The following is a 54,163-nucleotide window of genomic DNA, read 5'->3' on the forward strand; positions in this document are numbered from 1 at the left end:
CAGGCGGCGCAGGCCGTGCACCAGCCACAGCGTGCAGCCCAGGCCGATCACGAACGCGCCGCCCATCAGGAACAGGCCGTTGAGCAGGATCTTGCGCTGGCTGCGCTCGATGAAAGGCGCCATGGTCACGTTGGGCTTCGCCACGGTCAGCACGCCGATGGTCTTGTCGCCGTCGCGGATCGGCGCGGCCACGTGCATCACCGTGCTGGCGTCGTCGTCCGGATTGGCGCGCGTGCTGCGCGCGCCGTACTCGCCCCGCAGCGTGCGGTAGACATCGTTCCAGCGCGAGTAGTCGGCGCCCACGGCCGCCTCGCCGGAATCGAAGCGCACGATGCCGCGTTCGTCGGTGATGTAGATGCGGTAGCCCACCGCATCCTTGTGCATGCCCCACACACTGGCATCGACTTTGTCCTCGCGCAGCCGTGCCAGCCGGCGGGCGAAGGCGCCGTCGGCGATGCGGCCGTTCTTCATGTCGTCGGCGGCCAGCACCGCCAGGACATGCGCGGTATCGACCAGCGTGTCCTCCATGGCTTGCCGCACGCCCGGCTTGACCTCCTGCACGAACACCCGCAGCGTGAGGAAAGCCGCCAGCCCGACGATCAGGAAGAAGCCGAAGAAGATGCGAAGCCCGATATGCATGCGTGGCCGTAGGTGAGAGGGGGAGGGAAGGCGCCGTTCAGCGTGCGAGCGAATAGCCCATGCCGCGATGGGTCCGGATCGGGTCGCACTCCGCGTCGAGCGCGCGCAGCTTGGCGCGCACGGTCTTGATATGGGTGTCGACGGTGCGGTCGATGGTGTCGACCGCGTCATGCCAGACCAGGTCCATCAGCTGCGCGCGCGAATAGATGCGCCCGGGATGCTGCAGCAGCAAGGCGAGCAGCCGGTATTCGTAGCGTGTGAGGTCGAGCCACTGGCCGCGCCAGGCCAGGCGCGCGCCGTCGGCGTCGAGCGTGAAGCCATCGGGCGGAGCGGCTTCCTGCGAGGGGGTTGCCTGCGCGGCGCGCATGCCGGTGCGCCGCAGGATCACCCGCACCCGCGCCGCCAGTTCGCGCGGCGAGAACGGCTTCACGACGTAATCGTCGGCGCCGATCTCCAGCCCGACGATGCGGTCGATTTCCTCGTTGCGCGCGGTGAGGAAGATCACCGGCACATCGGAGAAGGTGCGCAAGGTGCGGCAGACTTCGAAGCCGTTGATGTCGGGCAGGCCCACGTCCAGGATCACCAGGTCCGGCGCCTGCGCGCGCAGGCGTTCCAGCGCCGCGCCGCCGAGCGCGCAATGCTCCACCGCCATGCCGTCTGTCGCGAGCGCATAGAGGATGGTGTCCGCGATCGCGGATTCGTCTTCGATGACCAGGATGCTGGGTGATTTCGTCAAGGCTGGGCTCGGTTCGGGCTCGGTTCTGGGTCGGTTGCGGTGGCGCGCCGCCGCCGCGTTGGTTTGCTCTATAATAAGCGGGTCGCGCCGATTTGATGACTGGCTTGCGGGCGCGCGGCGGCATGGTAACTCCTGAGGTCACTGATTCGGGGGAAACCGGCAGCCAATATAAATGCGGCTAAAGAGGTGGGTCGGTACCCTGCCACGCAAGGCACCGGCACGCGGGACGCAAGACCCGTGCAAAACCCGATTTGGCTGCGCCATCGTTGATGCCATGTTTGATGTCATGTGCATGCAACGTCCACGCAATGCCGGTCGGGTTTTTTTACGCCCGTTTGCCAACGGGCCTATTCCATGACAGACGTAGCTCCGCCTCTTGCCGCGCTGGCCCTGCCGTCCGACTCGGTCGGCATTGTCGAGCCGCAGTGCATGCATTTTCCCGAGCCGTTGAAGCTGCGCAACGGCACCTCGATCGCCGACTACGACCTGATGGTCGAGACCTACGGCACGCTCAACGCCGCGCGCTCCAACGCCGTGCTGGTGTGCCATGCGCTCAATGCCTCGCACCACGTGGCCGGCGTGTACGCGCACGACCTGCGCGACGTGGGCTGGTGGGACAACATGGTCGGACCCGGCAAGCCGCTCGACACCAACCGCTTCTTCGTCATCGGCGTCAACAACCTCGGCTCATGCTTCGGCTCGACCGGGCCGATGAGCCCCAATCCCGCCACCGGCCAGCCCTACGGCGCCACCTTTCCGGTGGTCACGGTGGAAGACTGGGTCAACGCCCAGGCGCGCGTGGCGGACAGGTTCGGCATCGGCCAGTTTGCCGCGGTGATGGGTGGCAGCCTCGGCGGCATGCAGGCGGTGGCCTGGAGCCTGATGTATCCGGAGCGGCTGCGCCATTGCATCGTGGTGGCTTCCACGCCGAAGCTGTCGGCGCAGAACATCGCCTTCAACGAGGTGGCGCGCAGCGCCATCCTGTCGGACCCCGACTTCCACGGCGGCAATTACTACGCGCACGGCGTCAAGCCAAAACGCGGCCTGCGCGTGGCACGCATGATCGGCCATATCACGTATTTGTCCGACGAGGACATGGCGGAGAAATTCGGGCGCGAGCTGAAGACCGACGATATCCGCTTCTCCTTCGATGTCGAGTTCCAGGTGGAGAGCTACCTGCGCTACCAGGGCGACAAGTTCGCCGAGTACTTCGATGCCAACACCTACCTGCTGATCACGCGCGCGCTCGATTACTTCGATCCGGCGCTGGCCTTCGGCGGCGATCTCACGCGCGCGGTGGCGCACACGCAGGCCAGCTTCCTGGTGGCCAGCTTCAGCACCGACTGGCGCTTCGCGCCGAATCGCAGCCGCGAGCTGGTCAAGGCCTTGCTCGACAACAAACGTCCGGTCAGCTACGCGGAGATCGACGCACCGCACGGCCACGACGCCTTCCTGCTCGACGACCCGCGCTATCACAACCTGATGCGCGCCTACTACGAACGCATCGCCGAGGAGATAGGCGCATGAATGCCGCGGCCAACCCCAATATCCTGGCGCTGCGCCCAGACTTCCGCGCCATCGCGCGCTGGATCGAACCCAACTCCACCGTGCTCGACCTGGGCTGCGGCGACGGCAGTCTGCTGCGCGTGCTGCAGGACGAGCTCGACGTGCAGGCCTACGGCATCGAGATCCAGGACGAAGGCGTGCTGGCGTGCGTGCAGAAGGGCGTGCACGTGATCCAGCAGAACCTGGAAGGCGGCCTGGCGCTGTTCGAGGACAAGAGCTTCGATACGGTGATCCTGTCGCAGACGCTGCAGACCATCCACAACACCGCGCAGGTCTTGCGCGAGACGCTGCGGGTCGGGCGCGAATGCATCGTGTCCTTCCCCAACTTCGGCTACTGGCCGCACCGGTTGTCGGTGTTCCGCGGGCGCATGCCGGTGTCGGAGGCGCTGCCTTACCAGTGGTACAACACGCCCAACGTGCGGGTCCTGACCATCAGCGACTTTGAGTCGCTGGCGTCCAAGGTGGGGCTGCGCATCCTCGATCGCGTGGTGATGCACGAGGGTGTGACCGTCAACTGGGGCCCGAACTGGCGCGGCAGCCTGGCGGTGTACCGCGTCTGTTCCACCTGAACGCGAGCGGGCAGGGCGCGGCGAAGCTTCGTCTAGGCGCTCGCCGCGCCCTGCTCCAGGGCGGCCTGCATCACAAGGTGATCGATGAAGGCGCGGACCTTGGGGGCGAGGTGGCGCGTCGGCGTATAGACCGCAAAGGCGGTGCCCACGTAAGGCTCCAGTATTTCCCAGTCGTCCAGCACCGGCACCAGGCTGCCTGACGCCAGCGCGGCCACGGGGGAGAAGTCGGGCACCAGCCCGATGCCGCCGCCGGCCTGTGCCATGGCGACAATGGCCGCGCTGTTGTTGAGCGTGACCCGCGGGGGGACGCGCAGCGTCACTGTCTGTCCGTCCTCCTTGTGCCGCAGGCTCCAGCGTTCGCCGAAGGCGCCATAGCCCAGGTAGAGGCAGCGATGTCCAGGCAGCGCCGCCGGCTCGGTGGGCGTGCCATGCCGGGCCAGCCAGTCCGGGGCCGCCACCAGCCGGTAGCGCACCGCGCGGATCGGCCGCGCCGCCAGCCCCGGTGCCAGCTCGCGCGCAATGCGGATGGCCACGTCGACACCTTCTTCCACCAGGTCCACCATGCGGTCGGCCAGCGTCAGTTGCAGGTCCAGCCCGGGATAGCGGTCCAGCAGGGCCGGCAGCCGCGGCGCCAGCCAGGCCTGCCCGAACACCACCGGTGCGCTGATCCGCAGCAGGCCGTGCGGCGTGCCGGCGTGGTCGCCGGCCAGCGTGTTCACCTCCTGCGCGGCCGCTACCATGCGCGCGCAGGCGGCGTGCACCGCCTGTCCCAGTTCGGTCAGGGCAAAGGCGCGCGTGGTCCGCTGCAACAGGCTGCCGCCGATGGCCGCCTCCAGCCGTGTCACATGGCGGCTGACGGCCGAAGGCGTCATGCCTAGCTCGCGGGCGGCGGCGGAGAAGCTGCCGCATTCCACCACCCTGGCGAATACCGCCATGGCGTTCAGCTGTGCGATGGGCATGGCCTGCCTCCTGGATTTGTGACTACAGGTCAAATGGTAATTGCTTATCGGGCGGATTGTTGACCTGCCTGCATGGTGGAACAATAGCGGCCATTAGCACGAAGTACGCGGGAGACTTCCATGAACATCGATCAATCCGGCGCCGCCGCCGCTTCGCCGGCCGGCGCATCGGCGCCTCCGGCCACGGAACCGGTCCGGCGCGGCGGCGCGTGGCGCATGGTGGCCGCCATGACCCTGTCGGGCACCATCGGCTGGTTCGTCGTGACCAGCGGACAGTCGCCGCTGGACGTTGTGTTTTTCCGCTGCATCTTCGGCGGCGCCGCCCTGCTGGGCACGCTGGCCCTGCGCCGCGGCTGGCAGCCCATGCGCAGCCGGGACTGGGGCTGGCTGGCGCTCGGCGGTGTCACGCTGATCCTCAACTGGCTGGCCCTGTTTTCCGCCTATTCGTATAGCGGCATATCGGTGTCCACGGTTGTCTATCACACCCAGCCATTCTTCCTGCTGCTGCTGGCGGCGGCGTTCCAGCGCGAGGCCATCGCCCCGGGGCGGCTTGCCTGGCTGGTGCTGGCCTTTGGCGGGGTGGTGCTGATCACCGGGCTGGAGCACGGCGGCGCCAGCGGCGGCATGCTGTACGGGGTGGCGCTGGCGATGCTGGCAGCCTTGCTGTACGCCGTCACCACCATGGCCACGCGCCGCCTCAAGGGCATTCCGGCAGGGCAGATCGCGGGTTTGCAAATGGTGATGGGGGTGGTCCTGCTGTTCCCGCTGGCGCACCCGGCGGTGGAGACGTTTGGCGGGCGCACCTGGGGGGCGTTGCTGGCGCTGGGCCTGGTACATACCGGCGTGATGTACACGTTGCTGTACGGCGCCTTCCAGCGCCTTAACGTGCTGTCGATCGCCACGCTGTCCTTCGTGTACCCGCTGGTGGCCATCGTGATCGACGTGCTGGTATTCGGGGTCGTGCTCACGCCGCTGCAAGTGGCCGGCATGGCGCTGATCCTGCTGGCAGTGATCGGCAACCAGCTGGGCTGGAATCCGTTCCGGCACGCACGGACGCAGGGCTGAAGCCGCGCCGGACTGGAGGAGAAGTTCGACGGCGGCGCCAGCGCCCGTCCATCGTTTGCAGTATTATCGAACGATCGTACTTTTTTGGTCCCCAACATGTCAGCCACGCCAGCCAGCCAGACCGTCCATTCCTTCGACCACGCGATCGCGCTGGAGCCGGCGGGCGGCAATCTGTTCCACGGACGCACCACGGCCGCCTACTGGAACATGATCGGTCCCTTCGGCGGCATCACGGCGGCCACCCTGTTGCAGGCCGTGCTGCAGCATCCCGCCCGGCTGGGCGACCCGTCCGCGCTGACCGTCAACTTCGCCGGGCCGATCGTCGAAGGGCCGTTCGTGATCGAGGCGCGCCCCGTGCGCACGAACCGCAACACCCAGCACTGGTCCATCGAACTGCGCCAGGGGGACGAGGTGGCAACCACGGCCACCGCCTTCTTCGCGGTGCGCCGCGAGACCTGGAACTGCGGCGAGGCGGCGTTCCCGCAAGTACCGCCGGCGGAAACCGTGGCGCCGATGTCGGGGTTCGCGAAGGTGCGCTGGCTGGATGCCTATGAATTGCGGCCGGTGCGCGGCGCCAAGCCAAGCACGGAACCGGGCACCGAGCATCCGGACAGCCTGACGCAGTTCTGGCTGCGCGATGCGCCGGCGCGTACGCCGGACTTTGCCGCGATGGCGGCATGGTGCGATACCTTCTACCCGCGCATCTTCCTCAAGCGCGCCGGCTTCGTACCGGCCGGCACGGTGTCGCTGACCACGTATTTCCATGCGGACGCGCCCACGCTGGCCGCGCTGGGCGACAGCCATGTGCTGGGCAGCGCCCAGGCCCAGGTGTTCCGCCAGGGCTTCTTCGACCAGAGCGCGCAGATCTGGAGCCCGCAGGGCGAGCTGCTCGCGACCTCACACCAGATCGTCTACTACAAGCAGTAAGAGTAAGCGCGCGCTACCTGGTCTCAGGCCGCGGCGCGGGCCTGCGCCTCGTAGCGGTGCACGGTGTGGCGCATCCCCCATAGCAGCGCCACGCCGGGCAGCGCCGCCACCACGGTGCTGAGGTAGAACGCCGGCCAGCCGAAGGCCTCCACCAGATAGCCCGAGCTGGGGCCCACATAGACGCGCCCGACCGAGGCCAGCGCCGACAGCAGCGCGTACTGGGTGGCCGAGAACGAGCGGTTGCACAGCGTCATCAGCAGCGCCACGAAGGCCGCCGTGCCCATGCCGCCGCAAAGGTTCTCCACCGCGATGGTGGCGCCCATGGTCCACAGGTGCTGCGGCGTCACCGCCAGGATCCAGTAGCCCAGGTTGGATACCGCCTGCAGGATGCCGAACAGCATCAGCGAGCGATACAACCCCAGGCGCACCATCAGCGTGCCGCCGAACAGCGCGCCCACGATGGTGGCGGCCAGCCCCAGCGTCTTGTTGACCAGGCCGACTTCGCCGGCCGAAAAACCCACGCCGCGGATCAGGAAGGTGGTGGAGAGGCTGCCGGCAAACGCATCGCCCAGCTTGTAGAGCACGATCAGCAGCAGCAGCCACCAGGCGCCGGGGCGCGAGAAGAAGTCGCGCAGCGGGCCCAGAATCGCTTCCTCCATGGAGCGCGGCGTGCGCGCCGGGGATTCCGCCTCGGGCGCCCACAACAGGCTGAAGATGCCGATGCCCATCAGGCCCGCCATCAGGATGTACATCTGCTGCCAGCCCATCACGCGGTCGGCCAGCCACAGCGCCAGCCCGCCCGACACCAGCATTGCCAGCCGATAGCCCAGCACCTTGACCGCCGCGCCCACGCCACGCTCGGGCGCGCGCAGCACGTCGGTGCTGTAGGCGTCGAACACGATGTCCTGGGACGCCGACAGGAAGGCTACCAGCGTGGCCAGCGCCGCCAGCGTCCACAGCGCCTCGTGCGGCGGACAGAAGGCCATGCCCGCGATGCCCAGCACCAGGCCGAGCTGGGTCACCAGCAGCCAGCCGCGGCGCCGGCCCAGCAGCGGCGGCGTGTAGCGGTCCATCAGCGGCGCCCACAGGAACTTGAAGATATAGGCCTGGCCCACCAGCGAGAAGAAGCCGATGGTCTTGAGGTCCAGGCCTTCCACCGTCATCCAGGCCTGCAAGGTGCCGGACGTGAGCGCCAGCGGCAGCCCGGAAGCGAAGCCCAGCGTGAGCATGGCGCCAATGCGGCGATTGCGGAAAATGTCGAGATAGTCTTGGAAGGTCATGAATCAGGATGGCAATCAGGCGGGGCAAGGCGCCGTGTATTATTGCATTACCGTCAGCACTGGCCTGGTGAGCGGGATGTGCCGGGTCCGTGCGGTGCCCTGGCCGCGCCAATCCTTCAGCGCCCTGCTTGCCGAAAACCGCATCCGAGGAATCGCCATGTCCGATCGCCAGCGTTGTCAGAACCGCCACCGGCGGGCCGGGATTGCGTTGCCGCGGCAACTGGCCGCGCTGGCGCTGGCTGCCAGTGCCACGCTTGGCATGGGAGTGGCACAGGCCCAGGGCCAGGCGCAGCCACAGGACGCGGACGAGGGCATCCGCGTGCAACGCGGTGGGGCGTCCATCCGCCAGATCGTACCGGTGGAGGTCATCGAGCAGCAGGCCTCGCAGGAGTACGAGCAGATCAAGGGGGAAGCGCAGGCCAAGAAGACGCTGCTCGGCGACAACAATCCGCAGTTGCAGCGCCTGCGCGCCATCGCCAGGCGCATCCTGCCGCAGACCATGCGCTGGAACGAGCGCGCGAAGCAATGGAAGTGGGAGGTCAACCTGATCAATGCCAAGCAGGTCAATGCCTTCTGCATGCCGGGCGGCAAGATCGCCTTCTACACCGGCCTGCTCGACCAGCTCAAGCTGACCGACGACGAAGTCGCCATGGTGATGGGCCACGAGATCGCCCACGCGCTGCAGGAGCATGCGCGCGAGCGAGCCGCCAAGTCCGAGATCACCAACCTGGGCGCCAACGTGATTTCTCAGCTGTTCGGCTTCGGCAACCTGGGCAATATGGCGCTGGGCACCGGGGCGCAGTTGCTCACGCTGCGGTTCTCGCGCTCGGACGAGACCGAGGCCGACCTGGTCGGCATGGACATCGCCGCACGCGCCGGCTACGACCCGCGCGCCGCCGTATCGCTGTGGCAGAAAATGGGCACGGTGTCCCAATCCACGGCGCAGTCAGGTTCGGAGTTTCTTTCCACCCATCCCTCGGGCCGCACCCGCATCGCCGAACTCGAGAAACACCTGCCCGAGGTGTTGCCGCTTTATGCCCGCGCGATCGACTCCAGCGTCGGCAAGCTGCCGCCTTACCGCGCCAATATGGCCAACCTGGGCGGCGCGCCGATGGACAGCGGCGACGACGACCGGCAAAAGCCGCTGAAGAAGTAAAGGCGCCGGCGGTACCGGGCCGCATCCTGAACGAGGACGCCGAGCGGGCTGGTCCGGGCGCTTCGGCCCCAGACAAAAAAAGAGCCACACATGGTGGCTCTTTTTGTTCCCGCGGGCGTTGGCTTGCTTCAGGCGCTCAGGCCGGTCGCTTCATCCGCGCCTACATGCACGTTCATGCATTGCACCGCGGCGCCGGCAGCGCCCTTGCCCAGGTTGTCCAGGCGCGCCATCAGCACGATGCGCTCGGCCGAGCCGAACACGAACAGGTCGACGCGGTTGGTGTCGTTGCTGCCCTGCACGTCAAAGAAGCCGCCGTCGAGGTTGGCTTCGTCGCCTACGGGCATCACGCGCACGAACTGTTCGCCTTCGTAGTGCTTGCGGTAGATATCCGCGATCTGCTCGGGCGTGACCTTGCGCGCCAGGCGATCCGGGAACACCGGTACCGTCACGGCCAGGCCCTTGAGGAAGTTGCCGACGATGGGGTTGAAGATCGGCGCTTGCGCCAGGCCGGCTTGCACGCGCATCTCGGGCAGGTGCTTGTGCGTGAGGCCAAGCGAATACGGACGCGGGCTGTTCAGCTTCGGGTTACCGCCGGCTTCGAATTCGGCAATCATCTGCTTGCCGCCGCCGCTGTAGCCGGTCAGCGAGAACGCCGAGACCGGGTAGTCGGCCTGCATCACGCCGGCTTCCACCAGCGGACGCACCGCCATCAGAAAGGCGCTGGCGTGGCAGCCTGGCACCGCGATGCGCTTGCTGGTGCGGATCTTCTCGCGCTGGCCGCGCGTGAGTTCGGGCAGACCGTAGGCCCAGCTGTCGGTGGTGCGGAACGCCGTGCTGGCGTCGATCACGCAGGTATTGGGGTTGGTAACCAGCGCCACGGCTTCGCGCGAGGCGACATCGGGCAGGCACAGGAAAGCGACGTCGGCGGCATTCAGAAAGCGTGCTCGTTCGGCCGGATCCTTGCGCTTGTCATCGGCGATACGCAGCAGCTCCACGTCGGAACGGCCGGAGAGATAGTCGAGCAACCGGAGACCGGTGGTGCCTTCCTGACCATCTACGAACACTTTGAAAACCATGGCGGACTCACTCGGAAATACGAAAGGTCCCATGCCGGAATCGGATGGGAACCAGCATTGTAACTAGGTTAGGGGGACGTCGCAGGGTGCGTGCCGCAGTGCAACGCAAATCCCCTTGTGCTGTATAACCAAGTAGGTTAAATTTACATGGAGAAGAGTACACCTCATTGCAAATTGCACCGGGTCCGGCAATTGATAGAGGCTGGCCGGGTGCGCATGACGGTCTCCGCCGTGGCCGGCGCCAGCGCGCTGGGGTTGGACCCGGCAGCCATGCTGGCTATCGTGGCGGGTCTGGTCCCGCACGATTTCTACAAAAGCATGACGACGCATGCCGATCACACCATCTGGCAGGACGTGTACCGGCCAGTTACGCCGTACGGCGGCGTCTATCTGAAGCTGATTGTTATTGACGACCTGTTGATCGTCTCATTCAAGGAGCGGTGAAAAATGAAATGCCCGAATTGCGGCGGCGCCGAGCTCGTTGACAGCGTGCGCGACCTGCCTTACGTCTACCGTGGCGAATCCAGCGAGATTCCGGCGGTGCGCGGACAGTTTTGCCCGGCATGTGGTGAGGCCGTGCTGGACCCCGACGAATCGGATCGCGTGTCCGCCTGCATGCTGGCTTTCAACAAGCAGGTCAATGCCGCGATCGTCGATCCGGCCTTCATCGTTGCCGTGCGCAAGAAGCTGAGCCTGGACCAGCGCGAGGCCGCCGAGATCTTCGGCGGCGGCGTCAATGCCTTCTCGCGCTACGAAACCGGCAAGACCAAGCCGCCGCTGGCGCTGGTCAAGCTGCTCAAGGTGCTGGAGCGGCACCCGGAGCTGCTTGATGAGGTGCGCTCGGCGTAGCCGGCGCGCCAGCTTACAGCGGGAAGTCGTAGTCGATCGACAGCGGCGCGTGATCGCTGAACTTCTCGTCCTTGTAGATCGAGGTGGCGTGCGCCGTTTCCGCGATCTTCGCCGTGGCCAGGTGGTAATCGATGCGCCAGCCGACGTTCTTCGCGTAGGCCTGGCCCCGGTTGCTCCACCATGTGTATTGCTCGGGGCGCGTATCCAGCTTGCGGAACACGTCCACATAGCCGTGCACATCGAACAGCTCGCCGATCCAGCTGCGCTCTTCCGGCAGGAAACCCGAGTTCTTCAGGTTGCCCTTCCAGTTCTTGATGTCGATTTCCTTGTGCGCGATGTTGACGTCGCCGCACAGCACGATCTCGCGGCCGCTGGCCTTGAGTTGCAGCAGGTGGGGCAGGAAGGCTTCCATGAAGCGGAATTTCGCCTGCTGGCGTTCTTCTCCGCTGGAGCCCGAGGGCACGTAGACCGAGATCACGGCGAGGTGCGGATACTGCACCTCGACATAACGGCCTTCGTCATCGAACTCGGGGACGCCGAAGCCGGTGATCACGCGCTCCGGCTTGTGCCGCGTGTAGAGGCCGACCCCGCTATAGCCTTTTTTCTCCGCATAATGGAAGTAGCCGTGGTAGCCATGTGGCGCCAGGAACGCTTCCGTCATGTCGGCAGCCTGCGCCTTGAGCTCCTGGACGCAGACCATGTCGACGTCCTGCTTGCCCATCCATTCGAAAAAGCCTTTCTTGGCCGCGGAGCGGATGCCGTTGAGGTTGGCGCTGATAATCCGTAACATCTCGGGAAATTTTTGAAATCAGAGAGAAAAGATGACGCAGCAGACGACGCCGCAGCCCGGCGCTGGCGACCTGAGCCAGACCTTCATCCGCTTCGCGCTGGACGCCGGCGTGCTGTCCTTCGGCGAATTCGTGACCAAAGCGGGCCGCAAGTCGCCGTATTTCTTCAACGCGGGCCTGTTCAACCAGGGCGCGATGCTGGGCCAGGTGGCGCAATTCTATGCGAAAACCCTGCTGGCCTCCGGTTTGGAGTTCGACGTGCTGTTCGGGCCAGCCTACAAGGGCATCACGCTGGCGTCCGCCACGGCGGTTGCGCTGTCCGGTCTCGGACGTGATGTCGGCTTCGCCTACAACCGCAAGGAAGCCAAGGACCACGGCGAGGGCGGCACCCTGGTGGGTGCCAAGCTGCAGGGCAAGGTCGTGATCATCGACGATGTGATCTCGGCCGGCACCTCGGTGCGCGAATCGATGGCGATGATCCGCGCCGCGGGTGCGGAGCCCGCCGCCGTGCTGATCGCACTGGACCGCATGGAAAAGAGCGGCACCGCGGACCAGGTGGGGACGCATTCCGCGGTGCAGGATGTGCAGCGCGAATATGGCGTGCCGGTGATCTCGATCGCCAGCCTGACCGACCTGCTGGCCTACCTGGATGCTTCGCAGGATCCCGCGCTGGGCGGCTCGCGCGAGGCAGTGGCTGCCTATCGGCAGCGTTACGGCGTATAGTCTGGAACCTGTTGCCTGTTGCGTGCAAAGGTTTGTCGCACTGCAGCAGATGACGGGAACCGCGCAGGAAAGACGCCGGTCTGACTGATCTAGCTAGCTGGCCAGCCCGGCCGCCAGCAATTCGCCTTGCCGCCCGGCAAGGCGACGCAGCGTCTCTCAGGAGGTTAGCTGGCGATGGACATCAAGACGATCCGCGAGCAGGCATTCGCCATGCCGCTCACCAGTCCGGCCTATCCGATGGGGCCATACCGCTTCATCCATCGGGAATTCTTCATCATCTCCTACCGCACCGATCCCGGGCTCCTGCGCGCCGTGGTGCCGGAACCCCTGGAGATCGCCGATGCGGTGGTCAATTACGAGTTCATCCGCATGCCGGACTCCACCGGCTTCGGCGACTACACCGAATCGGGCCAGGTGATTCCCGTCACCTACCAGGGCAAGCCCGGCAACTACACCCACGCCATGTACCTCGACGACCTTCCGCCACTGGCGGGCGGGCGCGAGCTATGGGGCTTCCCGAAGAAGCTCGCCTCCCCGCAGCTGGCCGTCCAAACGGATACCCTGGTCGGCACGCTTGATTATGGTCCGGTGCGCGTGGCCACCGGCACCATGGGCTACAAGCATCGCGAGCTCGATGCGGCCGCGTTGGGGGTGGCGCTTTCCACCACGCCCAACTATCTGCTCAAGGTCATTCCCCACGTGGATGGCACCCCGCGCATTTGCGAACTGGTCTGCTACTTCCTCAAGGACGTGGCAATGAAAGGCGCCTGGACCGGGCCTGCGGCACTGTCGCTGTTCCCTCATGCGCTGGCGCCGGTGGCCGGCCTGCCGGTGCTGGAAGTCCTTGGCGCAAAGCATTACGTTGCCGACCTCACCCTCGGGCTGGGCGAGGTGGTGTTCGACTATCTGGCCTGAACGGCCTGCATCCACATCGGTCTCCATCGGCACGACCCATGCGGTCAATCCGGTGAGCCCGATCCACCCGCATCATCCGCAAGGGAGGTACGTCATGAAGCTCCAGGGAAAATCCGCCATCGTTACCGGCGCCGCCAGCGGCATTGGCAAGGCTATCGCTGATTTGCTGGCCAAGGAAGGCGCAGCGGTGGCCATCGCCGACCTGAACCTCGAGGCGGCGCAGAAGGCCGCTGCCGATATCGAGGCGGCAGGCGGGCGCGCTATCGCCGTGGCCATGGACGTGACCAGCGAAGACGCCGTCAACAATGCAACCGACGCGGTCGCCAAAGCGTTTGGCGGCATCGACATCCTCGTTTCCAACGCCGGCATCCAGATCGTCAACCCGATCCAGAACTACGCCTTCTCCGACTGGAAGAAGATGCAGGCCATCCATCTCGACGGCGCCTTTCTCACCACCAAGGCCGCGCTCAAGCACATGTACCAGGACAAGCGCGGCGGCACCGTGATCTATATGGGGTCGGTGCATTCGCACGAGGCCTCGCCGCTGAAATCGGCCTACGTGGCCGCCAAGCACGCGCTGCTGGGCCTGGCGCGTGTGCTCGCGAAGGAGGGCGCGGAGTACAACGTGCGCTCGCACGTGATCTGCCCGGGTTTCGTGCGTACGCCGCTGGTGGACAAGCAGATTCCCGAACAGGCCAAGGAGCTCGGCATCAGCGAGGAAGACGTCATCCGCCGCGTCATGCTGGGTGGCACGGTGGACGGCGTCTTCACCACCGTGGACGACGTGGCGCAGACCGCGCTGTTCCTGTGTGCGTTTCCGTCGGCGGCCCTGACGGGGCAGTCGTTTATCGTGAGCCACGGCTGGTACATGCAGTAAGCGGCAAGGCAACGGCCGTGCGGTGGGATGGCCGGGCGCCGTTGCGCCACGGCACTGCCGCCCGGCCTGCATGGCTGAAGGCAACGTTGTTAAGCAAAGTAATCAAGGAGGGGTCGTGGCAGGCGGACGTCGGCAAAAGCAGGATCAGGCAGTACCAAGAGCGAGCGCGCCGAAAGCGGCCGTGAAGAGCGCAGCGGCGGCCGTTGTGGCGGACCCCGCAGCGCCGGCGATCAAGCGCGAGGCGCGCAAGAGCGAAGCGCTGGACCCGCCGGAGCCAAACCTCCTGCCGCCCGGCGGCTGCGCGCCGCCGGACCCTGAGCCGCAAGGCGCAGGCAGCAGGCGGCCGGTTCACCACGAATACGCCGTCAGGGCGCTGGTGCTGCAAGGCGGCGGCGCGCTCGGTTCCTATCAGGCGGGTGTGTATCAGGGCCTGGCGGAAGCCGGCATCCAGCCGAACTGGGTGGCAGGCATCTCGATCGGCGCGCTGAATGCCGCGGTGCTTGCGGGCAATGCGCCCGAGCGCAGGGTCGAGCAATTGCGCGCCTTCTGGGAGTACATCTGCCGGCAGCCCTGGCTGCCCAGCCTGCTACCGTATGAGGTCGCTGCCGAGAGCGCCGTGCACTGGCCCGATCCGCTGCGCATCTGGTTCGACGGCATCGAAGCCACGCGCGCGGTTTTCGAGGGACAGCGTGGCTTCTTCCAGCCACGCCTCTGGCCCAGGCTGCTCGAACGCCAGGCCGGGCCGGGCGCCTCCAGCTACTACGACACCTCGCCGCTCAAGAGCACGCTGGAGCGTTTCGCCGATTTCGACCGCATCAACGAGCAGCATCACGAGATGCGGGTGTCGGTAGGCGCGGTCAATGTGCATACGGGGAACTTTTCCTATTTCGACAACACCCGCCGCAAGCTGCGTGCCGAGCATTTCATGGCCTCGGGTGCCTTGCCGCCCGGCTTCCCGGCCGTTGAGATCGATGGGGAGTTCTACTGGGATGGCGGCCTGGTGTCCAACACGCCGCTGTCCGAGGTGCTGACCGCCCAGCCGCGGCGCGATGCGCTGATCTTCCAGGTGGACCTGTGGAGCGCGCGCGGCAAGTTGCCGCACAACCTGCTGGACGTGGCCGAGCGCCAGAAGGACATCCAGTATTCCAGCCGCACGCGCACCATCACCGACTACATGGCCGAGCAGCAGAACTACCGCCGCATGCTCAGCGAAGTGATGGCGCTGGTGCCGCAGGGCCAGCGCGACAACGACTGGTATCAGAAAGCGGCGGGGTACGCGTGCAACGCGAGGCGCAATGTGATCCAGCTCATTTATCGCGATAAGACATTCGAGGGGAATGCCAAGGATTACCAGTTTGGATTACTGACGATGAATGAGCACTGGACCAGCGGGCTGGATGATATTCGGGAGACGTTGAAGCATCCGGAATGGCTGGCTATGCCCACGCATGAGAAGCCGTTTATCACGCATGATATTCATCGGGGGAACGGGCATTCATGATTGAGCGGAGGGGACGGCTTAAGCTCGGCCGCGGTTGCGGTTGCAGTCAAAGAGCCCCCCGCCAACCCTACACCACCTTCAATTTCGCCAACTCGGGCTTGCCCGGCGGATACTCCGGCTTCAACCCGGCGAACACCTCCATCAGGATCTCCGCCACCATCAGGTTTCGGTGCGTCTTGGAGTCGGCAGGCACGATATACCACGGCGCTTCCGGCGTGCTTGTGGCGGCAATGGCGGCCTCATAGGCGGTCGCATAGCTCTTCCAGTACTGCCGCTCTTCCAGGTCCTTGGGGTCGAACTTCCAGTGCTTTTGCGGATCCGCCAGCCGCGCTTCCAGCCGGGATTTTTGCTCGTCCTTGGAAATATGCAGGAAGCACTTGACGATGGTGGTGCCGGTTTCCAGCAGCATCGTCTCGAATGCGCGTAGCTGCTTGTAGCGGCGCTCGCATTCGTCTTCGTCGATCCATTCGCGTACGCGCGTGATCAGCACGTCTTCGTAGTGGCTGCGGTTGAACACTACGATCTCGCCGGCGCGCGGCACCTGGGCGTGGATGCGCCACAGGTAGTCGTGCGCGAGTTCTTCGGCGGTAGGGGCCTTGAAGGCGACCACGCGAATGCCCAGCGGGTCGAAGCTGCGGAACACGCCACGCACGGTGCCGTCCTTGCCGCTGGTATCCATGCCTTGCAGCACCACCAGCAGCTTGCGCTTGTGTTCGGCGTAGAAGATGTCTTGCACCGCGTCGAGCTGGGTGCTCAGCTCGGTCAGGCGGGTCTGGTCGGTGGTTTTGTCGCCGCTGGAGAACGGCTTGGCGCTGCTGTTGAAGTCGGCAAGGCGAAAGTTCTTGCCCGAGGTGATGCGGAAATCGGCGAGCGACATTGGCACTCCATGGTGGGCGCGGCCGTGGCAGGCCGCAAGCCCCTATGGTCAGGCCGGCAGCCGGTCCAGGTCAATGCTGCCTTCGAATACCGTGGTGGCCGGGCCGGTCATTCGCACCGACTCGCCTTCGCCGTCCCAGGCGATGGTGAGGTCGCCGCCATGCGTATGCACCAGCACCGGCGAGTCCAGCAGGCCACGGCGGATGCCGGCGACGACCGCCGCGCACGCGCCGGTGCCGCAGGCCAGCGTCTCGCCGGCCCCGCGCTCGAACACGCGAAGGCGAATGGCATGGCGCTCCAGCACCTGCATGAAGCCCGCGTTGACGCGGTTGGGGAAGCTCGCGTGATGCTCGATGATGGGACCGTCCTGCAGCACGGGAAACGCCTCGGTGTCGTCCACCACTTGCACCGCATGCGGATTGCCCATCGAAACCGCGGAAACCCATTCCGTGCGGCCGTTCACTTCCAGCCCGTAGAGCGCATCGCGGCCTTCGGCCCTGATCGGCAGGCCGTCGGGGCGGAAGGGGACGCGGGCCGGCTCGAGTTCCGGCGCGCCCATGTCGACCGTGACCTGGCCGTCGTCTTGCAGGGTCAGGGTGATGACGCCATTCATCACTTGCACGCGTACCGAGCGCTTGTCGGTCAGGCCCTGGTCCGTGACGAAGCGCACGAAGCAGCGTGCGCCATTGCCGCAATGCTCCACCTCGCCGCCGTCGGCGTTGAAGATGCGGTAACGAAAGTCGACGTCGTCGCGGGTGGGCTTTTCGACCACCAAGATCTGGTCGGCGCCTACGCCGAAATGGCGGCTGGCCAACGCTCGCCATTGCCCGGGCGTCAGGTTCAGGGTCTGGTGGATGCCGTCGAGCACGACGAAGTCGTTGCCGGCACCGTGCATCTTGGTGAACTGGAGTTTCATAGTGCGATTGTAGTCGGGCTGTCCGGCGCTTGCCGATGGCTTATCGAAGGTGGCTCGGGCGGCATATCTGACAGGTGGTGCCCGCGCCGTGCCTGCCTGGTCAGTAGTTTTCGCGCTCGCCGTCCGGGCGGTGCTTGAAGCGCTTGTGCACCCAGTAATACTCGGTCACGCGCGGGCGGATGCAATCTTCGAAGAAGGCGTTCATGCGCCGGGTGTCCTCGGTCACGCTGTCGCCGGGATAGTTCTCCCACGCTGGCAGGATGCGCAGCACATAGCCCTTGTAGTCGGGCAGCATCTCGGTATAGATCGGCACGACCTTGGCGCCGGTCAGCCGCGCCAGGCGCGATACCGAAGTCAGCGTGAGGGCTTCCACGCCGAAGAACGGCACGTATTCCGAGTCGCGCTCGCCGAAGTCCATGTCGGCGATCAGTTGCAGGGCTTCGCCTTTGCGCAGGCAGCGGATGATGTCGCGCGCACTGTCGTTGCGGGCAATCATCTTGGCGCCGAAACGGCCGCGCGCATGCTTGAGGAAACCGTCGAACAGTTCGTTCTTCTGCCTGGTGTAGAGCGATGCGCCGGAGCGCCTAACGTGTTCGCGCAGATGGATGGTGAGCCGGATCGCGCCGGCCTCCACGCCTGAGAGATGCAGCGTGACGAGGATGTGGGGCGTACCGTCCAGCGCCACGAGATCGGCCTGGTCGTCGATCTGGACCCAGCGGCGCATCTGCTTCTCGCTGCCGGTCCAGAAGATGCCGCGCTCGGCAAAGCTGCGGAAGACATTGCGGAAGGTCTGGCGCGAGAGCGATTCGATCTCGGCGTCGCTCCGCTCGGGGAAGCACAGGCGCAGGTTGGATTGCACCACGCGACGGCGGCTGCTGGGGATCAGGTAGAGCAGGCTGCCCAGTCCTTCGCCGAAGCGTGCAACAAGTGGATAGGGAAGCTTGCCCAGCACGGTCAGCAGGCCGATGCCAAGCCAGGTGAAAATGCGGCTCATTTTTGGTCGTCAGAGAGGGATACGGATGCTGTGGGCGGCACTTCCAGCGGATTGCGCGAGGCGTCGCTCGGCGGCGCTCGGGGCGGTTCCGCTGGCGGCAACTCCGCGCCGCTCGGATGCTTGTAGCGGTTGTAGCCCCACAGGTACTGGGTCGGGCATGCCTTCACCAGCTTTTCGACGGTTTCGTTGATGACGGCGACAGCTTCGGCCGGGTCGGCGGGCAGCGGATGGTCGATGACCCGCATATGGCCGAGATAGCCGACGCCGCGCGGCAGGCGCTCGGCGAACACCACCGCGATCGGTGCGCCGGTGAGTTGCTGCAGGCGCTGCACCAGCGTCATGGTGTAGGCGGGCTTGCCGAAAAACGGTGCCCAGGCGCCTTCGCCGCCGGTCGGAACCTGATCCGGCAGGATGCCGATGGCCTCGCCGCGCTTGAGTGCCTTCACCAGCATACGCACCCCACGCGGCTGCGCGGGCGCCATGGCCAGGTTGGGCCGCGTGCGCATCTTGACGATCCAGTCGCGCAGCCAGGCCTGGTGTGGGGGCTTGTACAGCGCCGTGACCGGATGCCGTAGTGCAAATGCCTGTGGAAGCACTTCGAAGCAGCCCAGGTGAGGCACCAGGATGATCAGCCCGCACCCCTGCGCCATCAGCCGGTCGAGTTCCGGCCAGAGCCGGTCGGCAAAGCCGTACATGCGCGCCTCGGGATTGCGCCGGCTCCAGAAATAGGGCATTTCCAGGATCATGCGCCCGGTCGAGCGGGCCGCTTCGGCCAGCATCGCCTTGCTGGCGTCGGGGTAAGCTTGGCGCAGATTTTCGGCCAGCCGCCTGCCATAGCGTCCTGGCAGGCGTGCCGCCAATAGTCCGAGCACGCCGCCAATGGCGTGCAGCCACCAGAGCGGCAAGCGGGAAATCAGCCAGAACAGGAAGGTCATCGGGTTGCGATAGCGGCCCGGTGGGCCGGGTGGGTAATTAATGTTTTGCCGGGCGGTGCCGTTAGTGGGGCTATCAACAAGCATCCAATGCTGTAACGGGGCCCGCCTTGCGGCGTGCACGGCCTGTGGGCAGGTGCCAAGCCAGCGGTATGCTGCTAACTGGATGGCGCCATCCGGCGACAGCGCCTGGTATGCAAGCAAGTCCAAGATAACGACACGCTGCAGCACCGCTTGCAGGCGCGTATAATAGCGCGTATCGCCGAGTTAACTGACAACTTGCGGGGCGATACCGTTCTACCGGAACGGCTTGAAAATACCGCTAAAGCGTCGCCGCCCGGGCTGAAAGGTTGGCGCGCAATAGCCAAACCTGGAGAAAAAGTTCGTGGCAAACGACTTCCTGTTCACTTCGGAGTCTGTCTCCGAAGGCCATCCCGACAAGGTCGCTGACCAGATTTCCGACGCAGTCCTCGATGCCATCCTGGCCCAGGACAAGTACGCGCGCGTGGCAGCCGAAACGCTGTGCAACACCGGGCTGGTAGTCCTCGCCGGGGAAATCACCACGACCGCCAACGTCGATTACATCCAAGTCGCGCGCGACACCATCAAGCGCATCGGCTACGACAACACCGAATACGGCATCGACTACAAGGGCTGCGCCGTGCTGGTTGCTTATGACAAGCAATCGCCCGACATCGCCCAGGGCGTGGACCGCGCCTCCGACGACTACCTGAACCAGGGCGCCGGCGACCAGGGCCTGATGTTCGGCTACGCCTGCGACGAAACGCCGGAGCTGATGCCCTTCCCGATCTATTATTCGCACCGCCTGGTCGAGCGCCAGTCGCAATTGCGCCGCGACGGACGCCTGCCCTGGCTGCGTCCGGACGCCAAGTCGCAGGTGACCGTGCGCTATGTCGACGGCCGTCCGCACAGCGTGGATACCGTGGTGCTGTCGACCCAGCACGCGCCGGATATCAGCCAGGCGCAGATCCGCGAAGCCGTGATCGAGGAAATCATCAAGCCGGTGCTGCCGGCCGAGATGCTGAAGGACACCAAGTACCTGGTCAACCCGACCGGCCGCTTCGTCATCGGCGGCCCGCAAGGCGATTGCGGCCTGACCGGCCGCAAGATCATCGTCGACACCTACGGCGGCGCTTCGCCGCACGGCGGTGGCGCCTTCTCGGGCAAGGATCCGTCCAAGGTCGACCGCTCGGCTGCCTATGCCGCGCGCTATGTCGCCAAGAACGTGGTCGCCGCCGGCCTGGCGCGCCAGTGCCAGGTGCAGGTCAGCTACGCCATCGGTGTGGCCCGCCCGATCAACGTGACGGTGTACACCGAAGGCACCGGCAAGATCTCCGACGATGCGATCGCCGCGCTGGTGCAGGAGCATTTCGACCTGCGTCCGAAGGGGATCGTGCAGATGCTCGACCTGCTGCGCCCGATCTATGAAAAGACCGCTGCCTACGGCCACTTCGGCCGTGAAGAGCCGGAATTCTCGTGGGAAGCGACCGACAAGGTCGCTGTATTGCGCGCCGCCGCCGGCCTGTAAGCGCCGCACCCGCCGCACCGGAACGCCGCCCTCGGGCGGCGTTTTTTTCGTCTGGCAGGTGCCGCGCGCGGCTTGGGCCAGCCTTGTCCTGGATCAACCGGGCCGATGCGGGGCATGGCGGGGCACGGCCGCGAGGGTAGAATCGCAGGATGGCAAAGCGGTGCGGCGAGTGGCGCTTTGTTATCCTGGCGCTGCGCGCGCATGTGCAAACTGAAGCCCGCCGGAGCCCGCATACCGAGGATGCCCCATGTCACTTGATTCGACCCTTACGCCTTCCGCGCCCAGCCCGGCCACCGCGCCAGGGGCAGGCGTGCCTGCGTTCAACCTGATCCGGCCTCAGCCCTATACCGAGTGGGCACCGCAGGTCGATGCCGGCACCAAAGCCGAACTGCGCCGCGAACTGGAGCAGGGCGCGGTGCTGTTCTTCCCCCAGTTGCGCTTTCAGTTCGAGCCGGGCGAGGAACGCTTTCTCGATAGCCGCTGGTCGGACGGCAAATCCAAGAACATCAACCTGCGCGCCAGCGACCAGGCTGTGCGCGGCGCGACTGGTGGCGAGCAGGACCTGAAGGACCTGTACCGCCTGATTCGGCGCTATGCCGAATACAGCGAGAAGCTGGTGCTGAACCTGTTCCCGGAATATGGCCCGCACATGGTGCGCGCCGGCACCTCGTTGCGCCCGAGCGAAATCGCCGGGCGGCCGGTGAGCTGGCGCAAGGACGACACCCGGCTGCATGTGGACTCCTTCCCGTCCAATCCGCTGCTGGGTCAGCGGCTGCTGCGCGTGTTCCACAATATCGACCCGCAGGCGCCGCGCGTGTGGCGGGTGGGCGAACCCTTTGGCGACTTCGCGAAGCGCTTTGTGCCGAGGACCAAGGGGATGTGGCCGGGGCAGGCGAAGGTGATGGAGATGCTGCATATCACCAAGCGCCGGCGTTCGGAGTATGACCATCGCATGCTGCAGTTGCATGATCTTGCCAAGGCCGATCTGGAGTACCAGGCGAACGTGCCGCAGCAGGAATTCCATTTCCCGCCGGGGTCGACCTGGATTGTGTTCAGCGATCAGGTGCTGCACGCGGCTATACGGGGGCGGGCCATGATGGAGCAGACTTATTATTTGTCGCCGAGGGCGATCGGGGACCATACGCATTCGCCTGAGGCGGTGTTGTCGCGGATGTTGGGGCGGCCGATGGTGGTGGGTTGAGGCCCATCTTCAAAGTCAAAGTCAAAGGCGGTTTCACCCCCCTGCGGGGGGCGACCTACTTTCTTGTCTCGCCAAGAAAGTAGGCAAAGAAGGCGACCCGGATGGGGCGACCCCCTCCTCGTCGTCAGGCAAAAAGAGCGGCCGGGGGCCAAACTCGCATCGCCTTAAGGCGATACTCAGACATGGCCCCCTCTTTTCCGCTCTTTTTGCCTGACGACGAGGCGCCCCATACGGGCTAGGTAAACCTTGACGGCTCGCTTCGCATCGCGGGTTGGTGTGGCCCGCTCGCGGGCCACACATCCAGTGGTGTGTCTTCCCCTCAGCGCAGCAGCAGCCGGATCATCGTTTCAAACCGCTTGCCATAGGGCGGCTTGAGCAGGCCGGTGCCATTGAGCCGGGACTGGCGGAAGATCGGCTTGAGCTTGGAGAAGGTCTCGAAACCCGCTTCGCCGTGGTACGCGCCCATGCCGCTGGGCCCCACGCCGCCGAAGGGCAGGTCTTCCTGGGCGATATGCAGCAGCGTTTCGTTGATGCTGACGCCGCCCGCCACGGTCTGCGCCATTACCCGGTTGATCGCGCCGGGGTCTTTCTCGAAGAGGTAGAGCGCCAGCGGGCGCGGCCGTGCATTGATGTAATCAATGGCCTCGTCCAGCGTGCGGTAGGCCACCAGCGGCAATACCGGGCCGAAGATCTCTTCTTGCATCACGGTGGCGTCGGCGGGCACGTCAAGCAACAGTACCGGCGCCAGCCGGCGCCGTGCCGGGTCCGATGGTGCCTGGGACAGCGGCACCACGCGCGCGCCCGCGCGTTCGGCGTCGCTGACCAGCCCGTCCAGCCGGGCGAAGTGCCGCGGGCTGATGATGGTGGTGTAGTCGGGGTTGCCGGCCAGGTCCGGGTAGAGGCGGGCGGCGCAGGCGCGTGCCGCCGCGACGAACGGCTCGCGCATCGCTTCCGGCAGCAGCACATAGTCCGGCGCGATGCAGGTCTGGCCCGCGTTAAGCAGCTTGCCCACCAGGATGCGCTCGACCGCGCGCTCCAGGCTGGCTCCCGGGCCGACGATGGCCGGCGACTTGCCGCCCAGCTCGAGCGTCACCGGCGTGAGGTTGGCCGCCGCCGCGCGCATGACATGGTGGCCGACCTGGGTCGAGCCAGTGAACAGCAGGTGGTCGAAGGGCTGGGCGGAGAAGGCACTCGCCACCTCCGCGTCGCCATGGATCACCGCGACCTCATCGGCAGCGAAGTGTTGTTGCGCCAGGCGCGCGAACAGCGCGGCGAAGCGCGGGGTGTACTCGGAGAGCTTGACCATGGCGCGGTTGCCCGCGGCCAGCGCGCCCGCCAGCGGGCCCACCGTCAGGTAGAGCGGATAGTTCCACGGCACCACGATGCCGATCACGCCCAGCGGCTGCGGCATCAGCCGCGACGTGGCGGGTTTGAACCACAACCCGGTGCGCGCCCGCCGCACCCGCATCCAGCGTTTGCCATGACGCAGCGCATCGTCGATTCCGGCCACGCTGGGAAAGACTTCGAGCAGCGCGGTTTCCTGGTGCGCGCGATTGCCAAAGTCGGCGCTGATGGCCTGCGAGATCTCGTCCCGGTGTTCGGTCACCAGCTTGCGCAGCCGCCGCAGACGGTCGGCGCGCACGGCCCAGGCAGGCGACTGGTCCCGCCGCGAGGCGGCGCGCATGGCGTCGAATACGGATGACATCTCGGGCACTTCTCTCATCTCTCGTTCTCCCGGGGCCGTGCGCTGCCCGTGGCGCGCGCGGCGTTTCAATTCCCGCACCATATGTCATGCGGCTGCCACTGACAATGGAGGCCGGCCACTAGCCTCGTGCTTCAAACAGCCGTATTCATCGCCCTTCCTTTACCCTTTCCAGCGCCCCGGCAAAGCCCTACACTGATTTCGCGGCATGCTCTCGGCGTGCCCGCCAGACCGGGTTGCCCGGCATGCCCGGCCTGCCCCAGCGTCCGGCGCAACCCCGGCAGACAGACCTCCGACCAGGCGGGGAGACGGATGGAAACCACCTTTGACTATCTTGTCGTTGGCGGCGGTTCGGCGGGGTGTGCCCTGGCCGGGCGCCTGGCCGACAGCGGCAGCGACAGCGTGGCGCTGCTCGAGACCGGAGGCCACGATCACCATGTGCTGGTGTCGACGCCGGCAGGCTGCGCGGCTTTGCTGCCGCGTGCCTGCAGCCGCAACTATGGCTACCACACCGTGCCGCAGCCGGGGCTGGACGGGCGCCGCGGCTACCAGCCGCGCGGGCGTGGCCTTGGCGGCAGTTCCTCGCTCAACGCCATGATCTACACGCGGGGCACGCCGTCCGACTACGATGGCTGGGCCATGGCCGGGTGCGATGGCTGGGCCTGGGACGACGTGCTGCCCTATTTCCGCCGCGCGGAATGCAACGAGCGCGTGGCCGGGCGCGACGACGATCCCTTGCACGGCGGCAACGGTCCGCTCCATGTGTCGGACCTGCGCTCGCCCAATCCGTTTGGCCAGCGTTTCATCGAGGCGGCCCAGCAGGCCGGCTACCGCCGCAACGACGATTTCAACGGCGTGGACCAGGAAGGCGCGGGCTGGTACCAGGTGACACAGCACGGCGGCGAGCGCTGGAACGCGGCGCGGGCCTACCTGCATCGCGGCGATGCCGCCGACCGCGCCAGCAATGGCGGCCGCGCCAACCTGCATGTGCTGACGGGCGCGCAAGTGCTGCGCATCGAGTTTGAAGGCCGCCACGCGGTGGGCGTCGTAGTGCGGCTGGATGGCCGCGAGACCGTGCTGCGGGCGCGCCGCGAGGTGATCGTGTCGGCAGGGGCGTTCGGTTCGCCGCAACTGCTGATGGTGTCCGGCGTGGGCCCGGCGGCGCATTTGCGCGAGCTGGGCATACCCGTGGTGCATGACCTTCCAGGCGTGGGCACCAACCTGCAGGATCATCTCGACGTCATCGTGCACAAGCGCGTGGCGGCGTCGGAGTTGTTCGGCGTGTCGGTGGGCGGCGCCTTCCGCATGCTGGCGGAGATCCTGCGATACCGGCGCGAACGCACCGGCATGATGACTTCCAACTTCGCCGAGGCGGGCGCTTTTCTCAAGAGCGATCCCGGACTGGAAGAACCGGACCTGCAGCTACATTTCGTGGTCGGCATGGCGGACGACCATATGCGCCGCCTGCGCTTCGGCCACGGCTATTCCTGCCACGTCTGCGTGCTGCGCCCGAAAAGCCGGGGAGAGGTGCGGCTGGCCTCGCCCGATATCCGCGAGGCACCGCTGATTGATCCGCGTTTCCTGTCCGACCCGAGTGATCTCGACGGCCTGGTGACGGGCGTGCGCATCGTGCGCCGCATCCTTGCCCAGCCGCAACTGGCGGCGTTCGGCGGCAAGGAGCTGTATTCGGCGCACCTGCGTGCGGATGGCAGCGACGACAGCGCGATCCGCGAGATGATCCGCGCGCATGCCGACACCATCTACCATCCCGTCGGCACCTGCCGCATGGGTATGGATGAGAACGCGGTGGTCGACCCGCAACTGCGCGTGCGGGGCGTGGAAGGGCTGCGGGTGGTGGACGCGTCGATCATGCCGACGCTGATCGGCGGCAACACCAATGCGCCGGCCATCATGATCGGCGAGCGCGCGCATGACCTGATCCGGCACGGTCCCCGCGTGGTACTGCGCATGGCGGAAGTGTTGGCGGTGTGAGCCCCGGCCCGGCGCCGGGCCGGGCTCGCGCAGGCGCTCGGGCCGGCATTGGGAAGATACTGCGCGGTCAGGCCACGTTCGCCAGCCGGAAGGTCGACACCGTATCGCGCAGCCTGCCGGCCTGGTCGTCCAGCGATTGTGCCGCTGCGGCGGCTTCTTCCACCAGCGCGGCGTTTTGCTGCGTGACCTCATCCATCTGGCCGACCGCCTTGTTGACCTGTTCGATGCCGGCGCTCTGCTCGTCGGAGGCCGCGGCAATCTCGGCAATGATGTCGGACACGCGCTTTACTGCATTCTGGACTTCGCTCATGGTCTTGCCGGCGTCCTCGGCCTGTGCCGAGCCGGTGCGCACGGTGTCGACCGAGCTGTCGATCAGGTCCTTGATTTCCTTGGCGGCGCTGGACGAGCGCTGCGCCAGGCCGCGCACTTCGCCCGCCACCACCGCGAAGCCCCGGCCTTGTTCGCCGGCGCGCGCGGCTTCCACCGCGGCATTCAGCGCCAGGATATTGGTCTGGAAGGCGATGCCCTCGATCAGGCTGGTGATTTCCGCGATGCGGCTGGAACTGGTGCTGATCGCGCCCATGGTTTGCACCATCTGGTGAACCGCGGCGCTGCCGTGCTCGGCGACGCTGGCGGCATTGCCGGCCAGGCCGCTGGCCTGGCGCGCATTGTCGGCGTTCTGCCGCACGGTGGTGGTCAGCTCCTCCATGCTCGATGCGGTTTGCTCCAGCGAGGCCGCCTGCTGTTCGGTGCGCGCCGACAGGTCGGTATTGCCCGCGGCGATCTGGCGTGCCGCCACGCCCACGGATTCGGTCGAATGACGCACTTCGTGCAGCGCCACCGCCACGCGCTCGAGCAAGCGGTTGAAGGCGGCCGCGGTGCGGCCGATCTCATCCATGCGCCCGACCGGCGCGCGGCGCGCGAGGTCAAGGGAGTCGCTGACGTATTCCAGGGCCTGCTCGATCTCGGCCAGGCTGCCATGGATGCGCCGGTAAAGCGTCACCGCCAGGAAACCGGTGCCCAGCACGGCCACGGCGATCAGGACCGAGAACACCATGACTGCAGTGTGGTACTGCTCGCGATTGTTCAGGACGGCGTGCTCGCCCAGTTCCGCGTTGTAGGCGATGTGATCGTCGATCGCCTTGCGCAGCGCGGTCGACGCCTCATGCAGCTCGCCACTCACGAGCATGGCCTGCGCGGCCGCGTAATCATTGGCGTGCGATTTTTCCAGCAAGGCGGCGCGGCCGGCGCGGTAGCGCTTGAGGGCAGCCCGGTCCGCGCCGAGCATCTTGCGATCGGTGTCGTCGGAGATATCCTCGCGTTCGTATCTGGCGGCTGTCGTGTCGAAATGCTGGTCAGCACTGGCGAGCGCCTCTTCAGCATCGGTCTTGCCCTTGAGGTCGTCGGTCATGGTATGCCGGTAAAGCGCGATGCGCATGGCGTTGACGTCGTCATTGAGGCTGACAAGGATGCGCACGCTGCCCAGCGTGTTGTCGTTGAAGTACTCGAAGCGCTGTTCCGACTGGCTGAGTTGCCAGATTCCGCCAAGGCCCACCCCGAGCAAGGCGAATAGGGCAAGAGATAAGGAAAGTAGCAGGCGTTGGCTGATGTTCATGTCGGGTGTCGGCGCCCGCCGCGGCAAGGCGCTCCGCTTGATATTTGAAGGTGACTATTGGGCACTTATGTATTAAATGTATGCCCTTTGTATCAACGGTTTACGGCATCACTCGCCTTAGCTGTAGCGAGGCGGGGAATGAATCCGGGGGGCATGTTGCGAGGCCAGGTCCGCACGGACGAGTCGCGCCATGCGCCGGCATGACGGCACGCGGTCGTGTTAGCTGCCGGGGCGCCTCTGGCCGTTCAGGCGCAGCGATGCACCCGGCGGCTTCACGCCGGCCATGCGCGCGCCACCACGCCCGCCAGCGCGGCGTCGTCGCCCTCCAGCGTGCCGAACACGCGGCCATGCTGGCGTCCCAGCCGGCTGGCCACGAAGCGCTCGGCATCGTCGGTGTCGGCATGGGCGAGCATCAGCGCCGCTTGCGCTGTCAGCACCAGGCCCTGGGCAAAGCGCCGCGCGCCGGCTTCGAGGTGATCCGGCGCGTCGCGCAGCATCGCCTGCAGCGAGGCGAGTTCGGCCCGCACCGCCGGATGGCCGCCGGCGCGCCGGCCGAGGTCCTGCATTAGCCGCCCCGCGTCCTCGGGATTGCGCTGGAGCGCGCGCAGCACGTCCAGGCACATGATGTTGCCGGAGCCCTCCCAGATCGAGTTGACCGGCGCCTCGCGGTACAGCCGCGCCATCGGGCCTTCCTCCACGTAGCCGTTGCCGCCCCATACCTCCATGGCTTCGCCCGTCACTTCTATGGCGCGCTTGCAGATCCAGAACTTGGCCGCCGGCGTGACGATGCGCTTCCAGGCGGCGGCCAGCGGATCGGCATCGGCCCGCTCGAAAGCATGCGCCAGTTCCATCATGAGCAGGGTGGCGGCCTGGCTTTCCAGCGCCAGGTCGGCCAGCACATTGCGCATCAGCGGCTGCTCCGCCAGCAGGCGGCCAAACGCCATGCGGTGCCGCGCGTGGTGGATGGCCTGCACCAGCGCCGCGCGGATGATGGCGGCGCTGCCGATCACGCAATCCAGCCGGGTATAGGTGGCCATCTCGATAATGGTCGGGATGCCGCGGCCTTCCTCGCCGATCAGGATGCCGGTGGCCTCGCGGAATTCCACTTCGCTGCTGGCGTTGGAGCGGTTGCCCAGCTTGTCCTTGAGACGCTGGATCTGCACCGGGTTCTTGCTGCCGTCGTCGCGAAAGCGCGGCACGAAGAAGCACGACAGCGGCCCGTCCTCCGCGCCCATGCGCGCCACCACCAGGTGGGCATCGCACATTGGCGCGGAGAAAAACCACTTGTGCCCGGTGATCGCATACTCCGCGCCGCGGCCCTCGCCGCGCACGGCGCGCGCGACGGTGGTGTTGCTGCGCACATCGGAGCCGCCCTGCTTTTCCGTCATGCCCATGCCGATCATCACGGCATGCTTGTCGCGCCAGGGCAGGTCGCGCGGATCGTGCTCGGTGGCAAACAGTTTCGGCCCCAGTTCCGCGAACAGGGCCGCTTCCTTCTGCAGCACCGGGATGCTGGCGAAAGTCATGGTCGGCGGGCAGAGCGATCCGGACTCGGCCTGCGCCTGCAGGAAATAGGCCGCGGCGCGTGCCACCCAAGCGCCCTCCCGCGGCTGCGCGAACGGCAGCGCCTGCAACTGCTGGCTTCGCAGCAGGGCCAGCAACGCGTGCCATGCGGGCGGAAATTCCACTTCGTCGATGCGTTCGCCGGTGCGGCTATGCGTGCGCAGCTCGGGCGAGTGGCGGTTGGCCTCGGCGGCCCACTGCTGTACATCGGGTTTGCCCAGGCGGGCTCCGAACACGTCGAGCGCATCGGCATGCCAGCCGCCGCCCAGCCGCTCCAGCGCGGCGCGCAGGGAGGGGTCGCCGGTGAACAGGTTGTAGTCGGTCAGGTCCGGGACCTGGTTGAACACGCGATGGGTGGCGGCTTCCGGCATGAGGTCTCCTGTGCGGTCTTCTGCGCGCGTGCGCATGGGCATGTCTGATTACATGGTAGAGCAAGCGGCGGGCACCGTGCGGGGCTGGAACTCTGTGCCGATTCGGGCGCTCCACGGCCCACCGCAGCGCAATCGTGCACCGCAGCAAGGCGATAAGCTCCCTGAAACGCACGACACTCCAGATTGAAACAGGGGTGGTCAAGCTCCGAGCCTTGTGCTTAAATTCACCCCGTTGGATGAAACAGGGGTGCCGTACGGATGGGCCGTGCGGCTGAGAGAGTCCCTTCGAACCCGATCCGGCTAGTACCGGCGTGGGAAGTTTCATGGTTACCGAACAGCTCCTGCCTTCTCCAAGGCACATGATCCCGGCCCCGGCGCCGCGGCCATGCTCACAGGGCTCCTGGTTTCGTCCATCCCCGCAAGAGAGAGGACGACACCCATGGCCCGCACAAATACCGCCCCCGCCGCATCTTTCGAGTCGCTTGAAACCGATCTCGACAAAAAGTTCGCCTATCCGGCATCCAGCAAGACCTACCTGACCGGCAGCCGCCCGGATATCCGCGTGCCGCTGCGCACGATCCTGCAGACGTCCACGCGCACGGACAAGGGCGAGATGTCCAATCCGCCGATTCCCGTGTACGACACCTCGGGCCCGTACAGCGATCCGGACATCCATATCGACCTGAAGGCCGGCCTGCCATCGGTGCGCGGCAAGTGGATCGAAGAGCGCGGCGACACCGAAGTGCTGTCCGGCCTGTCGTCGGAATACGGCCTGGCACGCGCCGCCGATCCGGCCACCGCGCACCTGCGCTTTGCCCAGTTGACCAACCCGCGCCGCGCCAAGGCCGGCGCCAACGTGTCGCAGATGCACTATGCGCGCCGCGGCATCATCACGCCCGAGATGGAATACGTGGCGCTGCGCGAGTCGCTGAACCTGCAAGCGCTGTACGACAAGCCCGAATACAAGGCGCTGCTGCGCCAGCACCCCGGCAATGCGCTGGGCGCCGCGCTGCCGCTGCGCCCGGAGGACATGACGCCGGAATTCGTGCGCAAGGAAATCGCCGCCGGCCGCGCCATCATTCCCGCCAACATCAACCACACCGAACTGGAGCCGATGGCGATCGGGCGCAATTTCCGCGTCAAGATCAACGGCAACCTGGGCAACTCCGCCGTCACGTCGTCGCTGGCCGAGGAAGTGGAAAAGATGGTGTGGTCGATCCGCTGGGGCGCCGACACCATCATGGATCTGTCCACTGGCAAGCACATCCATGAAACCCGCGAGTGGATCCTGCGCAATTCGCCGGTGCCCATCGGCACGGTGCCCATCTACCAGGCGCTGGACAAGACCGGCGGCATCGCCGAGGACCTGACCTGGGAAATGTTCCGCGACACGCTGATCGAGCAGGCCGAGCAGGGCGTGGACTACTTCACCATCCACGCCGGCGTGCTGCTGCGCTATGTGCCGATGACCGCGGACCGCGTCACCGGCATCGTCTCGCGCGGTGGTTCGATCATGGCCAAGTGGTGCCTGGCGCATCACAAGGAAAACTTCCTGTACACGCACTTCGACGAGATCTGCGAAATCATGAAGGCGTACGACGTGTCGTTCAGCCTGGGTGATGGCCTGCGTCCCGGCTGTATCGCCGACTCCAACGACGACGCCCAGTTCGGCGAACTGCGCACGCTCGGCGAGCTGACCGACAAGGCCTGGAAGCACGACGTGCAGGTCATGATCGAAGGCCCGGGCCACGTGCCGCTGCAGCGCATCCAGGCCAACATGGATGAAGAACTGAAGCACTGCTACGAAGCGCCGTTCTACACGCTCGGACCGCTGGTGACGGACATCGCCCCCGGCTACGACCACATCACCAGCGGCATCGGCGCGGCCAATATCGGCTGGATGGGCACGGCCATGCTGTGCTACGTCACGCCGAAGGAACACCTGGGCCTGCCGGACAAGGAAGACGTGCGCGAAGGTATCATCACCTACAAGATCGCCGCCCACGCGGCCGACCTTGCCAAGGGCTGGCCGGGCGCGCAGCTGCGCGACAACGCACTGTCCAAGGCGCGCTTCGAGTTCCGCTGGGAAGACCAGTTCAACCTCGGCCTGGACCCGGAACGCGCGCGTTCGTACCACGACGCCACGCTGCCGGCCGAAGGCGCCAAGATCGCGCATTTCTGCTCGATGTGCGGTCCCAAGTTCTGCTCGATGAAGATCACGCAGGAAGTGCGCGACTACGCCGCTTCGCTCAAGCCGGAAGCCGAGAAGGGCATGCAGGAAAAGTCGATCGAGTTCGTCAAGAGCGGCAGCAAGATCTACTCGTAAGGCAATGCAATGGGTGCGGCGCTCGCGAACGTGGGCGCCGCACGCGAAGTTCTGTGCCCTTCCCGATGGACAGGGCACGCCATGACTTAAAGGAGGCCGGCGCGCCGCCGCGCAGTCGCGGCGAGCACCGGCACAACCATCCCCATGACAACGCAGTCGTTTGATGTGGCCGTGCTCGGCGCCGGTCTGGCCGGGCGCCTTTCCGCCTGGCAACTGGTACGTGCCGGCCTGCGCGTGGCGCTGGTCGAACGCGCTGGCCCCGATGGCGCCGGCTCGGCCGCGCATGTAGCGGCGGCGATGCTGGCGCCCCTGGCGGAATCCGCCATTGCCGAGCGCCGCATCGTCGAGCTGGGCACCGCCAGCGTCGACCTGTGGCGCGCCTGGGTGGCCGAATTGCCGGAGCCGGTGTTCTTCCAGGAGGACGGCACGCTGGTGGTCTGGCATACCCGCGACCGCAGCGAGATGTCGCTGTTCACCAGCCGCGTGCGCGCGGTGGCGCCGCCCGAGTTGGTAGCGGAGCGCATGCGCGCGCTCGACGGCAACGGCGTGGCCGCTCTCGAGCCTGCGCTGGCGGGCCGCTTTTCCCAGGGCCTGCTGCTGGCCGGTGAAGGCCAGCTCGACAATCGCGGCACGCTGCGCGCATTGCTGGCCTGCGCGGTTGCCGGTGGCCTGCATTGCGTATGGGAGGCCGGCGAAGTGGAGGCCGGCGACCTGCCGGAGCTTGGCATCCGCGCACGCGTGGTGCTGGATTGCCGCGGCCTTGGCGCGCGCGCGGCGTGGCCCGGGCAGCCGGCCGCGCACGGTAGCATGCCGGGTTTGCGCGGGCTGCGCGGCGAAGTGGTGCGCGTGCACGCGCCCGAAGTCAAGCTGCATCGCCCGGTGCGCCTGCTGCATCCGCGCTATCCGATCTATATCGCGCCCAAGCCCAACGATCTGTACGTGATCGGCGCCACCGAACTCGAAAGCGAGGACGATTCGCCGGTGAGCGTGCGCTCGGCGCTGGAACTGCTGTCGGCGGCGTATTCGCTGCATCCGGCGTTCGGCGAGGCGCGCGTGCTGGAACTCAATGTGCAGCGCCGCCCGACCCGCCCGGACCACCTGCCGGCCATCCGCGTCGACCAGCATGCCCGCATCGTGCGCCTCAACGGCCTGTACCGGCACGGTTTCCTGATCGCGCCGGCAGTCACCGAGGCGGCCTGCCAGGTAGTGCGGGCCCTGCTCGATGACGACCCCGCCGCCCATGCCGTGCCGGCCGCGCTGCGCTGGCCCGGCATGATCGTGGCCGCGCTTGATACCGTTGCCGGCTCGCCGGTGCTGCACTGAACGGAACAGAACGGAACAGAACGCCCATGGATATCCTGCTCAACGGCCGTCCGCTGGCTCTTGCCGACAACGCCACCCTGGCCGACGCGGTGGCTGGCGCCGGCATCGCGCCGCCCTTTGCCGCCGCGGTCAACGGCCAGTTCGTGCCGCGCGCCGCGCATGCGGCCACCGCGCTCGCCGCCGGCGACCGCATCGACCTTGTGCAACCCGTGACGGGAGGCTGACTCAACATGACCCTCAATACCGCTGAATCGCGCCGCGACCTGCTTGGCGATCCCTTCGTGCTCTATGGCGAGTCATTCGCCTCGCGCCTGTTGCTGGGCACCGCGCGCTATCCGTCTCCCGCCACCTTGCAGGCCGCGGTGGAAGTGGCGAAGCCTGCCATGCTGACGGTGGCGCTGCGCCGCCAGGGCGCGGTCGGAGAAGGCGAGGGCGGCCAGGCCTTCTGGCAGATGCTCAGGTCGCTGGACGTGCCGGTACTGCCCAATACCGCCGGCTGCATGGCGCCGCAGGAAGCCATTACCACCGCCATGATGGCGCGCGAGGTGTTCGAGACCGACTGGATCAAGCTCGAGCTGGTTGGCGACGACTACACGCTGCAGCCCGATACGCTCAACCTGCCTGCCGTGGCCGAGACGCTGATCAAGGAAGGCTTCAAGGTGCTGCCGTATTGCACGGAAGATCTGGTGCTGTGCCGCCGGCTGCTTGATGTCGGCTGCCAGGCGCTGATGCCCTGGGCCGCGCCGATCGGCACCGGCAAGGGCGCGGTCAACCCGCACGCCATGCGCCTGCTGCGCGAACGGCTGCCGGATACGCCGCTGATCGTCGATGCCGGCCTTGGCCTGCCTTCGCATGCAGCCCAGGTACTGGAGTGGGGCTACGACGGCGTGCTGCTGAACACCGCCGTGGCGCAAGCCGCCTACCCGGTGAACATGGCCCGCGCTTTCGCGCTGGCCGTCGACGCCGGCCGCACCGCCTACCTGGCCGGCCCCATGCCCGAGCGCGACATTGCGCAGGCGAGCACGCCGGTGGTGGGCATGCCGTTCTGGCACGCCGAAGGCGCGGAGGACCGCGCATGACGAGCCATGGTATCCAGGCCGGCGTCGACGCCGCGCTGCAGGACGCGCTGCTGGCGCGCTACGGCGCCACTTTCGGCAGCAACGAGAAAACGTGGCGCGTATGGACGCGGGCCGCCGTGCCCGCCTCGCTCGGCGATGCCGATGTGGTGCTGTTCGACGGCGAAGCCGACGCCGGCACGCTGGCGCGCATCGGCGCCGCCGGCGCCATCGCCATCGAAAGCGATCGAGAGGGCGGGCAATGGAGCGATACCGTGCGCTCGCCGATGGGCACCTGGGTGTTCAACGCCCATGCCGACGGCGACACCGCGCACTCGCCGGCCTTCGTGGCCGTGCTGCTGGCTTGCCTGGCACTGCATTTTCCCGCGCATGACGCACTCTGCCTGGCGCGCGCATGGCAGCCCGGCTCGCAGGAATGGCCGGTGGAATTCGCGCGATTCCCACGTGTGCGCCATGCCGCGCTGGTAGCGCCGGAGTTGCGCGTCGAGCCATTCGCGCCGTGCCCGCAGTTGGGCTTGTACGCGGTGGTGCCGAGTGCCGAGTGGATCGAGCGCCTGGTGCCGCTGGCGGTGCCTACGGTGCAGTTGCGCTTCAAGTCGGACGATGCGCAGGCCGTGCGCAGTGAAATCGGACGCGCCGCGAACGCCGCGCGTGGCAGCGCGTCGCGCCTGTTTATCAACGACCACTGGCGTGCGGCTATCGACTATCACGCCAGCCACGGCAACGACAGCGCGGCCAGCGGCATCTACGGCATCCACCTCGGCCAGGAAGATCTCGACGAAGCGGACCTCGATGCGCTGCGCGCCTCCGGGCTGCGGCTTGGCGTGTCCACGCACGGCTATGCTGAGATGCTGCGCGTGGCAATGATCGGCCCGAGCTACCTGGCGCTGGGCGCGATCTTCCCGACTACCACCAAGGTGATGCCGACAGCGCCGCAGGGGCTGGGGCGCTTCCATGCGTACGTCAGGCTGATGCAGCCCGTGGTGCCTTCGCTGGTGGGCATCGGAGGCGTTGACGCGGCACGGTTGCCGCAGGTGCTGGCCGCGGGCGTGGGCAGCGCGGCGGTGGTCCGCGCGATTACCGAGGCGGCGGATGTGCCGGCCGCGGTGAGCGATCTGCTGGGAATGTTTCCGGAGGCATGAATGCCTCCGGCCCCTAGGGTGGCCAGGCGGGAACCCGGGCCTGCCACCGCCGCCATAACACCCATGCCGCCTGCAGACGTCCGCCTTGCCACCCCGGCGGACATATCCGCTCTCCCCGCCATCGAACGTGCCGCCGCCGCGCTATTCCCCGCGGTTGACCTGCCACCGGCGCTGCGCGAGCAAGTCACCCCGATCGAAGACTTCCGGCGCGCGCAGCGCGAGCGTCGCCTGTGGGTCGCCATCGCCCCCGACGGCACCCTCGCCGGCTTCGCGCTGGCCAGCGTGCATGGACATCACGCCTACCTCGACGAGATGGACGTGCATCCCATCCATGCCCGCCGCGGCTTCGGCCGCGCATTGGTGAACGCCGTAGCCGCTTCTTTCCGTCAGCAGGGCGTGCAATCGCTTGGCCTTTCCACGTTCAGCCACCTCCCGTGGAACGCACCGTTCTACGCGCGCCTCGGCTTTCGCCGGCTCGACGACGCCAGCCTCTGCCCCCGGCTGGCCGCCGCGCTGACGCACGAGGCCAGGCTTGGCCTGCGGCAACGCAATGCCATGCGCCTGGTGCTGTAGGCGCCGCACTGCGTTACGATAGCGCCGTGTCATCCACCTCGGGCAACACCGTGATCTCGTCCCGGTTCATCAGCCGCGTCAGCCTGCGGCGCGATATTGTCGACAGCTTCGAGCGCTATCCATTCAGTCTGTCGGCGGTGCGCACGCTGGATGCGATGGAGATGCATCCCAAGATCACCTTCCTGGTTGGCGAGAACGGCTCGGGCAAATCCACGCTGGTGGAGGCCATCGCCGTGCTGTGCGTGCTGCTCGATGGTGAGCCGGGCGAAGCGAAAGAGCCGACCTGAATGCTGCGCTGTCCCACGTTGGTCGCTTCCTTGTTGATGCTGCTTGTCACATTCAGTGCAGGGGATGCGCGCTGGATGGACGACGTTGGCTTTCTTGACCGCGCGTTGCAGGGCGGTGCCCTTGTCTGGATATTCCTGTTTTGCTTGCTGGCCTACATTCCGCTGCTGGTGCTGGTTGCCAGCTACGCGCTGCGCGATCTGATGGCGCTCTATCTCTATAGAAACCGGCGCGCAGTCGTCAACCTGTGCTTGTTTGTCGTGATTCCATCCATTGCGCTTTACCGCTTCAATGCGTGGTTCGTCCGGGAGATCCTGTAGGGCACAAGAGCGTGCGGTGAACGGCCAGCTCCGCGCCATGCGCATCGCGTTGGCGTTACCATTGCGGCCGGCGATGCCGTGGCCGAAGGCCGGGCCGTGATGGAATTCGCAGAACTCGAACAAGGAAACCCTGCTGTGGAAAGTCCCGCTCAGATTGTCCCGGTGGCGCCGGGCACGCCCGAGAAGCCCTACTTTGGCATCGACGTGCCGCTGATGCGCCATCTCGGCCTGCAGCCCGTGCAGATGGAAGCGGGCCTGTGCCGCACGCGCCTGCCGGTCAGCCCGTTCCTGGTCAACAGCCGGGGCGACGTACATGGCGGCACCTTGATGGCGACGCTGGATTTCACGCTCAGCGGCGCGGCGCGCTCGCATGCGCCGCTGGATACCGGCGTGATCACCATCGATATGTCCACGCACTTCCTGGCCGCCGCGCGCGGTGAACTGCACCTGGAAGCGCGCTGCATGCGGCGCGGCGCGCGCATCGCTTTTTGCGAAGGCGAAGTGAAGAATGCCGCCGGCGAAGTGGTGTGCGTGGCGCGCGCGGCGTTCAAGCTGGTGCCGCTGAGCAGCGGCGGCGACTGACGCTTCAGGCGTTGCCGCTGGCCGGACGGTAGACCTGGGCGAAGCGCGCCTGCTGGACGATGCCGTAGTCGTTCGGGGCGTACTGCATCAGCCAGTCGCCGGCCGCGCCATGCAGTACGTCGCCGCCGGTGGAGCGGGCAATGCTGAAGGCTTCGTTCATGCGTTTGGCGAGCACGACGCCCGGGATGTTCCGGTAGGCGCCGTCCTGGCCGTGCGTGCCGGCTTGCAGCGCTTCATACTTCGGGTCGAAACGCTCGCGCGATACGACCCAGCGGTCGCCGGTCGAGCCGGTGATGATGGCGTCGCCGGGCTGGTAGCGGTTGGGGCCTTCGAGGCTGACGAGTTCGCCGGGTTCCTTGGCGAAGGCTACCTGGACGACTTCGTGTTTTTGGTAGAGGGCGGCGGCGGGGTCGGTGCGCAGGTCGATGTGGGTCAGGGTGGGCATGGTGCGATAAGGGCCTGAAAGCTCAAAGTCAAAGTCAAAGGCAGTTTCACCCCCCTGCGGGGGGCGACCTACTTTCCTGTCTTGCCAAGAAAGTAGGCAAAGAAGGCGCGCCGGATGGGGCGACATCCCCTCGTGGTCAGGCAAAAAAGAGCGGCCGGGGGCCAAACTCACATCGCCGTAGGGCGATGCTCAAACATGGCCCCCTCTTTTCCGCTCTTTTTCACCTGACCACGAGGCGCCCCATACGGCCTCTAACACCGTCACGGCTCGCTTCGCTTCGCATGGGGGGGCTGCTCGCGTTTCACCCCAGTACCCGCGGCGCAAAGCCGTGGTTCAGCGGCCCGTTGCCCGTCCCAAGCTCAAAGTCGGCGCCCGCCACGATCGCATCGGCCACAAAATCCAGCGCCACTTCCACCGCATCTTCCAGTGTATCGCCGCGCGCGAGTTGCGCCGCGATGGCCGCCGCCAGCGTGCAGCCGGTGCCATGCAGGTTGCGGGTGTCCACGCGTGGATGGGAGAACACGCGCACAGTGCCGTCGGCGCTCAGCAGCAGGTCGTCCAGGCCGGCATCTTCCGGATCCAGGTGCCCGCCCTTGAGCAGCACCGCCGGGCAGCCCAGCGCGGCCAGGTCGCGTGCCGCCTGCTCCATTTCGTCGCGCCGGGTGATCTTGCGGCCCAGCAGATAGGACGCTTCCGGCAGGTTGGGCGTGACCAGCGCGGCGCGCGGGAACAGCAGGCCGACCATGGCCCGGGTGGTGGCGTCGTCCGCCAGCGTGGCCCCGGAGGTGGAAATCATCACGGGGTCCACCACCAGCCGGTGGATGCCGTGGCGGTCCAGCGCGGCGGCTACGGCTTCGACGATGGCCGCCGTGCCCAACATGCCGGTCTTGGCCGCATCCACCCCGATATCGCTGGCCACCGCGTCGATCTGCGCTGCCACCATGTCGGCCGGGATCGCGTGCACGCCGGTCACGCCCAGGGTGTTCTGGGCGGTGATGGCGGTGATCGCGCTCATGCCGAAGCAGCCCAGCGCGGCAAAGGTCTTGAGATCGGCCTGGATGCCGGCGCCGCCGCCCGAGTCGGAGCCGGCGATGGTCAGGGTGCGCGGGGGGCGGTGTGTCGTCTGGGTCATGTATCGGACGGGCGGCAAATAAAAAACGTGTTGGCGGCAATGCGCGGCGCCTTTTGGCAGGCTACAATACCGCCACTCCGAGGAGCGTTGCAACGAATGGACCCCATTGTGCCATTCGCCAGGCTCGGACTGTCTTCAACGGCGCTCGCTGATCCGTGGCACATACACGGAGGCGAGTCGACCTATCCGCCCGTTATGCAAAGTGGCTTTTTCCGCCACGGCATGGCGCGGCCGTATCCCCCGCACTTGCCCTTCGTCGCCACTCTTCATCGGAGTGAAACATGAACGCAGTGACTGACCTCAAGAACGACTACCTGGTGGCCGACATCAACCTCGCAGGCTGGGGCCGCAAGGAAATCGCCATCGCCGAGACCGAGATGCCCGGCCTGATGGCCATCCGTGACGAGTTCGCCGCCGCCCAGCCCCTGAAGGGCGCGCGCATCGCCGGCTCGCTGCACATGACTATCCAGACCGCCGTGCTGATCGAGACGCTGGCCGCGCTCGGCGCCGATGTGCGCTGGGCTTCGTGCAACATCTTCTCGACCCAGGACCACGCTGCCGCGGCCATCGCCGCCTCGGGCACGCCGGTGTTCGCCTTCAAGGGCGAATCGCTGAAGGAATACTGGGACTTCACCCACCGCATCTTCGACTGGGCGGATGGCGGCACCCCCAACATGATCCTGGACGACGGCGGCGATGCCACGCTGCTGCTGCACCTGGGCGCCCGCGCCGAGAAGGACGCATCGCTGATCGCCAAGCCGGGCAGCGAGGAAGAAACCTTCCTGTTCGCCGCGATCAAGGAAAAGCTGGCCAAGGATCCGTCCTGGTACAGCCGCAACCTGGACGCCATCAAGGGCGTGACCGAGGAAACCACCACCGGCGTGCACCGCCTGTACCAGATGGCGCAAAAGGGCGAACTCAAGTTCCCCGCCATCAACGTCAACGACTCGGTGACCAAGAGCAAGTTCGACAACCTGTATGGCTGCCGTGAATCGCTGGTGGACGGCATCAAGCGCGCCACCGACGTGATGATCGCCGGCAAGGTCGCGCTGGTGGCAGGCTACGGCGACGTGGGCAAGGGCAGCGCGCAGGCACTGCGCGCCCTGTCGGCCCAGGTGTGGGTGACCGAAGTCGACCCGATCTGCGCACTGCAGGCCGCGATGGAAGGCTACCGCGTGGTGACCATGGAATACGCTGCCGACAAGGCCGACATCTTCGTCACCTGCACCGGCAACTACCACGTCATCACGCATGACCACATGGCCAAGATGAAGGACCAGGCCATCGTCTGCAACATCGGCCACTTCGACAACGAGATCGACATCGCCTCGCTGGAAAAGTACGAGTGGGACGAGATCAAGCCGCAGGTCGACCACGTGGTGTTCCCCGCGGTTGGCGATCAACCCAGCAAGAAGATCATCATCCTGGCCAAGGGCCGCCTGGTGAACCTGGGCTGCGGCACGGGCCACCCGTCGTACGTGATGAGCAGCTCGTTCGCCAACCAGACCATCGCCCAGATCGAACTGTGGCAGGAACGCGATAGCGGCAAGTACCCGGTCGGCGTCTACACGCTGCCCAAGCATCTGGACGAGAAGGTCGCGCGCCTGCAGCTGAAGAAGCTCAACGCGCAACTGTCCGAGCTGACCGAGCAGCAGGCAGCCTATATCGGCGTGAAGAAGGAAGGCCCGTACAAGGCCGATCACTACCGCTATTGATCCGCTGATCAGCAGATCAGCTTTTGATCTGCCTCTGACCGATCCCCGGATCGTCAACCCGCGGCGTGCCCACGCCGCGGGTGTCCTGCCCAGAATCCGTTTCACCCAAGCGAAGGAGTCGTCATGAGACTGTTGGCCGTCTGGATCATCAATTCCGCCGCGCTGTTCCTGGTGGGTAGCCTGATCGATGGGATTCATCTTGGCGGCTTCGGCTCGGCCATGATTGCCGCGCTGGTGCTCGGCCTGGTGAACACCTTGATCCGCCCGATCCTGGTGATCCTCACCTTGCCGGTGACGCTGCTGACGCTTGGCCTGTTTATCTTCGTGATCAACGCGCTGCTGTTCCTGTTCGTGGGCAAGCTGCTGGCCGGTTTCGTGGTCACCGGCTTTGGCGCGGCCTTGCTAGGCTCGATCCTCTACAGCGTGATCTCCTGGGCGCTGTCCAGCCTGCTGCTGGGCGAGCGCCGCAGTGCCTGACGCCTGCTGGCGTCCCATGCCAATTTTTCAGCGCGCCGCGCCATAGGCGGCGCGCCACCATCATGCAAGACCGCTACTACAGCTTCGAATTCTTCCCGCCCAAGACGGCGGAGGGCGCCGAGAAGCTGCGCAACACGCGTGCGCAACTCGCTCCGCTGCATCCCAAGTTCATCTCGGTGACGTTCGGCGCCGGCGGCACCACCCAGCAGGGCACGCTGGATGCCGTGCTGGAAATCCAGCGCGAGGGCATCGAGGCCGCGCCGCACCTGTCGTGCGTGGGTTCCTCGCGCGAGAGCATCCGCGATATCCTCAAGACCTATCGCGATGGCGGCATCCGCCATATCGTGGCGCTGCGCGGCGACATGCCATCGGGCATGGGCGAGATCGGCGAGTTCCGCTTTGCCAATGAGCTGGTGGAATTCATCCGCGCCGAGACCGGGGACTGGTTCAATATCGAAGTGGCGGCCTATCCCGAGTACCACCCGCAGGCCAAGTCGCCGCGCCACGATCTCGAGAATTTCGTGCGCAAGGTCAAGGCCGGCGCCGACTCCGCCATCACCCAGTACTTCTTCAACGCCGACGCATACTTCCGCTTCGTCGACGACGTGCGCGCCATGGGCGTGGAAGTGCCGATCGTGCCGGGCATCATGCCGATCACCAATTCCTCGCAGCTGATGCGCTTCTCCGAGATGTGCGGCGCCGAAGTGCCGCGCTGGGTGGCCAAGCGGCTGGAAGGCTTTGGCGACGACCGCGAATCGATCCGCGCCTTTGGCCTGGACGTGGTCACCGCGCTGTGCGAGCGTTTGCTGGCGGCCGGCGTACCGGGGCTGCATTTCTATACGCTCAACACGGCCAGCGCGACCAAGGCGATCTGGCAGCGCCTGAAGCTCTAAGGTATCTCTCAGCGCCAGACGCGATGCCACGCCGCCCCGATCCCTTCATCGACCATCTGCTCGAACTGATGGGGCCGCTGGCAGCGCGCATCGGGCCGATCACCTCGCGCCGCATGTTCGGCGGCCATGCCTTGTACTACGACGGCCTGGTGTTCGCGCTGGTCCTGGGCGGGCGTTGCTTCCTGAAAGTCGACGACAAGACGCGCGCGCGTTTCGAGGCCGATGGCGGCGAGCCGTTCCGCTACAACCGTGCCGGGCGCGAGATCGCCATGCTTCACTACCTGAGCGCGCCGCCGGCCTGCCTGGAGTCGGCCGAGGCCATGACGGCCTGGGCGCGGCTGTCGGTGGAATCCACCCTGCGGCTGGCCAACCAGGCCGGCTGAACGCCGGACCGGAACCTGTTCCGGCGCCCGGCCGCGCGGTGGCATACTTTGGCTCATGGCCACCGCCGTCACCGCTACGTTTCGTTTCTACGAGGAACTGAACGACTTCCTGCCGCGTGCGCAGCGCGGGCTGGACTGCGTTTGCGCCTGCGCGCGCGCCGCTACCGTCAAGCACATGATCGAGGCGCTGGGGGTACCGCACACCGAGGTCGAGCTGATCCTGGTGAACGGCGAATCATGTGGATTCGAGCGCCCGCTGCAGGATGGCGACCGCGTGTCCGTTTATCCCAAGTTCGAAGCCTTCGACGTCACACCGCTGCTGCGCGTGCGCGGCGAGCCGCTACGCACCACGCGCTTCGTTGCCGACGCCCATCTGGGCGGGCTGGCCCACCTGCTGCGGCTGACCGGCTTCGACACCCTCTACGACAACCATTTCGCCGATAGCGAGATCGAGGCCATCGCCATGCGCGAGGGACGCATCGTGCTCACGCGCGACCGCGAGCTGCTCAAGCGCCGCGGCGTCACCCACGGCTGCTATGTGCGGGCCATCAAGGCCACGCCGCAGTTGCGCGAGATCTTCGCGCGGCTGGACCTGGCCCGCAGCGCGCGGCCGTTCTCGCTGTGCCTGGATTGCAATGTGCCGCTGCGGTCGATCGGCAAGGCCGAGGTGGATGGCCGCGTGCCGGAGGGCGTGTTTGCGCGGCAGGAGCGGTTCGTGACTTGCGGGTGCTGTCAGAGGGTGTTTTGGGAGGGGTCGCATTGGCGGCATATGAGGGATTTGGTGGATGAGTTGGTGCCTGCGGGGCGGATTTAGTTGGTGGCTAGTTTGTTTGATCGGCGATGGCCTTTGGACCCAAGAGCCTTACAACATCCCTCTGCTGGGTTGGTCGCTGTTTCTTTGATCGGCGATCGGCGATGGCATCTTGCACCCAAGAACGTACGACATCCCCCTGCGGGGGCTGCCGGTCACTCTTCTTTGCGTCGGCGCCGATCAAAGAAACAGCGACCAACCCCACAGGGGGGATGTCGTATGGCCCGTTGGGCGCAAGAGCCACCGCCGCTCAAAGAAACCGCGACCACCCCCACAATAAGACACATCCCAAATCCCTCAAAACACCCCCCCCTCACTAACCACCCAATCCATCGGCAAATCATGCTCCTGCGGCTCCAACGCAATCCGGCAGGCCTCATGCCCGATGCCGATCGCAACCGGCGCGTTCCCGCCGGCAGCCAGCGCCGCCAACGTGCGGTCATAGAACCCGCCCCCATAGCCCAGGCGGAACTTATTCGCGCTGAAACCGACACATGGAATCAGCAGGGCGTCTGGCAGCAAGGGCGGTGTGCCGTCGGGCACGGGAATGCCGTAATGCCCGGCAATCATCGGCGTAGCCGGCTCCCACAGGTGGAAATCCAGCGGCGCGCCCGGCCGGCTTACCACCGGCAGGGCCGCTTGCCGCCCGGGGGCGCTGGCCAACCAGCGCGAGACCACGGCACGGGCGTCGAATTCTTGCTGGATTGGCCAGTAGAAGCCCAGGCGATGCACGGGCAGGCGCTCCAGCAGTGCGCTCAGCGTGGCTTCGATGCCGGCATCTGCGGCGCTGCGCTGTGGCAATGCGCCGCGCAGCGCCAGCAGCTGGCGGCGCAGCGCCGCTCGCTGCACGCCGGGATCAGGCTTTTCGGGCTCGCCGGAGGGGCCGCGAACGTCGTCGCTTGGCATGGCTGCGTGGGATAATGTCTGCGATTGACCAAACATTGCACGGCCGGATAGGCGCCCCCGAAGGGCTTGCCCGACCGTCACAACAAGGAAGAAGAATGCCGAAGGGAGTATATCCGCAGCGTGCGGCCAAGGCCGCCCTGGCGGCAATCGCGTGCGCACTGCTCGCCACGCCGGTATTTGCGCAGAAGAAGCCCCAGCCCCAGCCGCAACCGCAACCGCAGTCGCTCACTATCCCGAGCAACCCCGACGACGCTTTCGTCGCGCTTCGCGAAGCCGCCCGCAAGAACGACGTGGTCCGTGCCGACGCCATCTCGGCCACCCTGGTGGACTACCCGATCTCGTCCTACGTCGAGTACTTCCGCATCAAGCCGCAGATGTTCGACGCCAGCGGCCTGGCCAGTATCGACGCCCCCGACGACCAGGTGCGCGCTTTCCTGCAGCGCTACAAGGGCGAAGCCATTGCCGACCGCATGCGCAATGACTGGCTGCTGGTGCTGGGCAAGAAGCGCGACTGGGCCAATTTCGACGTCGAATACCCGCAGTTCGTGCTCAAGGACGATACGCAGGTCGAGTGCTATGCGCTGTTGTCGCGTGCGCTCAAGGGCCAGAACGTGGCGGCGGATGCACGCCCCGCGCTGAGCGATCCGAGGTACTACGGCGAAGGCTGTGTCGACCTGATCGGCTACCTGGCGCAAAGCCGCCAGATCGAGCCCAGCGACGTGGCCTTCCAGGCGCGCCAGGCGCTCGAGCAGAACTATGTGACGCTGGCCGCGCGCATCGCCGCCACCGCGCCCGAAACGCGCGGCGACAGCAACACGCTTGCCACCGTGGTCAAGATGGCGCGCAACGATCCCGCCCAGGCCGCGGCCTACCTGAGCGCCAACGCCGGCAGCCTGTCGCGCGACGAGCAGGGCGCCGGCTGGGGCGTGGTCGGCCAGTTCGCGGCCAAGAAGCTGGCGCCCGAAGCCGCCGGCTACTACCGCCGCCAGATCGACCAGGGCGGCAACCAGTGGCTGTCCGACGAAACCCAGGAGTGGCGCGTGCGCGCCGCGCTGCGCCAGGGCGACTGGAAGCAGGTGCGCCAGGCGGTAGAACTGATGCGCCCCGAACTGCGCGCCAAGGATCCGGCCTGGACCTACTGGTACGGCCGCGCGCTCAAGGCGGATAACCGCGGCGCCGAGGCCGAGAAGCAGTTCCAGTCGATTGCCGGCCAGTTCAACTTCTACGGCCAGCTGGCCAGCGAGGAACTGGGCAATCGCATCGTGCTGCCGGCCCGCACCCAGGTCAGCGATGCCGAGGTCAACGCCATGCGCACCCGCCCGGGCTTCCTGCGGGCGCAGAAGTTCTACGATCTCAACCTGCGCTTCGAGGGCAACCGCGAGTGGAACTGGGAGCTGCGCGGCATGACTGACCGCCAGCTGCTGGCCGCCGCCGACTACGCCCGCCGCATCGAGCTGCTGGACCGCGCCGTCAACACCGCAGACCGCACCCAGGCCGAGCACGACTTCTCGCTGCGCTTCCTGATGCCGTACCGCGACATCATGCAGCGTGCCACCGACGAAGTGGGCCTGGACATGGCATGGGCCTACGGCCTGGTGCGCCAGGAATCGCGCTTCATCATGAACGCGCGCTCCTCGGCGGGCGCCCACGGGCTGATGCAGGTGATGCCGGCCACCGCCAAGTGGGTCGCACGCAAGATCGGCATGTCGGACTTCTCGCCGTCGATGATGAGCGATCCCAATGTCAACATCATGCTTGGCACCAACTACATGAGCATGGTCTTTACCGACCTGGACAGCTCCTGGACGCTGGCATCGGCCGCCTACAACGCGGGTCCCGGCCGACCCAAGAGCTGGCGCTCCAGCCTGCAGCGCCAGGTCGAGGGCGCGATCTTCGCCGAGACCATTCCTTTTTCGGAGACCCGGACCTACGTCAAGAATGTGCTGTCCAACGCCACGTACTATGCTGCATTGATGAGCGGCCGGCCGCAGTCGCTCAAGGATCGCCTGGGCACGGTGGCACCGTCGCAGGTCACCACTACCAGCCTGCCCTGAGCCTTTGGGGGCGCGCGGTCTGCCGGCCAATGCGGTTGCCGGTGCGTTCACCAGCCCTGGGGAACGCGCCAGTCATGCCTTGCCACGGAGAAATCCATGCAGATCAGCAATGTTCTAGTGATCGGAGGGGCCGGCTTCGTCGGCAGTCATCTGGTAGCCCGGCTGGCAGGCGTTGCCACCGCGTCGGCCACGCCGCTGGAGCCCGGCACCGTCTTGGAGCCGCCCCTCGACCCCGAACGCATCGTGGCCGCCACCCGTGACGCCGAGCACGCGCAGCACCTGCTGCTGCTGCCACGGGTGGAGGTGACCGAACTGGACGTGAGAAACGATGTCGCGCTGGACGCGGCCATCGGCACGCTCGGCACCGAGGGCATCGTGGTCAACCTGATCGGGATTCTCCACGGCGAACGCGCCGAACCCTACGGCGAGGCTTTCGCCTTTGCGCATGTGGAGGTGCCGCGGCGCATCGTGGAATCCTGCAGGCGCACCGGTGTCCGCAGGCTGTTGCACATGAGCGCGCTGGGCGCCGACAGCTCGGGCCCGTCGATGTACCTGCGCAGCAAGGGCGACGGCGAGCGCGTCGTGCGCGACAGCGGCCTGGACTGGACCATTTTCCGGCCGTCCGTGATCTTCGGCCCCGACGATCATTTCCTCAATCTCTTCGCCCAGATGCAGCAACTGGCGCCGGTGGTGCCGCTGGCCTGCGCGCAGGCGAAATTCCAGCCGGTGTACGTGGAGGACGTGGCGCAGGCCTTCGTCAACGCCATGGCCGCGCCGGCCACTATCGGCCGCGCCTACGACCTGGCGGGGCCGCAGGTCTACACGCTGGAAGAACTGGTGCGCTATGCCGGCCGCGCCAGCGGCCACCCGCGCCCGGTCCTGCATCTGCCTGACGCGCTCGCGCGCGTGCAGGCGGCCATGCTGGAACATATGCCGGGGGAGCCGGTGATGTCGCGCGACAACCTCGACTCCATGCGGCTCGACAACGTCATGCACGGGCCGATCGCGCCCGAGCTTGGCCTGCGCCAGCCGGTGGGGCTCGAGGTGGTGATGACCGACGTGCTGGCGGGCCGTGGGCACGAAAGCTATATGCAGGTTCTGCGGCGTAGCGTGTATCGCTGAGCCATCAGCCGCCCGGCGCAGCCGGGCGCAGGTTGACCAGGCACCCGGCCAGGCCGCCCGCTTGTGACCTGGATTCACATCGCTGCGAGCCTAATTCGCTTTGAGGGGCTCGGCGCGGCTGGCTACAATGGTTCGTTCGCCGGCGCGTTGTCCCGCCCGCCCCATCGCGTGGCGGTTTGCCCCTGCCTCACTCTCCCCCATGTTTCCTGCAAGGATTTCGCGATGAAACTCGTCATCGGCAACAAGAACTACTCGTCCTGGTCGCTGCGCCCCTGGTTGCTGATGCAGCATGCCGGCATCGCCTTCGAGGAAATCAAGGTGCGCCTGTTCGCGCCGGGGTTTGAGGAAGCCATCGCGCAGCACTCGCCCACGGGCAAGGTGCCGGTGCTGGTCGATGGCGACATCACCGTGTGGGATACGCTGTCGATCGCCGAATACCTGGCCGAATCCTACCCCGAGAAGCAGCTGTGGCCGGCCGACCGCGCGCAGCGGGCATACGCGCGCTCGATCTGCGCCGAGATGCATTCGGGTTTCGGCGACCTGCGCAGCCAGTTGCCGATGAACGTCACCGCGGTGCTGCCGGGCCGCGGCTGGAACGTGGCGGTGCAGCGCGATGTCAGCCGCATCGCCACGATCTGGTCCGAGCTGCGCGCGCGCCATGCCGCCGACGGTCCGTTCCTGTTCGGCACCTTCACCATCGCCGATGCGTACTTCGCGCCGGTGGTCAGCCGCTTTGCCACCTATGGCATCCACCTGCCCGATGCCGCCAAGCAGTACGCGGACTTCATTCTCGCGCTGCCGGCCATGCAGGCCTGGATCGCCGATGCGCGCGAAGAGCGCGATTTCCTGGCCTCCGACGAACCCTACCGGCTGACCCCCGATCGCGCCGACGCGATCGTGATCAACCATTGAGCATGTCCATGCAGGTGTATGCCGTAGGCGGTGCCATCCGCGACGCCCTGCTGGGCCAGCCCAGCCAGGACCGCGACTACGTCGTGGTGGGCGCGACCCCGGCCGAGATGGAAGCCGCCGGCTACAAGCCGGTGGGCAAGGATTTCCCGGTCTTTCTCCATCCCCGGACCAGGGAGGAGTACGCGCTCGCCCGCACCGAGCGCAAGACCGCGGCGGGTTACAAGGGCTTTGCCTTCTACTGCTCGCCGGACGTGACGCTGGAAGACGACCTGGCGCGGCGCGACCTCACCATCAACGCCATGGCGCAGGCGGTGGACGACGACGGCGCGCTCGCCGGCCCCGTGATCGATCCCTACGGCGGACAGCGCGACCTTGCCGCGCGGCAGTTCCGTCATGTATCGGACGCCTTTGCCGAAGATCCGGTGCGGATCCTGCGCGTGGCGCGCTTTGCCGCGCGTTTCATCGATTTCACCGTGGCGCCCGAGACGCTGGTGCTGATGCGGCGGATGGTGGAGGCGGGCGAGGTCGACGCGCTGGTGGCCGAGCGCGTCTGGCAGGAACTCGCGCGCGGCCTGATGGAGGCGCGGCCCTCGCGCACGTTCGAGGTGCTGCGCGAATGCGGCGCGCTGGCGCGCCTGCTGCCCGAGCTGGACCGGCTGTGGGGCGTGCCGCAGCGCGCCGATTACCATCCCGAGGTGGATACCGGCGTGCACGTGATGATGGTGGTGGATACCGCCGCCGCGATGGGAGGCTCGCTGGCGGTGCGCTTTGCCGCGTTGATGCATGACCTGGGCAAAGGCACTACGCCGGATGATGTGTTGCCGCGCCATCTCGGGCATGAGCAGCGCAGCGTGGAATTGCTCGAAGCCGTCTGCAAGCGCCTGCGCGTGCCGACCGACTGCCGCGATCTGGCGGTGGTGGTGGCGCGTGAGCACGGCAATATCCATCGTTCGGAGGCGTTCGGCGCGGCGGCATTGACGCGCCTGCTGGAGCGTTGCGATGCGCTGCGCAAGCCGGGGCGTTTTGCGCAGGCGCTGCAGGCATGCGAGGCCGACGCGCGCGGGCGGCTCGGGTTCGAGGACCGGGAGTATCCGCAGACGGCGCGGTTATTGATGGCCCTGGAGGCGGCGGCTTCGGTGGATGCGGGGGCGGTGGCGCGCGAATGCGCTGACAACGTCAGCCTGATCAAGGATCGCGTGCACGCGGCGCGGGTGGCGGCGGTGGCGGCGCGGCTGGGAGAGTAGGGGGCCGCTACAGCAGCTTCCCTACCAGCAACGCCACCATCGACAACAAGATCGTCGAAGCAAACGGCAACACAAATTCCCGTCCGAACAGCCGGAACCGCAGATCTCCCGGCAGCCGGCCCAGCCCCAGCTTTTGCAGCCACGGCAGCGCCGCCGATAGCACGATAACGGCCAGGAAGATGGTGAAAGTCCAGCGCAGCATGTTGACGTGCCTGAGGTGAAGTGTCCGGACTATAGCGCGTGGCTGCGGTCGCCGCGCGCGAATCCCGCCAGCGGCAGCGCCGCATCGAAGTCGCGGGTCAGCGCGATGACCTTGAACAGTTCGCCCATTTCGGCCTCGGACAACAGCTTTTGCACCGCATTGGCCGCAGGCAGGAAATTGCGCGTGTCGTTGGGGTCCAGCGCCATCAGCAACTCGGTGATGCCGGCATTCATCAGGAAGCGCGCCTGCGAGGCGAAGCCGGCGACGGTCAGCCCGGCATCGGCGGCGGCGTGGGCGATACCGCTGAAGTTGACGTGGGCGGTGATGTCCTGCAGGCCGGGGTAGAGGAAGGGATCCGGGTGGGCGTGATGGCGGTAGTGGCACATCAGCGTGCCGCCGACCCGCTGCGGATGATAATACTCCGCGGCGGGAAAACCGTAGTCGATCAGGAATACCGCGCCACGCGTCAGCATCGTACCTACCGCCCGCATGAAGCCTTCCGCCTCGGCGTGGGTTTCGGTGACGATGTCGTGGTCGCCGGGCACGGCGTGCAGCGCTTCGGGCAGGGCGTCGGCCGCTACCGGGCGGTCGGAAAAGACAAAGGCGGCGTCCGTTTCATCGGCATCGTCGTCCCGGCGGGCTACGCCGCGCTCCAGCCAGCGGCCATGGCTGCGGGCAAACAGCCGCACCGGCATGGCATCGAGCACTTCATTGCCGACGACGATCCCTTCGAAATGTCCGGGCAGCGTATCCAGCCAGCTCACGCGCGGCGCCAGGTGCGGGGCGCGTTCGGCCAGCATGGCCTGCTGGCGCGCGCGCAGCTCGCCGGACAGTTCGACGATGGCATAGCGCTCAGGCAACTGGCCCTCCTGCTCCAGCGCGAGCAACAGGTCGGCGGCGAGCCGGCCGGTGCCCGCGCCGAATTCCAGCAACTGCGACAGGCCCTGCGCCAGCAGCGGCGCGAACTGGCGTGCGAGCGTGCGGGCGAAGAACGGGCTCAGTTCGGGGGCGGTGATGAAGTCGCTGCCGTCGCGCGCGTCGCGGCCGAACTTGGCGGCGCCGCCGCTGTAGTAGCCCAGGCCGGGCGCATATAGCGCAAGCGCCATATAACGGTCGAAACCGAGCCAGCCGCCTGCGTCGTCGATGGCCTGGCCGATGTGCGCGGTCAGCGCGGCGGACGCCGAGAGTGCGTCCGCGGGGGGAAGGGGTAAACTAACGCCTTTGTGCATACCGCGATTGTAGCAATGCCAGCCTCCGAATCTCCTGACTCCGCATCGCCTGCCGGCGCCACCGCCGCCGCAGCCTCCGCTACCCCCGCGCGCGGCGTTGCGCTCGTGACCGGCGCCGCGCGCCGGCTCGGGCGCGTGATCGCGCTGGAACTGGCCGCCCGCGGCTGGGACGTGGCGGTCCACTGCCACCGCTCGCTGGCCGAGGCCGAGGCGCTGGCCGGGCAGATCCGCGCCGGCGGCCGCCGGGCGGCGGTGCTGCAGGCTGACCTGGCCGACGAGGCGTCCACAGCCAGACTGATCGCTGCCTGCAGCGAAGCGCTTGGCGTGCCGACCTGCCTGGTCAACAATGCCTCGCTGTTCCAATATGACGTGGCGACCAGTTTTTCCTATGCCTCGCTCGACACGCATATGCGCACCAATGTGGCCGCGCCGCTGCTGCTGGCGCGCGAAATGCATCGGGCGCTGTCGGACAAGCGGCGCGGCGTGGTGATCAACCTGCTCGACCAGAAGCTGGACAACCTCAATCCGGACTTCCTGTCGTACACGCTGTCCAAGGCGGCGCTGCAGACCGCCACGGTACAACTGGCCCAGGCCCTGGCGCCGAAGTTGCGCGTGGTGGGCGTGGCGCCGGGTATCACCATGGTTTCGGGCGACCAGTCGAGCCCCGGCTTCAAGCGCGCCCACCGCATGACGCCGCTGGGCCAGTCGTCCACTCCCGAGGACATCGCGCAGGCCGTGGCCTACCTGGCCGAGGCGCGCGCCGTGACCGGCACCACGCTTTACGTCGACGGCGGCCAGCACCTGATGCCGCTCGCGCGCGACGTGATGTTCCTGACTGAATGACGTATCCGGCGCGCGTCCCAGACCGTGCGCCTTTTCCTACTTTTTCTCCTCTCTCCATCATGACCATGCTCGCCGCCCTCACACACCCCAGCCTGCAGGACTGCCGCCGCATGTTCCTGCGCAATTACGAAGTGCAGATCAATATCGGCGTGCACGAATTCGAGAAAAAAGGCGAGCAGCGCGTGCTGATCAATATCGACCTGTTCGTGCCGCTGGCCCAGAGCACGCCGCACGACGACAAGCTGCAGGAAGTGGTGGACTATGACTTCATGCGCAACACCGTGGCCGAGCGCATGGCGCAAGGCCACGTCCACTTGCAGGAAACGCTGTGCGACGACGTGGCGCGCGCCATGCTCAAGCACCCCAAGGTGCGCGCCGTGCGCGTATCGACCGAAAAGCCAGACGTCTACCCGGACTGCGATTCCGTCGGCGTCGAGGTTTTCCATATCAAGAGCGAGTAAGCCGGCCGGCGCGGGGAGGCCGGCCACGGTAAAATACCCGGTTGTCCGGCCCCGGCAGCCTGCATGTGATGCAGCTGCCGCACTGCGCGCCGCTTCGCCCCTTTGCTTTGTTGTCCCCGTCGCCCTATTGCCATGACCGCCACCACGCATTCCAAGAACTTCTTCCGCCTGGAGACCTATCTCCAGTCGCAGACGGGCCGTGCCATCGGCGATTTCAAGATGATCGAGGATGGCGACACGGTGTTGGTATGCCTGTCTGGCGGCAAGGACTCGTACACCATGCTGTCGGTGCTGATGGCGCTGCAGAAGCGCGCGCCGGTCAAGTTCAAGCTGATCGCGATGAACCTTGACCAGAAGCAGCCGGGCTTCCCCGCGCATATCCTGCCCGCCTACCTGAAATCGGTGGGGGTGGAATATGTGATCGTCGACGCGGATACCTATTCCATCGTCAAGGAGAAGGTGCCCGAGGGCAAGACCACCTGCTCGCTGTGCTCGCGGCTGCGCCGTGGCGTGATCTATCGCACCGCCAAGGAACTGGGCGCCAACAAGATCGCGCTGGGCCACCACCGCGACGACATCATCCAGACCTTTTTCCTGAACCTGTTCTTCGGCGGCAAGATGAAGGCGATGCCGCCCAAGCTGGCCACCGACGACGGCCAGCATATCGTGATCCGTCCGCTGGCCTATTGCCCGGAAAAGGACATCGCCGCCTACGCGCGCGCCATGGAGTACCCCATTATTCCGTGCAATCTGTGCGGTTCGCAGGAGAACCTGCAGCGCAAGAAGGTCAAGGAGATGCTGGTCGAGTGGGAGCGTCAGAATCCGGGCCGCACCGACAATATCTTTGCCGCGCTGCGTAGCGTGGTGCCTTCGCATCTGGCAGATACGGATTTGTTTGACTTCAATGGGCTGGCTACCGGGTTGGCGAAGGTGGATGAGGCTGCGCTGTTTGGCGAGACCACCTTTTCGCAGCAGCCGTTGGTTTTTGCTGGCGGGATGGAGGAGAACAAGTTGGAGTTTGTTAGGTTTGAGAGGGGGGTGGCGGGTGGGGCTGTTGTTGAGTGAGGGTTTGTTGTTGGTTGCAACTGCAACTGCAACTGCAACTGCTTAACGTCAACGTCAAAGGCTTAAAGTCAAAGGCGGTTTCACCACCCCTGCGGGGGGCGAAACCGCCTTTGACTTTAGGCCTTTGAAGTTGAAGTTGAAGTTAAGCAGTTAACGAGTTACACAAAACGGCACCCCCCAAAATCAATTCTCCGCCCGAGCCGGCCGAGGCGCAGCCACGGTATTGCCCCCATCACGCATCAACGCATTCGCATCATCAATCCATTTCTGAAACCGCTCCACCGCATGTGCCTTCTGCTCCGGCGTCGTCAGGTTGGCAATAGTGACAGTCAGCGCCAGGCCAGCCTCGTTATTGGCGTCATGACGCGCATTGCGCTCCCTGGTCGGCGGGTTCTGCCAGTGATCGCCATAGCGCTTGAGCATCTCGACCACCTGGGCCTTGGGCGGATGTTCGGCCTGCACCTGCCGCGCCAGCGCCAGCCATTCCTGCTGGCGCTTGAGGCGTTCGGCGTAGCGCGCGTCGGCGCCTTGCACCACGGGAGCCATGGCGCGCCGGATGGTGGCTTCCTGGTCACTTGAAAAGCGTCCGTAGACCAGCCGCGCGTAGTCCATTATCTTGTCGAAGCGGGCCTCTTCGCGCGCCGCCGGGTCCGGGCGCAGGTATTCCTTGCGGTACTTGGCGTTGGCATCGGCGAATTTTTTCTCCATGCGGGCAATCTGGTCCGGGGTCAGCGTCAGCAACAGGTCGGCCACGTCGGGGGTGGAGCGGTCAAACGCTACGCGCGCCAGCCGCTGGGCGTCGTCCTGGATCTTGCCCACTGCCGCGGCGGATACCGGTTGCTGCACTTCGCTTTTGGCCTGCCGCAGCAATCCGGCGATCTCGGGCAACTGGTCCTTGCGGTGCCAGGCAAAGAAGCGGGCGATGGCATCGCGCGTCAGCGGTTCCTGGCTGGCGGTGACGTCGACGTAGTTGTCGATCCACCAGTAGGCCAGCCGGTCGCCCTGCTGGTAGCCCAGTTTCATGGCGCTGCAGGCCGTCAGGGCGACCACTGCCGTGGCCAGCAAGAGACGCCGCACCCGCTCCCCGCGCAGGTGGGGAAACGTCGTCAAACGGCGTAAAACGCCCATGATAGAATCCTTTTCCGCGCGTTTGGGTGCCTGTTCGCGCCCGCCATTCCGGATCGCCGCAGGCGTTACCTCTCGCACCGGGGCTGGGGCCAGGACCCTGGCCGACGCTACTCCTCCCTGGCCATCGCGGGGGAGCGCTTCAAACGGGTTTTTGGACACACTCACTTAGGACCCTCC

General features: G+C 66.4%; 53 protein-coding genes, 1 pseudogene and 2 riboswitches (1 of these 56 only partly in view). Of the genes and pseudogenes, 35 read left to right on the forward strand and 19 right to left on the reverse strand.

The annotated features are described in order from the left end of the window. Nucleotides 1-639, reverse strand: partial view of a two-component system sensor histidine kinase CreC gene (creC, locus tag ACZY0R_RS38170; RefSeq protein ID WP_488865855.1) — the 5' portion only. The gene continues 804 nt to the left of window position 1, outside the view; only the first 639 of its 1,443 coding nucleotides appear in the window; its start codon is at nucleotides 637-639; the stop codon falls past the left edge of the window. Between the two features lie 37 nt (nucleotides 640-676). Then, a complete protein-coding gene (gene creB, locus ACZY0R_RS38175; protein WP_488865857.1) occupies nucleotides 677-1,375 on the reverse strand; it encodes a two-component system response regulator CreB in 699 nt (232 codons plus the stop codon). 354 nt (nucleotides 1,376-1,729) lie between these two features. On the opposite strand from creB, the gene metX reads away from it, so the two are divergent. Continuing rightward, nucleotides 1,730-2,902: a homoserine O-succinyltransferase MetX gene (gene metX / locus ACZY0R_RS38180; protein ID WP_488865859.1), complete on the forward strand. Its 1,173-nt coding sequence runs from the start codon at nucleotides 1,730-1,732 to the stop codon at nucleotides 2,900-2,902. After that, the gene (gene metW / locus ACZY0R_RS38185) at nucleotides 2,899-3,510 is read left to right on the forward strand and encodes a methionine biosynthesis protein MetW (protein ID WP_045236195.1); all 612 of its coding nucleotides are present in this window, start codon (nucleotides 2,899-2,901) and stop codon (nucleotides 3,508-3,510) included. Before metX ends, metW begins: the two co-directional genes overlap by 4 nt. A 32-nt stretch (nucleotides 3,511-3,542) precedes the next feature. Here the strand turns inward: metW and ACZY0R_RS38190 are convergent, their stop codons facing one another. Continuing rightward, nucleotides 3,543-4,469 (reverse strand): LysR family transcriptional regulator, encoded by a 927-nt coding sequence (locus tag ACZY0R_RS38190; RefSeq protein WP_488865861.1) that lies wholly within the window; start codon nucleotides 4,467-4,469, stop codon nucleotides 3,543-3,545. Nucleotides 4,470-4,589: 120 nt separating this feature from the next. On the opposite strand from ACZY0R_RS38190, the gene ACZY0R_RS38195 reads away from it, so the two are divergent. Both ACZY0R_RS38195 and ACZY0R_RS38200 read left to right on the forward strand, forming a co-directional pair. Further along, nucleotides 4,590-5,534, forward strand: a complete 945-nt coding sequence (locus ACZY0R_RS38195) for a DMT family transporter (RefSeq protein WP_488865863.1) — start codon at nucleotides 4,590-4,592, stop codon at nucleotides 5,532-5,534. 96 nt (nucleotides 5,535-5,630) lie between these two features. Next, complete coding sequence (locus ACZY0R_RS38200) at nucleotides 5,631-6,461, forward strand: acyl-CoA thioesterase (RefSeq protein WP_488865865.1); 831 nt, start codon at nucleotides 5,631-5,633, stop codon at nucleotides 6,459-6,461. Between the two features lie 23 nt (nucleotides 6,462-6,484). Here ACZY0R_RS38200 and ACZY0R_RS38205 read toward each other — a convergent pair whose 3' ends face one another. Further along, entirely contained in the window at nucleotides 6,485-7,741 is a 1,257-nt protein-coding gene (locus ACZY0R_RS38205) for a muropeptide transporter (protein ID WP_488865867.1), read from the reverse strand. A gap of 259 nt (nucleotides 7,742-8,000) precedes the next feature. Between ACZY0R_RS38205 and ACZY0R_RS38210 the strand changes: the two genes are divergently transcribed. Beyond that, nucleotides 8,001-8,897 (forward strand): M48 family metallopeptidase, encoded by an 897-nt coding sequence (locus ACZY0R_RS38210; protein WP_488866414.1) that lies wholly within the window; start codon nucleotides 8,001-8,003, stop codon nucleotides 8,895-8,897. A gap of 128 nt (nucleotides 8,898-9,025) precedes the next feature. Here ACZY0R_RS38210 and argC read toward each other — a convergent pair whose 3' ends face one another. Next, entirely contained in the window at nucleotides 9,026-9,973 is a 948-nt protein-coding gene (gene argC, locus ACZY0R_RS38215) for an N-acetyl-gamma-glutamyl-phosphate reductase (protein WP_488865869.1), read from the reverse strand. A 147-nt stretch (nucleotides 9,974-10,120) separates the two neighbouring features. On the opposite strand from argC, the gene ACZY0R_RS38220 reads away from it, so the two are divergent. Beyond that, a complete protein-coding gene (locus tag ACZY0R_RS38220) occupies nucleotides 10,121-10,417 on the forward strand; it encodes a type II toxin-antitoxin system MqsR family toxin (RefSeq protein WP_488865871.1) in 297 nt (98 codons plus the stop codon). A gap of 3 nt (nucleotides 10,418-10,420) precedes the next feature. Then, nucleotides 10,421-10,822 (forward strand): type II TA system antitoxin MqsA family protein, encoded by a 402-nt coding sequence (locus tag ACZY0R_RS38225; RefSeq protein ID WP_488865873.1) that lies wholly within the window; start codon nucleotides 10,421-10,423, stop codon nucleotides 10,820-10,822. Between the two features lie 13 nt (nucleotides 10,823-10,835). Here the strand turns inward: ACZY0R_RS38225 and ACZY0R_RS38230 are convergent, their stop codons facing one another. Next, nucleotides 10,836-11,612, reverse strand: coding sequence for an exodeoxyribonuclease III (locus ACZY0R_RS38230; RefSeq protein ID WP_488865875.1), 777 nt, complete (start codon nucleotides 11,610-11,612; stop codon nucleotides 10,836-10,838). A 31-nt stretch (nucleotides 11,613-11,643) separates the two neighbouring features. Between ACZY0R_RS38230 and pyrE the strand changes: the two genes are divergently transcribed. From pyrE to ACZY0R_RS38250, 4 genes are all read left to right on the forward strand, one after another. Next, entirely contained in the window at nucleotides 11,644-12,333 is a 690-nt protein-coding gene (gene pyrE / locus ACZY0R_RS38235) for an orotate phosphoribosyltransferase (protein WP_488865877.1), read from the forward strand. Between the two features lie 174 nt (nucleotides 12,334-12,507). Further along, nucleotides 12,508-13,248: an acetoacetate decarboxylase gene (locus tag ACZY0R_RS38240; protein ID WP_488865879.1), complete on the forward strand. Its 741-nt coding sequence runs from the start codon at nucleotides 12,508-12,510 to the stop codon at nucleotides 13,246-13,248. Nucleotides 13,249-13,342: 94 nt separating this feature from the next. Beyond that, a complete protein-coding gene (locus ACZY0R_RS38245; RefSeq protein WP_488865881.1) occupies nucleotides 13,343-14,125 on the forward strand; it encodes a 3-hydroxybutyrate dehydrogenase in 783 nt (260 codons plus the stop codon). 181 nt (nucleotides 14,126-14,306) lie between these two features. After that, nucleotides 14,307-15,626, forward strand: a complete 1,320-nt coding sequence (locus tag ACZY0R_RS38250; RefSeq protein WP_488865883.1) for a DUF3734 domain-containing protein — start codon at nucleotides 14,307-14,309, stop codon at nucleotides 15,624-15,626. Between the two features lie 67 nt (nucleotides 15,627-15,693). Here ACZY0R_RS38250 and ACZY0R_RS38255 read toward each other — a convergent pair whose 3' ends face one another. From ACZY0R_RS38255 to ACZY0R_RS38270, 4 genes are all read right to left on the reverse strand, one after another. Beyond that, the gene (locus ACZY0R_RS38255; protein ID WP_488865885.1) at nucleotides 15,694-16,503 is read right to left on the reverse strand and encodes a polyphosphate kinase 2 family protein; all 810 of its coding nucleotides are present in this window, start codon (nucleotides 16,501-16,503) and stop codon (nucleotides 15,694-15,696) included. Nucleotides 16,504-16,551: 48 nt separating this feature from the next. Then, a complete protein-coding gene (dapF, locus tag ACZY0R_RS38260; protein WP_045236181.1) occupies nucleotides 16,552-17,418 on the reverse strand; it encodes a diaminopimelate epimerase in 867 nt (288 codons plus the stop codon). A gap of 100 nt (nucleotides 17,419-17,518) precedes the next feature. Next, nucleotides 17,519-18,412: a lipid A biosynthesis lauroyl acyltransferase gene (locus ACZY0R_RS38265; RefSeq protein ID WP_488865887.1), complete on the reverse strand. Its 894-nt coding sequence runs from the start codon at nucleotides 18,410-18,412 to the stop codon at nucleotides 17,519-17,521. Next, a complete protein-coding gene (locus ACZY0R_RS38270; RefSeq protein ID WP_488866416.1) occupies nucleotides 18,409-19,347 on the reverse strand; it encodes a lysophospholipid acyltransferase family protein in 939 nt (312 codons plus the stop codon). Before ACZY0R_RS38270 ends, ACZY0R_RS38265 begins: the two co-directional genes overlap by 4 nt. A 382-nt stretch (nucleotides 19,348-19,729) precedes the next feature. On the opposite strand from ACZY0R_RS38270, the gene metK reads away from it, so the two are divergent. Then, nucleotides 19,730-20,893 carry a methionine adenosyltransferase gene (metK, locus tag ACZY0R_RS38275; RefSeq protein ID WP_045236178.1) on the forward strand — a complete coding sequence of 388 codons (1,164 nt, stop codon included), beginning with the start codon at nucleotides 19,730-19,732 and terminating at the stop codon, nucleotides 20,891-20,893. A gap of 247 nt (nucleotides 20,894-21,140) precedes the next feature. Further along, nucleotides 21,141-22,094 (forward strand): Kdo hydroxylase KdoO, encoded by a 954-nt coding sequence (gene kdoO / locus ACZY0R_RS38280; RefSeq protein ID WP_488865889.1) that lies wholly within the window; start codon nucleotides 21,141-21,143, stop codon nucleotides 22,092-22,094. A gap of 319 nt (nucleotides 22,095-22,413) precedes the next feature. Here kdoO and ACZY0R_RS38285 read toward each other — a convergent pair whose 3' ends face one another. Then, the gene (locus ACZY0R_RS38285) at nucleotides 22,414-23,817 is read right to left on the reverse strand and encodes a coniferyl aldehyde dehydrogenase (protein ID WP_488865891.1); all 1,404 of its coding nucleotides are present in this window, start codon (nucleotides 23,815-23,817) and stop codon (nucleotides 22,414-22,416) included. A 291-nt stretch (nucleotides 23,818-24,108) separates the two neighbouring features. Between ACZY0R_RS38285 and ACZY0R_RS38290 the strand changes: the two genes are divergently transcribed. Beyond that, a complete protein-coding gene (locus ACZY0R_RS38290; RefSeq protein WP_488865893.1) occupies nucleotides 24,109-25,788 on the forward strand; it encodes a GMC family oxidoreductase in 1,680 nt (559 codons plus the stop codon). Between the two features lie 67 nt (nucleotides 25,789-25,855). Here ACZY0R_RS38290 and ACZY0R_RS38295 read toward each other — a convergent pair whose 3' ends face one another. Then, nucleotides 25,856-27,403, reverse strand: a complete 1,548-nt coding sequence (locus ACZY0R_RS38295; RefSeq protein WP_488865895.1) for a methyl-accepting chemotaxis protein — start codon at nucleotides 27,401-27,403, stop codon at nucleotides 25,856-25,858. A gap of 272 nt (nucleotides 27,404-27,675) precedes the next feature. Further along, nucleotides 27,676-29,337 carry an acyl-CoA dehydrogenase family protein gene (locus ACZY0R_RS38300; RefSeq protein WP_488865897.1) on the reverse strand — a complete coding sequence of 554 codons (1,662 nt, stop codon included), beginning with the start codon at nucleotides 29,335-29,337 and terminating at the stop codon, nucleotides 27,676-27,678. Nucleotides 29,338-29,570: 233 nt separating this feature from the next. Then, nucleotides 29,571-29,672, forward strand: a riboswitch (TPP riboswitch). Between the two features lie 104 nt (nucleotides 29,673-29,776). On the opposite strand from ACZY0R_RS38300, the gene thiC reads away from it, so the two are divergent. The 9 genes and pseudogenes from thiC to ACZY0R_RS38345 all read left to right on the forward strand — a co-directional run bounded on the left by thiC (nucleotide 29,777) and on the right by ACZY0R_RS38345 (nucleotide 36,964). Next, nucleotides 29,777-31,663 (forward strand): phosphomethylpyrimidine synthase ThiC, encoded by a 1,887-nt coding sequence (gene thiC, locus ACZY0R_RS38305; RefSeq protein WP_477103457.1) that lies wholly within the window; start codon nucleotides 29,777-29,779, stop codon nucleotides 31,661-31,663. Between the two features lie 144 nt (nucleotides 31,664-31,807). Next, nucleotides 31,808-32,986 (forward strand): FAD-dependent oxidoreductase, encoded by a 1,179-nt coding sequence (locus tag ACZY0R_RS38310; protein WP_488865899.1) that lies wholly within the window; start codon nucleotides 31,808-31,810, stop codon nucleotides 32,984-32,986. A 26-nt stretch (nucleotides 32,987-33,012) separates the two neighbouring features. Beyond that, entirely contained in the window at nucleotides 33,013-33,210 is a 198-nt protein-coding gene (gene thiS / locus ACZY0R_RS38315) for a sulfur carrier protein ThiS (protein ID WP_488865901.1), read from the forward strand. Nucleotides 33,211-33,216: 6 nt separating this feature from the next. Beyond that, the gene (locus ACZY0R_RS38320; RefSeq protein WP_035868400.1) at nucleotides 33,217-34,065 is read left to right on the forward strand and encodes a thiazole synthase; all 849 of its coding nucleotides are present in this window, start codon (nucleotides 33,217-33,219) and stop codon (nucleotides 34,063-34,065) included. Next, the gene (locus ACZY0R_RS38325; protein ID WP_488865903.1) at nucleotides 34,062-35,204 is read left to right on the forward strand and encodes a thiamine phosphate synthase; all 1,143 of its coding nucleotides are present in this window, start codon (nucleotides 34,062-34,064) and stop codon (nucleotides 35,202-35,204) included. Before ACZY0R_RS38320 ends, ACZY0R_RS38325 begins: the two co-directional genes overlap by 4 nt. Before the next feature lie 63 nt (nucleotides 35,205-35,267). Then, nucleotides 35,268-35,777, forward strand: a complete 510-nt coding sequence (locus tag ACZY0R_RS38330; RefSeq protein WP_488865905.1) for a GNAT family N-acetyltransferase — start codon at nucleotides 35,268-35,270, stop codon at nucleotides 35,775-35,777. Between the two features lie 50 nt (nucleotides 35,778-35,827). Next, a pseudogene (locus ACZY0R_RS38335) lies at nucleotides 35,828-36,013 on the forward strand (AAA family ATPase); the annotation flags it as partial. Nucleotides 36,014-36,064: 51 nt separating this feature from the next. Then, a complete protein-coding gene (locus ACZY0R_RS38340) occupies nucleotides 36,065-36,382 on the forward strand; it encodes a hypothetical protein (RefSeq protein WP_488865907.1) in 318 nt (105 codons plus the stop codon). Between the two features lie 99 nt (nucleotides 36,383-36,481). After that, nucleotides 36,482-36,964, forward strand: a complete 483-nt coding sequence (locus ACZY0R_RS38345) for a PaaI family thioesterase (RefSeq protein ID WP_488866418.1) — start codon at nucleotides 36,482-36,484, stop codon at nucleotides 36,962-36,964. 4 nt (nucleotides 36,965-36,968) lie between these two features. On the opposite strand, the gene ACZY0R_RS38350 is transcribed toward ACZY0R_RS38345, so the two are convergent. Together ACZY0R_RS38350 and thiD are read right to left on the reverse strand one after the other, a co-directional pair. Continuing rightward, nucleotides 36,969-37,409 (reverse strand): PGDYG domain-containing protein, encoded by a 441-nt coding sequence (locus ACZY0R_RS38350; protein ID WP_488865909.1) that lies wholly within the window; start codon nucleotides 37,407-37,409, stop codon nucleotides 36,969-36,971. A gap of 301 nt (nucleotides 37,410-37,710) precedes the next feature. Further along, nucleotides 37,711-38,541, reverse strand: coding sequence for a bifunctional hydroxymethylpyrimidine kinase/phosphomethylpyrimidine kinase (gene thiD, locus ACZY0R_RS38355; RefSeq protein ID WP_488865911.1), 831 nt, complete (start codon nucleotides 38,539-38,541; stop codon nucleotides 37,711-37,713). A gap of 73 nt (nucleotides 38,542-38,614) precedes the next feature. Beyond that, nucleotides 38,615-38,695: riboswitch (S-adenosyl-L-homocysteine riboswitch) on the forward strand. Between the two features lie 127 nt (nucleotides 38,696-38,822). Here thiD and ahcY point away from each other — a divergent pair. The 5 genes from ahcY to ACZY0R_RS38380 all read left to right on the forward strand — a co-directional run bounded on the left by ahcY (nucleotide 38,823) and on the right by ACZY0R_RS38380 (nucleotide 42,823). Continuing rightward, nucleotides 38,823-40,256, forward strand: coding sequence for an adenosylhomocysteinase (ahcY, locus tag ACZY0R_RS38360; RefSeq protein ID WP_035870442.1), 1,434 nt, complete (start codon nucleotides 38,823-38,825; stop codon nucleotides 40,254-40,256). Between the two features lie 123 nt (nucleotides 40,257-40,379). Beyond that, nucleotides 40,380-40,733 (forward strand): phage holin family protein, encoded by a 354-nt coding sequence (locus ACZY0R_RS38365; RefSeq protein ID WP_488865913.1) that lies wholly within the window; start codon nucleotides 40,380-40,382, stop codon nucleotides 40,731-40,733. A gap of 62 nt (nucleotides 40,734-40,795) precedes the next feature. Next, nucleotides 40,796-41,626: a methylenetetrahydrofolate reductase [NAD(P)H] gene (gene metF, locus ACZY0R_RS38370; RefSeq protein WP_488865915.1), complete on the forward strand. Its 831-nt coding sequence runs from the start codon at nucleotides 40,796-40,798 to the stop codon at nucleotides 41,624-41,626. Nucleotides 41,627-41,649: 23 nt separating this feature from the next. Further along, on the forward strand, nucleotides 41,650-42,009 hold the full coding sequence (locus ACZY0R_RS38375) for a TfoX/Sxy family protein (RefSeq protein WP_488865917.1): 360 nt from the start codon (nucleotides 41,650-41,652) through the stop codon (nucleotides 42,007-42,009). Between the two features lie 55 nt (nucleotides 42,010-42,064). Further along, nucleotides 42,065-42,823: a Mut7-C RNAse domain-containing protein gene (locus tag ACZY0R_RS38380; protein WP_488865919.1), complete on the forward strand. Its 759-nt coding sequence runs from the start codon at nucleotides 42,065-42,067 to the stop codon at nucleotides 42,821-42,823. 294 nt (nucleotides 42,824-43,117) lie between these two features. Here the strand turns inward: ACZY0R_RS38380 and ACZY0R_RS38385 are convergent, their stop codons facing one another. After that, on the reverse strand, nucleotides 43,118-43,726 hold the full coding sequence (locus ACZY0R_RS38385; RefSeq protein WP_488865921.1) for a 5-formyltetrahydrofolate cyclo-ligase: 609 nt from the start codon (nucleotides 43,724-43,726) through the stop codon (nucleotides 43,118-43,120). A gap of 95 nt (nucleotides 43,727-43,821) precedes the next feature. Here ACZY0R_RS38385 and ACZY0R_RS38390 point away from each other — a divergent pair, with 95 nt between their 5' ends. The 4 genes from ACZY0R_RS38390 to ACZY0R_RS38405 all read left to right on the forward strand — a co-directional run bounded on the left by ACZY0R_RS38390 (nucleotide 43,822) and on the right by ACZY0R_RS38405 (nucleotide 49,058). Then, nucleotides 43,822-45,780 (forward strand): lytic transglycosylase domain-containing protein, encoded by a 1,959-nt coding sequence (locus tag ACZY0R_RS38390; RefSeq protein ID WP_488865923.1) that lies wholly within the window; start codon nucleotides 43,822-43,824, stop codon nucleotides 45,778-45,780. A 96-nt stretch (nucleotides 45,781-45,876) separates the two neighbouring features. Continuing rightward, nucleotides 45,877-46,902 carry a complex I NDUFA9 subunit family protein gene (locus ACZY0R_RS38395; protein ID WP_488865925.1) on the forward strand — a complete coding sequence of 342 codons (1,026 nt, stop codon included), beginning with the start codon at nucleotides 45,877-45,879 and terminating at the stop codon, nucleotides 46,900-46,902. A gap of 222 nt (nucleotides 46,903-47,124) precedes the next feature. Continuing rightward, nucleotides 47,125-47,814 carry a glutathione S-transferase family protein gene (locus ACZY0R_RS38400; protein WP_488865927.1) on the forward strand — a complete coding sequence of 230 codons (690 nt, stop codon included), beginning with the start codon at nucleotides 47,125-47,127 and terminating at the stop codon, nucleotides 47,812-47,814. Nucleotides 47,815-47,822: 8 nt separating this feature from the next. Further along, on the forward strand, nucleotides 47,823-49,058 hold the full coding sequence (locus tag ACZY0R_RS38405; protein WP_488865929.1) for a multifunctional CCA addition/repair protein: 1,236 nt from the start codon (nucleotides 47,823-47,825) through the stop codon (nucleotides 49,056-49,058). A gap of 7 nt (nucleotides 49,059-49,065) precedes the next feature. On the opposite strand, the gene ACZY0R_RS38410 is transcribed toward ACZY0R_RS38405, so the two are convergent. Both ACZY0R_RS38410 and ACZY0R_RS38415 read right to left on the reverse strand, forming a co-directional pair. Next, complete coding sequence (locus ACZY0R_RS38410; protein ID WP_045236157.1) at nucleotides 49,066-49,260, reverse strand: DUF2905 domain-containing protein; 195 nt, start codon at nucleotides 49,258-49,260, stop codon at nucleotides 49,066-49,068. A gap of 29 nt (nucleotides 49,261-49,289) precedes the next feature. Then, nucleotides 49,290-50,489: a class I SAM-dependent methyltransferase gene (locus ACZY0R_RS38415; protein WP_488865932.1), complete on the reverse strand. Its 1,200-nt coding sequence runs from the start codon at nucleotides 50,487-50,489 to the stop codon at nucleotides 49,290-49,292. Nucleotides 50,490-50,504: 15 nt separating this feature from the next. On the opposite strand from ACZY0R_RS38415, the gene ACZY0R_RS38420 reads away from it, so the two are divergent. The 3 genes from ACZY0R_RS38420 (at nucleotide 50,505) to ttcA (ending at nucleotide 52,858) form a co-directional block, all read left to right on the forward strand. After that, nucleotides 50,505-51,332: an SDR family oxidoreductase gene (locus ACZY0R_RS38420; protein ID WP_488865934.1), complete on the forward strand. Its 828-nt coding sequence runs from the start codon at nucleotides 50,505-50,507 to the stop codon at nucleotides 51,330-51,332. Nucleotides 51,333-51,391: 59 nt separating this feature from the next. After that, nucleotides 51,392-51,793 carry a dihydroneopterin aldolase gene (locus tag ACZY0R_RS38425; RefSeq protein WP_035870426.1) on the forward strand — a complete coding sequence of 134 codons (402 nt, stop codon included), beginning with the start codon at nucleotides 51,392-51,394 and terminating at the stop codon, nucleotides 51,791-51,793. 132 nt (nucleotides 51,794-51,925) lie between these two features. After that, entirely contained in the window at nucleotides 51,926-52,858 is a 933-nt protein-coding gene (ttcA, locus tag ACZY0R_RS38430; RefSeq protein WP_488865936.1) for a tRNA 2-thiocytidine(32) synthetase TtcA, read from the forward strand. 183 nt (nucleotides 52,859-53,041) lie between these two features. On the opposite strand, the gene ACZY0R_RS38435 is transcribed toward ttcA, so the two are convergent. Continuing rightward, on the reverse strand, nucleotides 53,042-53,986 hold the full coding sequence (locus ACZY0R_RS38435) for a DUF6279 family lipoprotein (RefSeq protein WP_488865938.1): 945 nt from the start codon (nucleotides 53,984-53,986) through the stop codon (nucleotides 53,042-53,044). Between the last annotated feature and the right edge of the window lie 177 nt (nucleotides 53,987-54,163).

The sequence above is a fragment of the Cupriavidus sp. F041 genome (genome assembly GCF_057814235.1).

What these genes read in the sequence shown, in the direction of transcription:
- metX (WP_488865859.1), top strand. Translation starts at nt 1,730, where the DNA reads ATGACAGACGTAGCTCCGCCTCTTGCCGCGCTGGCCCTGCCGTCCGAC.
- metW (WP_045236195.1), top strand. Translation starts at nt 2,899, where the DNA reads ATGAATGCCGCGGCCAACCCCAATATCCTGGCGCTGCGCCCAGACTTC.
- ACZY0R_RS38190 (WP_488865861.1), bottom strand. Translation starts at nt 4,469, where the DNA reads ATGCCCATCGCACAGCTGAACGCCATGGCGGTATTCGCCAGGGTGGTG.
- ACZY0R_RS38195 (WP_488865863.1), top strand. Translation starts at nt 4,590, where the DNA reads ATGAACATCGATCAATCCGGCGCCGCCGCCGCTTCGCCGGCCGGCGCA.
- ACZY0R_RS38200 (WP_488865865.1), top strand. Translation starts at nt 5,631, where the DNA reads ATGTCAGCCACGCCAGCCAGCCAGACCGTCCATTCCTTCGACCACGCG.
- ACZY0R_RS38205 (WP_488865867.1), bottom strand. Translation starts at nt 7,741, where the DNA reads ATGACCTTCCAAGACTATCTCGACATTTTCCGCAATCGCCGCATTGGC.
- ACZY0R_RS38210 (WP_488866414.1), top strand. Translation starts at nt 8,001, where the DNA reads ATGGGAGTGGCACAGGCCCAGGGCCAGGCGCAGCCACAGGACGCGGAC.
- argC (WP_488865869.1), bottom strand. Translation starts at nt 9,973, where the DNA reads ATGGTTTTCAAAGTGTTCGTAGATGGTCAGGAAGGCACCACCGGTCTC.
- ACZY0R_RS38220 (WP_488865871.1), top strand. Translation starts at nt 10,121, where the DNA reads ATGGAGAAGAGTACACCTCATTGCAAATTGCACCGGGTCCGGCAATTG.
- ACZY0R_RS38225 (WP_488865873.1), top strand. Translation starts at nt 10,421, where the DNA reads ATGAAATGCCCGAATTGCGGCGGCGCCGAGCTCGTTGACAGCGTGCGC.
- ACZY0R_RS38230 (WP_488865875.1), bottom strand. Translation starts at nt 11,612, where the DNA reads ATGTTACGGATTATCAGCGCCAACCTCAACGGCATCCGCTCCGCGGCC.
- pyrE (WP_488865877.1), top strand. Translation starts at nt 11,644, where the DNA reads ATGACGCAGCAGACGACGCCGCAGCCCGGCGCTGGCGACCTGAGCCAG.
- ACZY0R_RS38240 (WP_488865879.1), top strand. Translation starts at nt 12,508, where the DNA reads ATGGACATCAAGACGATCCGCGAGCAGGCATTCGCCATGCCGCTCACC.
- ACZY0R_RS38245 (WP_488865881.1), top strand. Translation starts at nt 13,343, where the DNA reads ATGAAGCTCCAGGGAAAATCCGCCATCGTTACCGGCGCCGCCAGCGGC.
- ACZY0R_RS38255 (WP_488865885.1), bottom strand. Translation starts at nt 16,503, where the DNA reads ATGTCGCTCGCCGATTTCCGCATCACCTCGGGCAAGAACTTTCGCCTT.
- dapF (WP_045236181.1), bottom strand. Translation starts at nt 17,418, where the DNA reads ATGAAACTCCAGTTCACCAAGATGCACGGTGCCGGCAACGACTTCGTC.
- ACZY0R_RS38265 (WP_488865887.1), bottom strand. Translation starts at nt 18,412, where the DNA reads ATGAGCCGCATTTTCACCTGGCTTGGCATCGGCCTGCTGACCGTGCTG.
- ACZY0R_RS38270 (WP_488866416.1), bottom strand. Translation starts at nt 19,347, where the DNA reads ATGACCTTCCTGTTCTGGCTGATTTCCCGCTTGCCGCTCTGGTGGCTG.
- kdoO (WP_488865889.1), top strand. Translation starts at nt 21,141, where the DNA reads ATGTCACTTGATTCGACCCTTACGCCTTCCGCGCCCAGCCCGGCCACC.
- ACZY0R_RS38285 (WP_488865891.1), bottom strand. Translation starts at nt 23,817, where the DNA reads ATGAGAGAAGTGCCCGAGATGTCATCCGTATTCGACGCCATGCGCGCC.
- ACZY0R_RS38290 (WP_488865893.1), top strand. Translation starts at nt 24,109, where the DNA reads ATGGAAACCACCTTTGACTATCTTGTCGTTGGCGGCGGTTCGGCGGGG.
- ACZY0R_RS38295 (WP_488865895.1), bottom strand. Translation starts at nt 27,403, where the DNA reads ATGAACATCAGCCAACGCCTGCTACTTTCCTTATCTCTTGCCCTATTC.
- ACZY0R_RS38300 (WP_488865897.1), bottom strand. Translation starts at nt 29,337, where the DNA reads ATGCCGGAAGCCGCCACCCATCGCGTGTTCAACCAGGTCCCGGACCTG.
- thiC (WP_477103457.1), top strand. Translation starts at nt 29,777, where the DNA reads ATGGCCCGCACAAATACCGCCCCCGCCGCATCTTTCGAGTCGCTTGAA.
- ACZY0R_RS38310 (WP_488865899.1), top strand. Translation starts at nt 31,808, where the DNA reads ATGACAACGCAGTCGTTTGATGTGGCCGTGCTCGGCGCCGGTCTGGCC.
- thiS (WP_488865901.1), top strand. Translation starts at nt 33,013, where the DNA reads ATGGATATCCTGCTCAACGGCCGTCCGCTGGCTCTTGCCGACAACGCC.
- ACZY0R_RS38320 (WP_035868400.1), top strand. Translation starts at nt 33,217, where the DNA reads ATGACCCTCAATACCGCTGAATCGCGCCGCGACCTGCTTGGCGATCCC.
- ACZY0R_RS38325 (WP_488865903.1), top strand. Translation starts at nt 34,062, where the DNA reads ATGACGAGCCATGGTATCCAGGCCGGCGTCGACGCCGCGCTGCAGGAC.
- ACZY0R_RS38330 (WP_488865905.1), top strand. Translation starts at nt 35,268, where the DNA reads ATGCCGCCTGCAGACGTCCGCCTTGCCACCCCGGCGGACATATCCGCT.
- ACZY0R_RS38340 (WP_488865907.1), top strand. Translation starts at nt 36,065, where the DNA reads ATGCTGCGCTGTCCCACGTTGGTCGCTTCCTTGTTGATGCTGCTTGTC.
- ACZY0R_RS38345 (WP_488866418.1), top strand. Translation starts at nt 36,482, where the DNA reads ATGGAATTCGCAGAACTCGAACAAGGAAACCCTGCTGTGGAAAGTCCC.
- ACZY0R_RS38350 (WP_488865909.1), bottom strand. Translation starts at nt 37,409, where the DNA reads ATGCCCACCCTGACCCACATCGACCTGCGCACCGACCCCGCCGCCGCC.
- thiD (WP_488865911.1), bottom strand. Translation starts at nt 38,541, where the DNA reads ATGACCCAGACGACACACCGCCCCCCGCGCACCCTGACCATCGCCGGC.
- ahcY (WP_035870442.1), top strand. Translation starts at nt 38,823, where the DNA reads ATGAACGCAGTGACTGACCTCAAGAACGACTACCTGGTGGCCGACATC.
- ACZY0R_RS38365 (WP_488865913.1), top strand. Translation starts at nt 40,380, where the DNA reads ATGAGACTGTTGGCCGTCTGGATCATCAATTCCGCCGCGCTGTTCCTG.
- metF (WP_488865915.1), top strand. Translation starts at nt 40,796, where the DNA reads ATGCAAGACCGCTACTACAGCTTCGAATTCTTCCCGCCCAAGACGGCG.
- ACZY0R_RS38375 (WP_488865917.1), top strand. Translation starts at nt 41,650, where the DNA reads ATGCCACGCCGCCCCGATCCCTTCATCGACCATCTGCTCGAACTGATG.
- ACZY0R_RS38380 (WP_488865919.1), top strand. Translation starts at nt 42,065, where the DNA reads ATGGCCACCGCCGTCACCGCTACGTTTCGTTTCTACGAGGAACTGAAC.
- ACZY0R_RS38385 (WP_488865921.1), bottom strand. Translation starts at nt 43,726, where the DNA reads ATGCCAAGCGACGACGTTCGCGGCCCCTCCGGCGAGCCCGAAAAGCCT.
- ACZY0R_RS38390 (WP_488865923.1), top strand. Translation starts at nt 43,822, where the DNA reads ATGCCGAAGGGAGTATATCCGCAGCGTGCGGCCAAGGCCGCCCTGGCG.
- ACZY0R_RS38395 (WP_488865925.1), top strand. Translation starts at nt 45,877, where the DNA reads ATGCAGATCAGCAATGTTCTAGTGATCGGAGGGGCCGGCTTCGTCGGC.
- ACZY0R_RS38400 (WP_488865927.1), top strand. Translation starts at nt 47,125, where the DNA reads ATGAAACTCGTCATCGGCAACAAGAACTACTCGTCCTGGTCGCTGCGC.
- ACZY0R_RS38405 (WP_488865929.1), top strand. Translation starts at nt 47,823, where the DNA reads ATGCAGGTGTATGCCGTAGGCGGTGCCATCCGCGACGCCCTGCTGGGC.
- ACZY0R_RS38410 (WP_045236157.1), bottom strand. Translation starts at nt 49,260, where the DNA reads ATGCTGCGCTGGACTTTCACCATCTTCCTGGCCGTTATCGTGCTATCG.
- ACZY0R_RS38415 (WP_488865932.1), bottom strand. Translation starts at nt 50,489, where the DNA reads ATGCACAAAGGCGTTAGTTTACCCCTTCCCCCCGCGGACGCACTCTCG.
- ACZY0R_RS38420 (WP_488865934.1), top strand. Translation starts at nt 50,505, where the DNA reads ATGCCAGCCTCCGAATCTCCTGACTCCGCATCGCCTGCCGGCGCCACC.
- ACZY0R_RS38425 (WP_035870426.1), top strand. Translation starts at nt 51,392, where the DNA reads ATGACCATGCTCGCCGCCCTCACACACCCCAGCCTGCAGGACTGCCGC.
- ttcA (WP_488865936.1), top strand. Translation starts at nt 51,926, where the DNA reads ATGACCGCCACCACGCATTCCAAGAACTTCTTCCGCCTGGAGACCTAT.
- ACZY0R_RS38435 (WP_488865938.1), bottom strand. Translation starts at nt 53,986, where the DNA reads ATGGGCGTTTTACGCCGTTTGACGACGTTTCCCCACCTGCGCGGGGAG.